We start from the raw sequence: 57,671 nt of genomic DNA, 5'->3' as shown, positions 1-57,671 counted from the left end.
TGCCTTGAATGCAGCTTGTCTGTTCCTTTACATAATCATTCTGTTCTCCTATCATCACTTATTCAGGAGGGATAGTATGCTGCAACCTGCACTGGTAGAAAAAATATTGAACGCTGCACTGGAAAGTGGTGGCGATTTTGCAGAGATTTTTGTGGAAGACCGTACGGATCGTGATCTGGGAATGCTTGGCGGCGTGGTGGAACGTGCGCTGTCAGGACGTGATTATGGAATAGGTATCCGCATTCTTCAGGGTGTTTTTTCAGTCTATGCCTATACAAGCGATCTGCGTGAAGAATATTTAATTGAGACAGCCCGCAAGGCTGCTCGCGCACTCAAAGGATCATCCGGCGATCTGGTGCTGAATTTTAATCAGGTTCAATTTGAAGATCGTCATCCGATTCTGCAGCGTCCGTCAGCCTCACAGAACAGCCGCAAAATCGAATTGATGCGTCAGGCGCATGAAGCACTGAAAGCTTCCCATCCCCTGATCGAGCAGACGTCGGTCGGCATTCTGAACTGGGAACAGAAAGTACTGATTGCCAATTCGGACGGACTGTGGGCAGAGGATACACGTACCTATACACGGATGCGCATGAGCGCCATTGCAGTTGATGGTACGCAGCGCCAATCAGGATTACGTGTACCGGGAGCATATGCAGGACTGGAACTGCTGGAGCAGATGGATATCGCAGCAGAAGCGCGTGAAGCCGGACGAATCGCAGGTACGATGGTCAAAGCTGGTTATGCGCCAAGCGGACAATTCCCGGTCGTGATCGAGAATGGATTCGGCGGTGTATTGTTCCACGAAGCCTGTGGACATGGTTTGGAATCGACAGCGGTAGGTATCGGGGCTTCGGTATTTGCTGGTAAGCTGGGTCAGCAGGTCGCTTCACCACTCGTTACGGCGATTGACGATGGCACGATTCCGAATGCCTGGGGCTCGCTCAATATCGACGATGAAGGGATGCCTACCCAGCGCAATGTATTGATTGAGAATGGTATTCTCAAAGGCTATCTGATCGACAAAGTAGGATCTCGTCGCATGAATATGCCACCTACCGGTTCCGGCAGACGCCAGTCGTACAAATTCGCACCGGCATCACGGATGAATAATACTTTTATTGCAGAAGGAAGCTCTACCCGTGAAGAGATGATTGCCAATACGGAATACGGTATTTATGCCAAATCCATGGGCGGTGGTTCGGTGAATACAGCGACCAGCGATTTTAACTTTGCTATCAACGAAGCCTATATGATTCGCAATGGTCAGATCGCCGAACCGGTCAAGGGAGCAACCCTGATTGGCAAAGGATTGGAGGCTCTGCAGCATATCGATATGGTCGGCAATAATCTGGATCATGGACAGGGAATGTGCGGCTCCATCAGCGGCAGTCTACCGGTAAATTGTGGTCAGCCGACACTGCGTGTATCCAAAATGACTATTGGAGGCAGAAAGGGGGAATAAGCAGATGAATATTACGCAATTTCAGGAAACGTTATTCCGTCAGGGTGAGCAGTATGGATATACCGATATGGAGATTTACTACTCCGGCAGCCGGGCCATCTCGGTCGTTGTACGCCAGAGTGAAGTGGATACCTACCGGATAACAGAGACGAACGGATTATCTTTTCGCGGAATGATCGGTGGCAAGCTGGGTTATGCCTTTACCGAGAAAATTGCCGAAGATAGTATCGCCTTCCTGCTGGAAGAAGCGGAAGGTAACGCGGCTGTGCTGGAAATGGAAGACGATGATGAATTGTTTGCCGGCTCGGAAAAATATCCGCAGCTGGATACGTATTCTGCCCTGCTTATGCAGACCGATCCGGATACACTGATCGAGGCGGCCAAGACCGTTGAACGTATCGTGCTGGAACAGGATGAGCGGATAGCGATGGTGCGCCAGAGTGCTGCCAGTGTACGCGAGCATGAACTGCTGATTGCCAATACGAGAGGACTGCATTGCCATCAGCAGGATAGCGTTGGCAGTGTAAGTGTCTATCTGCTGGCAGGCGAAGAGCAGGAGACGGTAACCGGAGGCTGGTTTGATTACTCGCTGACCGATTTTTCCCTTATCCGGTTGGAAGAAATCGCTGCGCGCGCCGTAGCCGAAACGGTGTCCAAATTGGGCGCTGCCCCTGTCCCTTCGGATAATTATCCGATTATCTTGCGTGAAGATGCTGCTTCCAATCTGCTGCAGACCCACGCGTCGATCTTCTCGGCAGAAAATGTAGAAAAAGGATTCTCCAGTCTGGTTGGTAAACTGGGTCAGCGTATCGCAGGCAGTAATATTACCCTCATCGATGATCCGCTGATGACTGGAGTGCCTGGCACAAGTGGATTCGATGCCGAAGGGGTAGCTGCGCAGCGCAATGAGCTGATCCATGAAGGAGCGCTGATGACATTCCTCCATAATCGCAAGACAGCAGCCAAAGCAGGCGTCGAGACGACGGGTAACGCAGCCAAAGGCGGTTACAAAGGCAAAATCGGCGTATCTTATCATAATCTCTACCTGGCACCAGGTACACGCAGTCTGGACGAACTCGTTGCTTCGACCGAGCGTGGTATCCTGATCACCGAGCTGCAAGGACTGCACGCCGGAACCAATCCGACAAGTGGCAATTTCTCACTCGCCTGTCTGGGTTATCTGATCGAGAATGGCAACATCAGTCGTCCGGTCAATCAGATCACAGTCTCCGGCAACTTTTACGATCTGCTGGGAGAGGTGGAGGAGCTGGGTAATGATCTGCGTTTTATTGGCAGCTGTACTTCGCCTTCGCTCAAAATTGCTTCGTTGTCGATTTCAGGTTCTTGATCTGACGTGATGGTCGATAGAACCGGGCAATAGATAGAGTTGAATATGGATAGAACAATCAAAAAGCCAGAGCTTCCTGTTGTGGAGCTTTGGCTTTTTAATCTATTCATTCGAATTGGATAGCAGAAAAATTAATTGAATTTGAATAATATCTTAATGGAATTTGAATAATATTTCTCAGAAGCATACCGTCAAATGGTAAAATAAAAGGAACCCTTCATTTTACGGGTAAGCCGCACCAGCCCCATATAATACAAATGTTCAGTACAATAGTCCATTCTGCGCCTATGGGAACCGTTCTATACTGACTGTACATTCAAATGAACGAACGGAGGACGACGATGTATTTACATGGAACGAGCAAGATCAATGAGCAAGGACATCTGGAAATTGGCGGTTGTGATACCGTTGCTCTAAAAGAACAGTATGGCACGCCTTTATATATTATGGACGAACAATTGATTCGTCAGCGCTGTAGAGAATACATGGACGCTTTCCGGGCAACAGGAATGCAGTTCCAGGTGGCTTATGCGAGCAAGGCTTTCTGCACAATGGCCATGTGCCGGATTGTAGAAGAAGAAGGATTGTCACTGGATGTGGTGTCTGATGGCGAACTGTACACAGCGATGCAGGCCGGGTTCCCGGTAGAACGTATTCACTTCCATGGCAATAACAAGACGCCACAAGAGCTGGAACTGGCACTGGATGCCGGAATTGGCTGCTTTGTAGTGGATAATCTGATCGAGCTGCATCTGTTGAATGCTATTGCCGCGGAAAAAGGATTACAGCCCAAAATTCTCCTGCGCGTTACTCCGGGAGTAGAAGCGCATACGCATGAATTTATCTCCACCGGTCAGGAAGATTCCAAGTTCGGCTTTGATATCGGTAACGGTTCGGCGTATGAAGCGGTTGTTCAGGCAGATCAGCTGTCCAGCGTTGAACTACTGGGTCTGCATTCGCATATCGGTTCACAGATTTTTGAAGTTGATGGCTTTGAAGTAGCAGCTCAGCGTGTAGCTGAATTTGCCCGTCAACTGCAGCAGGATAAAGGCATCTACTTCTCTGTTATCAATCTGGGCGGCGGATTCGGCATCCGGTACACCGAGGAAGACAGTCCGCTCCAGGTGGCCGATTATGTGCAAGCCATCGCGAACTCGATTCAGAAAAATTTTGCAGACAGTGATGGCGCGGTACCGCAGATCTGGATTGAGCCAGGTCGCAGTATTGTCGGAGATGCCGGCACAACATTGTATACCGTAGGCACGAGTAAAGACATTCCCGGCATTCGCAAGTATGTATCCGTCGACGGCGGGATGTCGGATAACCCTCGTACAGCCCTGTATGATGCCAAATACGAAGCCGTGATCGCCAATCGTGCCCAGGATGATTCGTCTGAACTGGTATCGGTTGCAGGGAAGTGCTGTGAGAGTGGAGATATGCTGATCTGGGATATTGAACTGGCTCATCCGGTGTCTGGTGATCTGCTCGCTGTCGCTTGTACGGGTGCCTATAATTATTCCATGGCGAGTAATTACAACCGTCTGCGCCGTCCGGCAGTCGTACTGGTTAGTGAAGGCAATAGTGATGTCATTGTCAGCCGGGAGAGTTACGAAGATCTGGTAGGTAATGATCTGGTTCCCGCTCGCCTGCAGGCATCTGCAGCTCTGCGCAGCTAATCATTTGTCGCAGGTTACGCCGTAATTGCTATAATCTTTTGCGTTGAAATGAATTTCATAGTAAACTGGTAGGGTGCTGTGCTGATCGCCTTTGCGGGTATTCAGCATGGCATCCTGTATGTATTTTCAATATACAGCTTGTTGAATAGACTCAATAATGCTGATCCACGAGAGGAGATAGATGAATTATGACAAAACAAGCTAAAATCAAACTTGAAAACGGCGGCGAGGTTGTTATCGATCTGTTCGATCAAGACGCTCCGAACACAGTTGCCAACTTTGAGAAACTGGCAAGTGAAGGTTTCTACAACGGTCTGGTCTTCCACCGCGTTATCCCTGGTTTCGTAGCTCAGGGCGGATGCCCTAATGGTACAGGTACAGGTGGTCCGGGTTACATGATCGATTGCGAAATCAACCCGAACAAACACGAGCGCGGTTCCCTGGCAATGGCTCACGCCGGCCGCAACACAGGCGGAAGCCAGTTCTACATCGCTTACCAACCACAGCCTCACCTGGATGGACAGCACACTGTTTTCGGTAAAGTCGTGAAAGGTATGGAATACGTTGACGCATTCCAGGGCCGCGACAAAATGGAAACTGTTGAAGTTGTAGAAGTATAATTCAGTACGATAATAAACTTATTTTGTCAGTAACTTCTGCTATAGGGGTTGCTGGCGTAACCAAACAGGCTGTCCAGTGTCGCAATGACACCAGACAGCCTGTTTTTTATACTTTTTTGTACGTATAAGATTTATCGGATAGCTGCCACATAGAATTATTCGTTTTTTTGTTTTATTCCTCATTCTGTTCATCCTGTGCCTTTTTGTGTCGCCAATACGATACAACAAAGGACGGTATCAGCAGACAGACAAATACTACTCCACCTATAATCAATGCATCTCTCAAAGGTTCTTTGGGATGGCTGAACCAGACCAGTCCTCCTACAATTAGTCCTGCTGCTGCGGACATCAAAATACTGTAATAATAAGATCCGGGTTTGCGCGGATTCGAAGGGCGATCCATATCCACAGAGATTTTTAAATTGGCATATCCAAGGGTAATCGCCGTCAGCATAAAGACGATCCATACCGGTTGCGCAATCATCTCTTCCAGGCCATAACGTATGAGCGTATACAACAGAATAATACCGATGCCTGCACTTTGCACACCAAAAGCAAGGCGGATATTTCTCAGATTCTGAATGATTAATCGTTCATCTCTAATAGGTCGCATCGTATCTATTCCTCCTTGTCTATCCAAAATAGTTCATCCAGCGATTGATTGACCGCATAACAAATCTCCAGACATAATCGCAAAGTGGGATTATAGCTACCTTTTTCGATCAAACTGATGGTTTGACGAGTGACACCAATCTGGTCAGCCAGTTGCTGCTGGGTAAATCCTGATTGTACGCGAGCGTGCTTCACTCTATTTTCCAAATCATCCACCTCTTATTATATGTAACATATATATTGCATAATGTAAATTATAGTTTACATCTAAGTTAAACATAATAACGTTATGTTTATTTTTGAGGTGATCTGTGCTAATTTATATAACAAGTAACGAGACGACGGTTGGCTCTGTCCCTATGAAGCGTTGAAGTGGCATGTGAATTCTATGTATCCAGGCCAGGAGGTTGAGACAATGCAACATGACACAGATGTACCGCATACACTACTGCTGCGAAAGGCGATGCTGCTAAGCGGTGAACAGGTAGACGTACTGATTACAAACGGAATCATTTCCTTTATTCAATCATCTGCGCTATGGCAGCAGGAAGCTGCGCATCATGAGCCGATTGCGCAGCAGGTAGACTGTGAGGGCTGGTATCTAACCAGTGGTTGGATCGATATGCATGTGCATGCTTATTCGGAATTGTCTCCGTATGGAGATGAGATTGACAAAATTGGTATCAGGCATGGTGTAACGACTATTGTAGATGCAGGCAGCTGTGGAGGAGATGATATTGATGAGCTTCTGCAGCAGGACGAAGGCACACGAACATCGCTGCTGGCTTTTTTGAATATTTCACGGATTGGACTGCGCCGTGTAGATGAACTGTCCAATCTGGAGTGGATTGATGCCGAACAAGTACAGCAGGCTGTAGAGCATTATCCCAATCATATTGTAGGGCTGAAAGCAAGAATCAGCGCCAGTGTGGTACAAGAGCAGGGGATTGAACCACTGCAGCGGGCACGGCAGCTGTCCTCGCAGACGAATCTGCCATTGATGGTACATATCGGTTCAGGTCCGCCCGATATCCGGGAAGTACTGAATCTGCTGAATCACGGAGACATTGTCACGCATTATCTGAATGGCAAATCCAATAATTTGTTTGATACTGCCGGTCAGCCGCTACCGGAATTGACAGCCGCTCTGAAGCGCGGGATTCATCTCGATGTAGGACATGGTTCGGCCAGCTTTTCTTTTCGAGTAGCCGAGCAGGCAAGGGATGCCGGTATTCCGCTGCATACGATCAGCACGGATATTTACCGACGGAATCGGCTGGATGGACCAGTGTATAATATGTCCAACGTCCTGAGTAAATTCCTGTATCTGGGGTATGCACTGACCGATATCATGGAAGCGGTAACGATACATGCAGCCGAGTGGCTGAATCGTCCGGAACTAGCCGGAATGAAGCCGGGTCAGCAAGCGAATCTTACCTTGTTTGCGATGGAGCCGGGGCCGGTTCTGTTAACCGATTCGGAGGGAGAACAGCGGACAGCTGCACAATATATCGAAGCGAAAGGAGTAGTCAAAGATGGAGCATTCTTTGCATGCCAAATACGGACTCAAGCGAGTCATTAATGCCAGTGGGCGCATGAGTATACTCGGTGTATCTGCACCTACAGATACGGTCATGGAGGCGATGAGAACAGGAGGTCAGAGCTACGTGGAGATCGCTGATCTGGTAAATAAAGCGGGTGATTATATCGCCCGGCTGATCGGATCGGAAGCGGCCGTTGTTGTCAATTCGGCATCCAGTGGAATCGCCCTCTCGGTAGCAGCCATAGTCACAGAAGGGAATATCCGGCGCAGCCTGCGGCTTCATCAGGAGCCGATCACCCGTAATGAAATCCTGATGTTCAAAGGCCATAATGTACAGTATGGAGCACCGGTAGAAACAATGGTGTATCTGGGAGGCGGCAAGGTAGTTGAAGTAGGCTATGCCAATGAAGGTCGCGCTGAACATCTGGAAGAAGCGATCAACGAGCATACCGCAGCGATCCTGTATGTAAAATCCCATCATGCGGTGCAGAAAAACATGATTTCGTTTGAAGAAGCATGGGAAGTGGCGCATCGTCATCATATACCGCTGATTATTGACGCGGCTGCCGAGGAAGACTTGCCCAAATATATTCCTTATTCCGATCTGGTCATATTTAGTGGTTCCAAAGCGATCGAAGGACCTACATCCGGGATAGTAGCCGGAAAACGCATATATGTGGAATGGCTCAAAGCCCAGCTGCATGGTATCGGACGAAGTATGAAGGTCGGCAAGGAAACTACATTCGGTCTGCTGCAGGCACTGGATGAATATCAGGACAAACCTGATCGCAGTGAGCAGGAGAAGCAGGCCCTGCAGGATATACTGGTTCCGCTATCCGATCAGCCTGGTATCACGGTCAAGATTGTGCAGGATGAGGCAGGACGGGCTATTTTCCGGGGCAGGGTACATATCGATGCGTCCGTGGCAAAGCTGACTGCGCAGGAAGTGAATGATCGTCTGCGTGAAGGGGAGATTGCTATTTATACGCGGGATTACGGCGTCAAGCAAGGTTATTTTGATATCGATCCGCGTCCGCTGCTGGGAGATGATCTGGAGATCATTGCTGGCCGGATTGGCGAGATTACTGGAGGGTGACCAATGACCAACTTATCCGGAAGATTATACCGCAACCGTGCGGCATTAAATGTGCTGGCAGGCAGCATCGATAATGCAAAACAAATATTCGAAGCTGCGCAGGGGCATGTCGTCGTGGGCGTGCTATCCAAGAATTACCCTGACGCGATAACAGCTGCAGAGGCGATGCAGACCTATGGCGCTGCTATTGAAGATGCTGTATCGATAGGACTTGGAACGGGTGATAACCGTCAGGCAGCAGTCGTCGCCGAGATTGTTCGCAGCTATCCGGGAGCACATATTAATCAGGTATTTCCGGCTGTAGGGGCTACACGGGCGAATCTGGGCAGTAGAGACAGCTGGATCAACAGTCTGGTCTCTCCAAGCGGTCGACCGGGATATGTGAATATTTCGACAGGTCCAGCCAGTGCTGCTGGCAGCGAGCAGGCGATCGTGCCGATCAGGGCAGCAATTGCATTGATTCGCGATATGGGTGGCAATGCGATCAAGTATTTTCCGATGAAAGGTCTGGAACTGGAAGAGGAGTACCGGGCAGTGGCAGCAGCATGTGCCGAAGAACAGTTTGCCCTGGAGCCGACAGGCGGCATCGATCTTGATAATTTTGGAGCTATCGTGCAAATTGCGCTGGAAGCAGGAGTCCCACAGGTCATTCCGCATGTGTATTCTTCGATTATTGATACGCACAGTGGAGATACCATTGTGGAACATGTACAGACTCTGCACCATACACTAACTGGACTAGTGGATCGCTATGCCTGAGATCCCTGCAGATGCACAGACTGGAGCAGGTTGTCGTGTGGCGGCTTTTGGCGAAGTGATGATGCGTCTTCAGGTGCCCGGCTATGAGACGCTGGCACAGGGTAGTGAATTGAAATATACGTTTTCCGGTACTGGGGTGAATATTACATCCGCGCTGTACAGGCTTGGGCATGATGGGTATCTGGTTACCACTTTGCCGTCCAATCCACTGGGTGAAGCGGCTATTGCTTATCTGCGGAGATTGGGGATCTCGACCTCGTTGATTCAGCGAGGTGGCAAGTATATCGGTATGTATTTTCTGGAAAATGGCTTTGGTCCGCGTCCCGGTAGGGTGACGTATACGGATCGTCTGGGCAGCAGCTTTAATACAGCTCATCCGGACCATTATGATGAAGAACAGATTGCCCGGCGAATCGAGCTAATTCATTTTTGCGGTATTACACTGGCTATGAATGATACAGTACGTCAGCAGATGAAGCAGTTGGCTGTAGCTGTACGTCGGCAGAATGGACAGGTCGTCTTCGATTGTAATTACCGTCCGACGCTCTGGGGGAATGACAGCTATGAGATCGCTCGTCCCCATTATGAACAGATGCTGGAGCATGCCGATATCGTCATGATGAACGAACGGGATGCTATAGGCATACTTGGCATGGATACAGCGACAGCAGATCGGCTCGATCAATTAAAACAATTGATTCCACAGGTCGCGAAGAAGTATGATATTGCTGTGATTGCCGGAACTCACCGGGCGATTCATGAGAACAATATGCACTCGCTTCAAGGGTATATTTACAAGAACGGCACATTTGTCTTTTCCCAAATCCTCACGTTCCCGGTACATGACCGGATCGGAGCGGGCGATGCCTATACGGCTGGTATTATTCATGGACAGTTGACGGGTATGGATATGCAGCAGATGGCTGATTATGCAGCGACCGCAGCGATGCTGGCTCATACGGTGACTGGAGATACTCCCGTCTCAACCGATATGGAGATTCGGCAGGCCATGATGATGCAGGGCAGGGATGTAGACAGGTGACAAGCAGAAAGGCAGGGACATTTCATGTCCATTACGCGAAAAAAAGGACCTCTCTATTTACAGGTCAAGAAAATTATTAAAGATCGCATTCTTCATGGCGTCTATCCAATGGGCACTACGATTCCTTCCGAGCCGCAATTGGAAAGTGAATTTGGGGTTAGTAAAATGACTGTACGCAATGCAGTTCAGGAGCTGGCTCAGGAAGGGTACGTGGAAAAGCGAAGCGGCGTCGGAACGACTGTTATCCGCAATACATCCCTTTCCCGATTATCCAAAGGCAAACGCTTTACCGAACTGCTGGTAGAAGAAGGTCACCAGATTCGCAAGCAGTTGCTGCATTCGGTCTGGATCAACAATGAACCGGATAGCGAGATCTATCGTCTGTTCGGACCGCGTTGTCTCAAAGTAGAGCGGCTGTACTGGCTGGATGAGCAGCCTTATATTCATTATGTGAATTATCTGGCGCCGGTATTCCCTGTCTCACTGGAATTGAAAGGGCTGGAGCTGCAATCAATGTATGATCTGATCGAGGATTATGGAATTGAGCTGCATAACTTCAAAGACAGCTTTACAGTAGGTACGGCAAATTTTGCAACCGAGTCACTGCTGCGTGTGGAAGAGAACACAGCTCTGCTGCAGCGGCTGCGGTATTCCTATGATACCGACGGCAATCTGATCGAATACAGCAAAGGCTTTTACAATACAGAGCTTCAGCATTATCTGGTCAATTATGATGTGTAAGATGCTATGCCTACTGCAATAACAAAACTTGTTAAGTGAACAATGAAAAGATACACACCAAGCCGGACTTCAGCGTAGAAGTGCGGCTTGGCGTGTATTTTGTAATACATTTAATGAATACCAGGTTCGGTCAGAAACAGCTCTTCGACTATTTATATCTGCCATTTATATTGCTTCTCTTCCTGATGTTATATCTGTACATACCATCTCATATTCATATAAAAAAATGGATGAGCTGAGTCACGGTCATTTCGGTGCATACAAGCTGATCGTACCTGTACTCTCATCTGCACTGACAAACAGGTTGCGTCCGTTTACCCGGTGAATTCCTTCCGGTGACTCACCGGCTGTTGGAATCAGTCCCTGGTATACCGGCTTGACCGGATCGCTAATATCGAAGAACAGGATCGCATCTGCACGTTCTGAAGCGACTGCCAGTACGGGCTTGCCGTTAACCGTTGAAGTTGTCAGATTCTCTACTTCGCTGCCTTTATTCGGACTGCGATCATCCGGGTACAGACCGGCTTCAGCGGTAGCATGGTCAATTAGATTGCCGCTGTCGTAGACCCGTTTGCCCTGCAGATCCCATACTGCAATATTACGACCTCCTGCTTTAACGCCATCCTTGAATTCATTTTTGCCGAGATCTCCTTCGTTGGCCGTGAACAGATACTGTCCATCCGGAGAGAATACAATCCCATCCGGTTCATAACGTCCGGTCATGGTGCTTGTAAAAGATACTTTGCCATCTTCCTTCAGATCCGCTGCATGCCGGGTCGTTCCCAGAGCAAACATACGCGTGATCTGCTTGCTATCCAGGTCAACCAGAGCAATTACATTATTTTCTTGCAAAGTAACAGCTGCCATCGTGCCTGTATTATTGATCGCCACGTATTCGGGCTGCGGTTCATGAGGGTATACAGCTCCGGGTACAGTGCTCAGATCCACCGGCAGATCAGTAATCGCACCTTCCAGCGGGTTGGCATCCGTAAATTGTACCACGGTAATGCTGCCGGGACGCTTGGCTTTGGGATAATCGAATTCTTCGGTTGCAGGATCAAGCTCCTCATCTTCAATAGCAATTACTGCATAAGTACCGTCTTTGGAAATAGCGATCGAATCCGGTCCAATACCGAGTGGATACGTTTTGGCAATTTTGTACGTATTCATATCCACAACGGCAAGAATGCCTGGATTAGCCTCGTTTTTATTATCACCTGTGCGGATAACGGCCAGTGCATATTGTCCATCAGGCATAACAGCTACACTGGTCACTTCTGCTTCAAGTGAAAGAGAGGTGAAGCTCACGGTTTTAACTGCACGGACTTTGTTGATATTGGCGATATTCAGGATAGTAATACTGCCTTTATCCGCTTCGGTTACGACAAGACGCTTGCCATCGGGTGTGGAAGAAGCAATCTCTGCTTTGCCTGAAGGCATCTGGAAAGAGCTGGCAAGCCTATAGCCACTTTTATTTTGTTTTTGGAGTACTGCTTGTTGCAGGAGAGACATCGTTTTCTCTGATACGTGCAGCGTCCCTTTTTCGAATACAGGCGCGGTATCCAGCTTCACCGGACTGCCTGCGAGCATCCCGGTTGTACTGCCTGAGCGAAGGGAGAAAGTAACCCCGGCGACGCTGACCGAAGCTTTTTGCGCTTTTGCATTCCAGCTGATCTTGCCCTGCATGTTCTGTACAGCTGTGCGCAGTGGAATCAGCTCCTCTTTTGCCGACGCTGTTGTTCCGCCTATCCAGAGACTGCCTATTAATAGGGCTGCCGTCGTCCATATAGCCAGCTGCCTGTTTGGTTTCTTATGTAATTGGTTCCATTTCATTTTCTCTGTATCCCCTTTGTGGTATATAAATTTACCGACGTACATATACTGCCAATAGTGATTTCGTCCATGTGCTGCTTGTTTACAGGCAAGCAGTATGATCAGTTGATCAATTGGCTGCGATACCCTTATACCGTCCTGATTCCCTCATGTAGTCTACTGGGTCAATATGCACGCTATGTCAAAGCAGATCAACTGGTTTGTAAAACTTGGATTATGCTAAAATGACAGTACATCATACTACATACGGATCTAGAGCCGTAACCAAAGGGAGAGTAAACATGCCGGGAACTCTATTTATCAATGGACGATTTAACCAACTCACCGGACTACCAGTGGGAGCAGATGCGATCTATAGCGAGAACGGCTATATTCGGACAATAGACAGCACTGATGAATTAAGGCTCCAGCTGACAGGCAAGGACTATACTACCGTGGATTGGCAGGGTAATTGGGTACTTCCCGGACTGGTCGATTCCCATATGCATTTGTCCATGCACGGAATGAAGCTGTCCATGCTGGACTTTTCGGATGTACGCTCGAGGGAAGAGATGCTGCACCTGATCCGCGAGCGGGTTAATATCACCCCAGCCGGAGAATGGATTCTGGGTCTGAACTGGAACGAAAATGCATTTACTCCGGCGGTTCCGCCTCTTCGCCGGGAGCTGGATGAGATCACAACCGATCATCCAATCTATCTGACTCGTACCTGTTTCCATGCCTATCTGGCTAATAGTGAAGCTTTTCGCCGTGCAGGTGTAACAGCAGCTACTCCGGATCCCCAGTCCGGTGCTTATGGACGGGATGAAGCGGGAGAATTGAATGGCTGGGTGTATGAGGAAGCCAATATGGCGTTTGCGGCGGTACAGCCCGAACCCGATTATTCAACCCGCAAAGATGCGATCCGGCGTGCCTGTGAAGATGGACTTCGTCTGGGATTGACCGGAGCGCATACGGAAGATCTGCGCTTTCTCGGCAGTATAGATACCATGCGCCGGATCTACCGTGAGCTGCGGGAAGAAGGATTGAATTTCCGCAGCCACCAGCTTATTTACTATACACATCTGGATGAAGCCGAAGCGCTCGGTGTGCGTGCCGGAGACGGAGACGAATGGATGCGCATCGGCGCAGCCAAGATTTTCTCCGATGGTGCGATAGGCGGCAGAACAGCGCTGCTTCGGCAGCCTTATAGTGATGCGCCTGCTACCAAAGGGCTGGCGATCCATCCGCAGGAGCGCTTGAATGAAATTACTGCACGTGCCCGCAGTCTCGGCTTCCCGATTGCCGTGCATGCCATTGGCGACGGAGCTGCCGATATGACGTTGTCGGCGATGGAAGCTTATCCGCTGCAGGGAATCAGTCATTTGCCGGATCGATTTATTCATGCACAGGTATTGGATGCTTCATTGCTTGAGCGGATGACCCGGCTGCAGATGATCGCCGATATTCAGCCGCGATTTGTAGCGAGTGACTTCCCATGGGTAATGGATCGGGTAGGACCCGAGCGCACACAATATCTCTATGCCTGGAAAAAAATGCTCGATGCAGGTGTGGTATGTGCCGGTGGCAGCGATGCGCCGATCGAGCCGCTGAATCCACTGCTTGGTCTGCATGCAGCTGTGACTCGGCGCAGACCCGATATGGCACAACCGGTAGAAGGATATCTACCGCAAGAACGACTCAGTATTCATGAAGCGGTACAGCTGTTTACGACTGGCAGTGCAGCTGCAGTAGCCGAACAGGATCATCGCGGTTCCATAGCGGTAGGCAAAGCAGCCGACTTTACCGTACTGGATCGTGATCTCTACGAAAATGCCGATACACTGCATCAGGCGCAGGTACGTATGACCGTTGTAAATGGAATGGTGGGATTTCAAAATTAATTAACGAATTGTAATTGATAAATTGTGGCAGATAGCAGCAGATTCCAACCACGTCTATAAATCTTAAATACAAGATATCTTGATTTTTGCCTGCACAGATGATATGATTTCACCATCGCACTGCAAAGTGGCAGCGCGAGTCAATTACAAACTCAATAATATATTTATCCTCGGGGCGGGGTGAAATTCCCCACCGGCGGTGTTGAGACGATCAGAGACACACTTGTGTTTCCTTGATCAGTCTCTCAGTCCGTGACCCGTAATCTGTGCCTGATGGCTGGATACGGTGGATCTGGTGAGAATCCGGAGCCGACAGTATAGTCTGGATGGGAGAGGAAAGAGAGTACCTCCGTATAGAGCGGTAGTACTTCATTTGTTATTCATTATGCATAAGGTAATGGTTTTATTTGCAATGTCATTTTTCGACTTGGTCGTAAGAGATTGCAAGGTAGAACATCTGCTGGATTAGCCGTGCAACTGCTGCTATGGCAGAACCTTATTCGCTGTACATGAAATGTGCTGGAACCATAAATTCAGTCCATATGTATTTGCTGTATCCGTTTGTCAGTTGAATGACAATGGAAGGCTTTTACCTGTATTTTTGCCATGGACTGCGTACAATCAGCATATCTGTACTGTGAGTGAATAACTCTTATATTCCTGTCTTACACATCGCCCCGTAAATCTGGCATTTTGCCGGTTTGCGGGGCTTTTTAGTAGCTGCATAAGGTGAGATTGTCTGTTTTTTATAATTTTGTTACTATGTTATGAATAGTAACCGTATATACAGGATCTGCAAAATGTACAGGTACCCTCTACTCTAGTGGTATGATACCGATTTGGCAGCAAGTCATGGATATATACGAAATCGATCCAGCAGAATGATCTACTCACCCAAAGGAGCTTCGAAAATGAATATATTAAATGATGAGTTTTATATGTCTCTTGCACTGGATATGGCAGAAAAAGCCCAGGGACAAACCGATATCAATCCGGTGGTTGGCTGCGTCGTGGTCAAAGACGGCCGTATTGTCGGCATGGGAGCCCATCTGAGACGGGGCACCGGACATGCTGAAGTACATGCTCTCAATATGGCAGGTGCAGAAGCGGAAGGATCTACAGCCTATGTGACACTTGAGCCGTGCAGTCATTATGGCAAGACACCTCCATGCAGCGATCGTCTGATCAAAGAGAAGGTCCAGCGTGTCGTAGTGGCAGCGGTAGACCCCAATCCGCAGGTAGCCGGTTCCGGTATCGAGCGTTTGCGCAGCCACGGTATTGAAGTCGTAACTGGTGTATTGGCTGACCGTTCGGAACGTCTGAACGAGACCTTTAACAAATATATTACGACCGGTCTGCCATTTGTTACGCTGAAGACAGCCAGTACGCTCGATGGACGTCTTGCTTCCCGGACAGGAGATAGCAAATGGATCTCGAATAGTGATGCCCGTGAACGTGTACATGGTATGCGCCATCGTCATCAAGGCATAATGGTCGGCATTGGTACTGTACTCGCGGATGATCCGGAGCTGACTACCCGTACAGCGACACCCGGCATTAATCCGGTACGGATCGTAATCGATTCACAGCTCCGTATTCCCGATCAGGCCCGGCTGCTGAATACCGATCAGGCGGATACGATAATAGTGACGACTACACAAGCAGATCCGGTTCGCATAAGTCAGCTGGAGAATAGAGGTATACGAATTCTCCGCTGTGGCGAGGGTCCCCAAGTAGACCTGACGCTGGCCATGCGAATGCTGGGAGAGCAGGAGATTTCTTCTATTCTGTTGGAAGGTGGCGGACGGCTCAATGGCTCTATGCTGGAAGCCGGTCTGGTGGATCGGGTCACTTTGTTTTTCGCACCAAAGCTGATCGGTGGCAGTATGTCGACGTTTACTTTTGACGGATTCGAGAAAATGAATCAGGCGGTAACCCTGGAGCAGGTAGAAGTGGAGACGCTGGATGACAATGTCTGTATCAGCGGACGTACTCGTTATCATCATCTGTAAATGATCGGAATCGCAATAGATGCAGCCTGCTGGCTGCACTTCTGTTGCACATGTAATTCCAAGTATTCATATCCATTTATATATATTTACCATGGACGTTTACTGTACATCCCTATGTACTGATAAGAAGGCAGTGTGAAGTAAAGGAGGATACCGATGTTTACCGGATTAATTGAAGAAATAGGTACTCTTAAACGTAGCGAACGCCGGGGAGAGACAATGGTGCTCGGCATTACCGCTTCACGTATCATGCCTGGTCTGGCAATCGGCGACAGTGTCTCATGTAATGGAGTCTGCCTAACGGTTACTTCGATAGCAGGTTCTCTGTTTACCGTCGATGTCATGCCGGAGACGCATCGCTTGTCCAGTCTCAAGGATCTGCGTTCCGGCAGCCCGATTAATCTGGAGCGGGCTATGGCAGCGAATGGAAGATTTGGCGGCCATATCGTTCAGGGGCATGTCGATGGTACAGCTGTTGTCGAACATGTGGAACATAACCAGAATGCTGTTGTATTTCAGATCAAGCCGCAGGATAATTCCCTGTTTCGCTATATTATTCCCAAAGGTTCTGTCGCCGTGGATGGAATCAGTCTGACTGTCGTCGCAGTCATAAATGATATGTTCACGATCTCGATTATTCCGCATACCCTCAAAGAAACCGTGCTTGCCCATCGCAAGCCGGGAGACACGGTAAACCTGGAATGCGATGTACTGGGGAAATATGTGGAGCATATGCTGCAGTATCGTTCCTCTTCACCGAATGATGCGCAGCAGAGTCCCAAATCAGCACTGACAGCGAATTTTTTGCAGGAAAACGGTTATATGTAGTCTGCCGTTATTTCTTGCTTTCGAATTATATGTATATACATGAAGGAGGTCGACATCATGGATAATGAACTTTCCGGATTGGATCGGATTGAAGAAGCACTCCAGGATTTGCAGCAGGGCAAGGTCGTCATTGTCGTCGATGATGAAGATCGGGAGAATGAAGGTGACTTTATCGCACTGGCCGATCATGCTTCTCCGCAGGTAATTAACTTTATGGTGACCGAAGGCAGGGGGCTGGTATGCCTGCCGATCACCGCAGAGCGCGCCGAGGAATTGCAGCTGCAGCCAATGGTTGCCCAGAATACGGATTACCACGGTACAGCCTTTACCGTATCGGTCGACCATGTGAGCACATCGACAGGTATCTCAGCCCACGAACGCTCCATGACTGCTCAGGCTATTACCGATCCGGCTGCAGGCCCCGAGCATTTCCGTCGTCCGGGTCATATGTTCCCGCTAATCGCCAATACCGGCGGTGTCCTGTCAAGACCTGGCCATACCGAGGCTGCTATCGATCTCGCCCGTCTCTGCGGAGCATCTCCTGCAGGAGTAATCTGCGAAATCATGAACGAAGACGGCACCATGGCACGCCTGGATCAGCTACGCAGCATAGCTACCAAACACAACCTAAAACTCATCAGCATCCAGGCCCTGATCACCTATTTACAAAAAAACACCAGCTCCACCCCAAACAACCCAGCATAACCAACAGTGCCGTTCTGTTAAATCAAACCAGGATCAATCGCTAGCATTCAAAAACCCATTAAATAACTTTATACAATCCCTAAACACCTATCACTCTATTAAAATTGCACCACCATCAGCAAAATCAACTAATCCTTACCCACCATACCAGCAAACCCGGCAAGCAGCGCAGCGCCCTTGCCACCCTACCTGCCGCACCATCTTTTTTCGGGAGTCAGGCAGTTGATCCAGATGCACGGAGCGAGGGGAAAGGAATGATCCACAAGGCCGACATTTAAGAATGGATATCGACTGCGAGAGCAGTCTTTCCAGATATCCATTCTTAACCGGAGGCCGGTGGATCATCCTTTTCCCGAGCGGACCCATCACAGAGCACAGACTGTTCTCCCACTAACCCCAATCGAAATGAGGAATTTAACCATGGCTAACATTTTTGAAGGACATTTAGTATCGCAGGATCTGAAATTCGGTATCGTCGTTGCCCGTTTTAACGAGTTCATCACCAGCAAGCTGCTAAGCGGCGCACTGGATGCACTGCAGCGTCATGGCACACCGCAGGATAATGTGGATGTTGCCTGGGTACCCGGTGCTTTTGAGATCCCGTTGATTGCTCAGAAAATGGCTGAATCCGGCAAATATGACGCTGTCATCACTCTCGGTACCGTTATCCGCGGTTCAACGTCCCATTACGACTATGTCTGCAACGAAGTAGCCAAAGGCGTATCCGCGATCAATCTGAAAACTGGCGTACCGGTTATCTTTGGTGTAGTAACGACAGAGAATATCGAGCAGGCTATCGAGCGTGCAGGTACCAAAGCGGGCAACAAAGGTTGGGATTCCGCCAATGCGGCGATTGAGATGGCGAATCTGTCCAAACAGCTCAAATAATTACTGAATAGTAGCGAATTTCCCGAAAAGAGGCTATCCTGAAAAGGATTAGGCCTCTTTTTTGCTGAATATGTATAGTCATAGCCATACATTAAGGATAAAATAAGGTTTGTATGTTAAGCTTGTCGATGCTGCTGCCCATGCGCTCTGACTCTAGAGGAAATATGCATTTCGGCAGGAGCGTAACGAATGAATCCCATTAAAGGAGTGTGCCTGTGACTGTACTGTACAAACTGGAAACGTTTGAAGGGCCGCTCGATTTGCTGCTTCATCTAATTGACGAATCGGAAATTGACATCCAGAACATTCCGATCAGTGAAATCACGGAACAGTATCTGGAGTATCTTCATAGTATGAAGGAGCTTGAGCTTGAAGTGACGAGCGAGTTCCTCGTGATGGCAGCAACGCTGCTGTCGATCAAAAGCAAGCTGCTGCTGCCAAGACCGCCAGTTATGGAGATGGATGATTTTGATTATTATGAGGAAGAAGATCTGGACCCTCGTGCAGAGCTGGTACGCAAGCTCGTCGAGTACCGCAAGTACAAGGGAATTGCCGGACATCTGCGCGAGCGAGAGGAAGAACGGAGCCTGATTTTCACCAAGGAACCCGAAGACCTCAAACCGTTTACCGCCAAAGTCAATTACAATCCGGTGGAAGGCCTGCATACGATGGACCTGGTGGAAGCATTCCGCAAGGCACTCCGCAGAGCGAGCCGGAGAACACAGATTACCCGTATCCAGCGAGACGAGATTTCGGTCAAAGATCGGATTCGTCAGGTAGCCAACCGCTTTTTGGCGCTGGAAAAAGGAGAGAACTTGTTATTCTCCAAACTGCTGGATCAGGAAATGTATCGCCATGAGATTGTTGTGACCTTCTTGGCTATACTGGAAATGATGAAAATGAAGCAGATTGCCTGTTATCAGAGCCAGCTCTTTGATGACATTGTGATGGAGTGGAGAGGAGAAATAAGCATTAATGAAGTCCCAGAAGTTGAAAGCAGTTATTGAAGGCATGCTGTTCCTCTCGGGTGAAGAGGGACTGAATGTCAAACAGATCGCCGAAGTGACCGATCAGACAGTACAGACGGTACAGATCGCAATTGACGAACTGCAGGCGGATCTCAAAAAAGCCCGCCGTGGTATTCAGATTATTCATATTGCCGGCAGCTATCAGTTGTCTACCCTGCCGGCGCATGCTTCTTATTATGAAAAGCTGGCGGAATCGCCCAATCGTTCTTCGCTATCTCAGGCTGCGCTGGAGACGCTGTCGATTGTTGCTTATCGGCAGCCGATCACACGTGTGGAGATTGAAGAGATTCGTGGAGTCAAATCGGAGCGACCTATTTATACACTGGTCAACAAAGATCTGATTCAGGAAGTAGGTCGCGCAGAAGCGATCGGACGTCCCATACTGTATGGAACAACCAAAGCCTTTCTCGATTATTTCGGTCTGAGCGGACTGAGAGAACTGCCGGATGCTGCCCTGTTCGAGGATGAGGGGGATCTGGAAGAGGAGACCCAGCTGCTGTTCAATCGTCTGGAAGAACAGACGTATAATGAAGATATTCCGGCACTTGAAGAACTGGGTGAGGAATTGATCGAAGCGGCTGAAGAAGCACTATCTGAAGCAGAAGCCGAATCGGCGCTGCCTCATAATGATGAAGATTCCAAAGCCTGAAGAATACGTATAACTACAAAAGCAGATCTGCCAGCATTCATATTGGCGGATCTGCTTTTGTGTTTTTCAGAATCCATATTCCACGAATAAGACCGGTTCTTCTGCTATCAACGACAGTATCAATTTAATTTGATTATTGGTTCCAGTCATAGTAAGGTGTAGGCATAACCCAATACCGAAAGGATGAATTGAATGATGAGCAATCTGCAAATCACGCCTTACCGTCTCACTTTGCAAGACTGGCAGTTCAAAGCAGCTGATGAGAATGAGTGGCTGTCTGCCGAGGTACCGGGGACGGTGCACACCGATCTGCTGGCACATAACAAAATTCCTGATCCATTCTATGGTACGAATGAAAAAGACGTACAGTGGATCGACAAAAAGGATTGGGAATACATAACAACCATTCAGGTGGAGGAGGCCGTTCTGCAGCATTCACATGTAGATCTGGTATTTCACGGACTGGATACGTATGCGGATGTCTATATGAATGATCAACTGGTACTGTCCGCGGATAATATGTTCCGTACCTGGAGAGCTGATGTCAAAGGCTATGCCAAAGCAGGCGAGAACACAATACGTATTTATTTCCGCTCTCCGATTCAGGAAGATCTGCCGAAACTGGAAGCGCTAGGCTATGCACTGCCTGCCAGTAATGACCAGTCCGATGTGGGTGAGCTGGGAGAGCAGCGCGTCAGTATTTTTGCCCGCAAAGCTCCGTATCATTATGGCTGGGACTGGGGTCCTCGTTTTGTAACCAGTGGTATCTGGCGTGAAGCCGAACTGGTCGCCTGGTCGGAAGTGCGGATTGAAGATGTATATATTCGTCAAAATCATGTAACTGCCGACTCTGCCGAACTGACAGCCGTAATTCAGATTTATTCGGAGCAGGAACGCAAAGGCAATGTGCATATCCGAACCGAAGATCAGAACTGGGAGCAGCAGGTAACTCTGCAGGAAGGTACCGATATTATCGAGATTCCGTTGACACTGGAAAACCCCAAATTATGGTGGTCCAGAGGACTTGGCGAAGCACATTTGTATACGTTTACAATAGCGGTGACAGAAGTAGCCGACCAGCAGAAGCAGTTCGCAGAGCAGAGTGTACGCACAGGGATTCGTTCCGTACGTCTGGTCCGGGAAAAGCAGGGTGATTATCCGGGAACATCGTTCTATTTTGAGCTGAATGGTGTGCCTGTATTCGCCAAGGGAGCCAATCATATTCCGAATGACAGCTTCCTGCCAAGAGTGACATATGAGAGATATCGGCACGAAATCGTATCGGCTGCCGAAGCCAATATGAATATGCTGCGTGTGTGGGGCGGCGGTATTTACGAAAATAATGAATTTTATGAACTGTGTGACGAATACGGCATTATGGTGTGGCAAGACTTTATGTTTGCCTGCAGCATGTATCCGGGGGATGAAGAATTCCTGGACAGCGTACAGGCCGAAGCCGAGGAGAATGTACGCCGTCTGCGCAACCATCCATCTGTTGTTCTGTGGTGCGGCAATAACGAGATGGATTCCGCTTGGGCGCATTATATCGAAGATGGCGGCTGGGGCTGGAAAAAGAATTATACCGAAGAGCAGCGCGAGCAAATCTGGAATGATTACAAAGCGGTATTTCATGAATTGCTGCCTGATGTCGTAGCCAGTGAATCACCGGGTATCGACTACTGGGCGTCTTCTCCGATGGTCGATATGACCGATACGGTGGAGCAGCATACACAGGGCTTAACCGACAGTGGAGATATTCACTACTGGGGCGTATGGCATGGCAGTGAGCCGTTTGAGCGTTATAACGAGTACGTAGGTCGCTTTATGAGTGAGTATGGATTCCAGTCTTTCCCGGAATATCGCTCGGTACGCACGTATGCCGAAGAAGCAGATATGGAATTGGAGTCCGAAGTGATGCTTCGCCATCAGAAAAATGGATCGGGTAACCGCCTGATTAAGGAATATATGGATAAATACCTGCCGGAGCCCAAGGACTTCCCATCCTTCCTGTATATGAGTCAGGTACTGCAGGCAGAAGCCATGCAAATGGCGATTGAAGCACATCGTCGTAACAAGCCGTACTGTATGGGTACACTGTACTGGCAGATGAATGACTGCTGGCCGGTGGCTTCATGGGCAGGCATGGATTATTTTGGCCGCTGGAAAGCACTGCATTATTACGCCAAACGCAGCTTCCGTGATATTGCGGTATCTGTCGATAGCTCGAATAAAGAGCAGTTTGATATTTATGCCATTTCCGATGTACTGGCGCCAGCTGCACTGACAATCCGGGTCAAAGTACTCGGCACCGATGGTGGATTGTACAAGGAAATCCCGCAATCCTTTAGTTTGGCAGGCAATGAATGTCTGAAACTGATGTCCCTGTCCAAAGATCATCTGCTGGACGGTGTAGATCCGCATCAGGTGGTGCTGCTGGTTGAACTGGAGCAGGATGGCATTATTATTGATTCCCAGCTGAGCTACTTTGTATCCTACAAGGATATTCCACTGAGCCAGCCGAATATTACAGTTACACAAAAAGAAGAAAATGGTGTAGCTGTCATTGAACTGACAACAGACAAGCTTGCTCGTCAGGTATGGCTGTCTGCAGATCATGCAGGAGAGTTCAGTGATAATTTCTTTGACCTGCTGCCTGGACAGACGTACCGCGTTCATTTCTGCCAACTGAGTGAAGTAGGGAATGAACATCCGTCACAGCCACAGCATGGTCTGGCTGCTGCAGCCATGATTCCATCCCGCGCTGAAGGACTCCAGGTAACATCGATGGCGGATTATATCAAGTAAAAAGGGTTATTTTGCGAATAGATCATTCAATAACAGTCTGAAATGAAATCTTATTTAGCTGATTACAGATAACATGAGTTTGGGTCAGTAACAATCTGTATATTGTGGCAGTAATCATGTAGCTAAACAGTAAAAATCCCCATGCTGTCAAAGAAGCAGCTGGGGATTTTTATTTGAATGAATAGCGTGTTAATTATGTATGTTCACTAGAGCAACCTTTGGATCGTCCTGTCCATCTTACTATAAGTGCTTGATCATAGTTACAACATATAATACCAGAAGATCGCTTTCTCATGAGCCGTAGAGAATTTGGAGTACAGCATAGTATCGACTCCACCGATCACAAAGCCATTTCTGGCATAAAATCGGCATGCCAATACATTGACATCCTGCGTCTCTAATGCAAGCCCGATCAATCTGTGCTGCTCGGCCCATGCTATAGCATGCTCTAGCAGCCTCTTTCCAATTCCTTGCCGACGATAATCTCGGCAAATACCCAAATCCTCGATAAAGGCATAGCCGTTCCAGGAAGTACTCATCCTGATCTGTCCCACGCAGCGATTATCGACATAATAGAAGAAAACTACCTTTCGTTCATTATCAATATACGAAGTATGGATATCTTCATCTTCGTATTGCTTTGAATAAGGCTCGCTATATAGCTCCTCTGTATAGCTCCAGCAGTCATTTTCGTATCTCGGCACAATCCGGCCGATGACCATGAATTCCTCATTAGCCTGATTGTAGTCGCCGATATTGGCATGCGTCATTTTCCGAATCAACAAATATCCCTCCAAATTATAATGCGATGAAATAGCAGTAGGGTCACACCTATACAGAATAATGTAGTCATTCAATCTTTTTTCTTCCTTTATTATACATATTGCTCGGTCAGTTGCCAGATATCTGGATAATGCACGTATTATAAAAGGCAACTGTATCTTGTTGAAGCATTGAATTCTTGTAGATTATAGGAAAGTAACGTGTGAAGTTTATGCTTTATCTTGTGATTTTGTTCGCATATGAGTATCATTAACATGAGGTGAAATGACTATTATGGAACGATTGCAGAAAATATTGGCTCAAGCGGGTGTAGCTTCACGCCGTAAAAGTGAAGAACTGATTCTGGCGGGAAAAGTAACCGTCAATGGTGAGGTAGTCACTGAGTTGGGAACCAAAGCTGATCCGACTGTCGATGAAATCACAGTAAATGGAAGATCCATCGCAGCTGAGAAAAAAGTATACTATATGTTTAATAAGCCAAAAGGAGTCATCACGAGTGTAACCGATCCGGAAGGACGGAAAACGGTGCAGGACTATCTTAAAGGCGTTAATGAGCGTGTATTCCCGGTTGGACGTCTGGATTATGACTCCGAAGGATTACTGATACTGACCAACGATGGCGAACTGGCCAACAGATTGACCCATCCCAAGCATCATGTACCCAAAACCTATCTGGTTACGGTAGAAGGGGTACCGCATGGCGATTCCCTGGAGAAATTCCGTCGTGGTATCCAATTGGAAGATGGTATGACCCAGCCTGCAGAGGCTGAATATTACGATATCGATACAGACAAAAAACAGGCGACGATTCGTGTCACGATCTACGAAGGCAAGAACCGCCAGATCCGTCGTATGTTTGATGCGCTCTCGCATAAAGTTATCCGTCTGAAAAGGATCGCTTTTGGAGAACTGCTGATTGGCAATCTCAAGCGCGGTCTGCATCGTCCGCTCAGCAAACAGGAGCTCGATGCCCTGCAAAAAGGCTCCAAATAAGTAGCACCACAATACTACAGAAATCGTTAATTCCGATATTCCGTCGCACAGCTGGGGGGCTTTAGAAAATGAGTGAACAATTGAACCGCATTCTCGTAGTCGATGACGAAGAACGTATTCGCCGTCTGCTGCGCATGTATCTGGAAAAAGAAGGTTATGAAATCGAAGAAGCCGAAGATGGAGAAACCGCGCTACGGAAAGCTCTGGCAGATGACTATGGTCTAATCATGCTGGATCTGATGCTGCCGGGAATCGACGGAATTGAAGTCTGCAACCGTCTGCGTCAATCCAAGTCTACACCGGTATTGATGCTGACAGCCAAAGGCGAAGAAGTAAACCGTGTACAGGGCTTTGAAGTAGGAGCGGATGACTATGTAGTCAAGCCGTTCAGTCCACGCGAAGTTATCTACCGGGTCAAGGCAATCATGCGCCGTTCATCGGCAACAGCCTATCTGTCCCAGGAGAACAATTCGAGCAACAATATTGTTTTCCCGAACCTGATCATTGAGCATGATGCCCACCGGGTAACAGCCAGCGGTCATGAGATCAGTCTGACACCAAAAGAATATGAGCTGCTGCACTTCCTTGCTACGTCTCCGGACAAGGTGTTTTCACGGGAAGAACTGCTTAAGGATGTATGGAATTATGAGTTTTTCGGCGACCTGCGTACGGTCGATACCCATGTAAAGCGCTTGCGTGAAAAACTGAATAAGGTCTCTCCTGATTCTGCCGCGATGATCACGACGGTGTGGGGGGTAGGCTACAAGTTAGAGGTGCCTAAATAAGTGGACTTCTGGAGAACGCTTGTCGGTAAATTGTGGCTGACGATCAGCGGATTGGTAGCTTGTGTGCTGCTGACGCTGGGGCTGTTTTTACTGCCTTATATTGATACCAATTTTACCAATTCAGATGCGATCAAAAGGCTGTTTACGTATGTATCGATTATCGGTTTTGCGCTGACTACATTTTTTGCGTTGTTCCTGCTGACCAAGATTACACAGCCGATGCAGCAGCTGATCCAGGCGACAGATGGTATCCGTAAAGGAAAGTACAATACCCGTCTTGCGCTGCGTACCGGTGACGAGATTGGTCAACTGGCAAGCGCTTTTAACCATATGGCTGAAGAACTGGAGAAAAATATCCAGAATCTGCAGCTGGAAAAGGAACAAATGGCCAGCGTACTGCGAAGCATGGGTGATGGTGTAATTACTTTTGACAAGCAGGGCAATATGATTCTTCATAATCCACTAGGCGAGATGATTATGGACAGCTGGCACAAGGCCGGCTGGGAGGGACAGCAGGATGGCAGCGGCGCTGCAGCTTCCAAAGTGCCGGAACCTCTTTATCCGATGTTCGAACGGGTTATTCGCGAACGACAGGATCAGAGCTCTAATATTCATGTCAAACAGCAGGTATGGGCAGTGAATATGACCCCTCTTTATTCAGGGGAGGATGTTCGCGGTACCGTATCTGTATTGCGTGATGTGACTGAAGAGGTGAAAGCAGAGAAAATGCGGCGTGACTTTGTTGCCAACGTCTCGCACGAGATTCGTACACCGCTGCAGATGATTCAGGGATATAGTGAAGCACTGCTGGATGGCATGGCATCCTCGCCCGAGGAAAGCAATGAACTGGTACAGGTCATTTATGACGAGTCTTTGCGGATGAGCCGGCTCGTACAGGATCTGCTGGATCTATCGCGGATGGAAGCAGGACATACAGACATGAATTTCGGCCAGATGAATCTGAATGAATTGATGGATCGGGTGTACCGGAAGTTCTCTGTGCGTGCCAAGGAACGTGAACTGGATCTGAAGTTTATTCGTACTGAAGCACCGCTCATGCTGGAAGCTGATACCGATCGGCTGGAGCAGGTCTTTACCAATCTGCTGGATAATGCTTTCCGTCATACCCAGGCGGGAGGAACGATCACGGTTACAGCGGTACTGGAAGAAGATCAGATCAAAGTGTCGTTCCAGGATACAGGTGCAGGGATTCCAATGGAAGATCTGCCATTTATTTTTGAACGCTTTTACAAAGCGGATAAAGCTAGAGTACGGGGAGAATCGGGTGGTACCGGACTTGGGCTGGCTATTGTACGTAATATTATAGAAGCCCATCAGGGTACTATTGCTGCGGATAGCCAGGTAGGTAAAGGTACCGTATTTACTTTGAAGCTCCCTGTACATCGTGAAGTCCGGGATTAAATAGTGCTCAACGGTGTGTCGCCTAAAATTCATTACCAAAAAGCTCCTGCCGATTATTCGGTGCAGGAGCTTTTTGGTATATCTACATTTATTATAATTCGGGATAATCCATATTTTTGGACTATTGGGTTAAGCCAGTACAACTTCCTGCGCTGTTTTCAGGTTTGGCAGATCGGTCAGTTCAACCAGTACCTGCTTCGGCACATCTTTGTCCACGGTCAGGATCATGATGGCTTCACCGCCTTCAATTTTCCGTCCAACTTGCATGGAGGCGATATTGACATCTTTTTGACCCAGCAGGGAGCCGACATTACCGATAATGCCTGGCTTATCTGTGTGCGATACGAGAATCTGGTGACCGGCAGGCAGTACGTCTACCGAATAGTCATTAATACGGACAATACGCTCGCCATAACCGCTTAGCAGCGTACCGGATATGCGTTGTTCGCTGCCATCCTGTCCTTTAAGGCTGACAGTAATCAGATTGGTGAAGCCTTTGGTCGAAGGTGCACTTGTAACGATCACATTCAGATCACGCACTTTCGCCAGATGAAGCGAATTGACAATGTTGGCTTCCGAACCGAGGTGACGGGACAGAATGCCTTTCAGAATATAACGGGTCAGCGGCTGGGTATCCACTTCGGATAGGTCACCTGCATAGTCGATACGGATCTCCTGGATAGCTTGTGCTGAGATTTGAGCGGCAAAGCTGCCCAACTTCTCACCCAATCCAAAGTACGGCTGCAGCTTGTTCATGACGCTTGCAGCAACAGGAGGCATATTCACCGCATTTTTGAAAGGTTCATCCCGCAGAATATGCAGCACTTGCTCGGATACGTCGATCGCTACATTCTCCTGGGCTTCTATAGTGGATGCACCAAGGTGAGGGGTGACGATAATATTCGGATGGTTGAGGAAAGGATGATCTGCCTGTGGCGGCTCGCTTTCGAATACGTCAAAGGCTGCTCCGGCTACAATGCCTTCATCAATCGCAGCTACAAGCGCTAGTTCATCCACTACTCCGCCGCGTGCACAGTTGATGATTCGCATTCCTTTTTTCATGATCTGGAACTGTGGAGTAGATATCATATGTTTGGTTTCCGGTGTAAGCGGAGTATGCACTGTCATAAAGTCTGCGTTTTTGAGGATATCATCCACGCTGGCGAGTTTGACCCCCATTTTGTCGGCACGCTCTTGGGTCAGGAACGGATCATAGCCCAGAATGTCCATACCGAACGCTTTGGCACGTTTGGCAACTTCGCTGCCGATACGTCCCATACCGAGCACGCCGAGTGTTTTGTTACGCAGTTCGACCCCGAGGAAAGATTTGCGGTCCCAGGTACCGTTAATAGTTTTGGCATAGGCTTGTGGAATATGACGAGCCAGAGCCATCATCATGGCAAAAGTATGCTCACAGGTTGTAATAGTATTTCCGTCCGGTGCGTTAATAACGATAATACCGCGCTGGGTAGCAGCTTCCAGATCAATATTGTCGACGCCCACACCAGCACGTCCGACTACTTTGAGATTTGTTGCAGCTTCCATGATTTTGGCAGTTACTGTGGTCTGACTGCGTACGAGCAGTGCATCATATTCGCCGATAATGGCAGTTAATTCGTCTTCACTGAGTCCTGTCTTTTTGTCTACCGTGATGTCTGAAGCATCCATCAGTTGTTGAATCCCCAGATCGCTAATTGGATCAGATACCAGTACCTTAAACATTATTTCTTTCCTCCTCCAAATTGGTCATTCTTTGTTTGTAGTCGTTCTTGTTGATTATGCAGATTTTATTTATATGAACACCTGCTTCCGTCACTGGTGCTGACAGACAGCTGCAGATGTTAATATCCACCACATTTAATTACCGAATAAACGCACTAACGCACAAAAGTAAAAAGGATACAAAAAAGCACTCATCCGCATACTACGATCGTAGTTAAGGGACGAGAGCTGTCGTGGTACCACCCTAATTCGCTGTTCTCTCACAAGAAGCAGCCTTATGGTCAAATCAATTGACCGGATTCATAACGGAATCACCCGACTGTACCTACTCCATGTTCAATACAGTGACTCAGGAACGCTCAAAATATACAATCGGTTTACCGGTTTGCACCAACCACCGGCTCTCTGAAAACCAGAGTGCAATTTTTTTCCTTCACAGACGCTGATGTAATTTAATTTTTTCATAATGTACCATGGGTTACATACCATGTCAATAACGTATTTTAGAATCAAACACGAATATTAAAGGTCTAATCAGTCTGAATATACGTATTATATACAATTTCAGTTTCGGTTGAAACCAATATTTATCCAGCAGCGTATTCAAAAAAAGTAGAATAATATGGGGATCATAAAAGCAATGCAAACCATAAAAACACCTTGGCATACTAGCAATCAAAGAGAATCATGATGATCAATGTGCGGAATAGAAGGATCAGAAGGAGCAAATTATTTGCTTTGCCGGATATCATGTTATAATGAATTTTATTAATTGAAAGTGGGCATCCGGCTCAATGCTTAACTAAGAGGATTGTGATTATGAAAAAAGGCAAGTTTCGATCATTCAAATTAAAACGTGTACAGCCTGAACAACTGACCGACAAACTGCTGCTTGCCAATCTGTATTTGACCCAGGGACTTACACTGCTTGTCGGTATGATCTGGATCTGGCTGCAGGGACGTAATCCATTTGCACTGCTGGAGCTGCCAGCCAATCTTCATTTTGTATGGTGGGGATTGGGACTCGCCGGAGCGATGCTACTTGCGGATCTGTTTATTTCGCGTATAGTGCCGGAGAGTAGTATGGACGACGGTGGAATTAACGAAATGATTTTCAAAAATCGGCCAATCTGGCATATTATCATTATCACGCTGATTGTAGGAATTTGCGAAGAAATACTGTTCCGCGGAGCGATTCAGCATGCTTTCGGACCTTACTGGACCAGCATTATTTTCGCTGCGATTCATTTTCGGTATCTTCGTCACTGGATTCCCACAGGCTGGGTGTTTGTCAGCAGCTATGCTCTTGGGTATATTTATATTGAATCCGGTACATTATGGGCACCCATTTTATGTCATTTTATGATTGACCTGATATCCGGTCTGATTATTTCGTTGCGGAGGGAAAAATGAGCGAACGTCTAAGCAGGTTGGAACGCTATGGTAATACCAAGGATACAAGCAGAGTAGAACGTTATGGCAGTAACCGGGATGAAGGACTGCTAACCGGTGGCCGAATTAAGCTTCCTGGGGGCCGCAGCAAGCGTTCATCACGAACAGTACGGCAAGCTGCCTATCAATCGGTAAGTCCGGCTCTGGCAGCAGATGGCCATGTACAAGTAGATGGCGAAGAAGAGGAAGAAGGCGAAAAAGAATACGCGCCTCGTAGCACGATCTATCCGGCACGCAAAATCCGGTTGGCCAAGTTCTTTTATGGCTATCTGATCTTTATGTTCGTCGTACTGACCGGTATGCTGCTCTGGTGGGGCTTCAAGCTCTCGGGCTTTATGCTAAGCTGGGATAAATTCAAAAACCTGATGATGTAGTTATTGCCAGCATGAGACAGTCATAACCTGCTTATCCAACCTATACACAGATACAATAGCTGGCTGGCCTGAATATCAAAAGCAAAAAACGCAGATAGCGGATGATTCCGCTGTCTGCGTTTTTATTTACTGTTTTGTGATATTGTATGATCCAGAATTCCTTGATCGTGTTTTGGTATTAAACATTAACGCATTTCTGGTTCAATCGTATCCGGATCAACAAATGTATATCCTTTGGCTTCCAGCTTGGTCAGCAACTGATCCAGTGCCTCGACGGTCCATGGCAGTTCATGCATCAGAATCGTGCTGCCGGAATGCAGTTGATCCATAACATTCGTGATGACTGCCTGTGGGTCATCCTGGTTAACCCAGTCCAGCGAGCCGACTGACCAGTTCATATACATCAGATTGTTTTTGGCAGCGACTTCATGTACGGCATCGTTGCCTGCTCCATTTGGTGGCCGCAGGAAGCGTGGAGTGACATTAATCGTTTCCTTAATGATTTTCTGGGTATCTTCAATCTGCTGTTTAACTTTGGCAGGAGATTCGTTTTTCAGAACGATATGATCATAAGTATGATTACCGATTACGCCACCACGATCATGAATCAGCTTGAGCAGCTCGGGGTGTCTTTTGACACGACTGCCATTTACATAGAAAATAGCACGGGCATTGTGCTTGTCTAGCGTATCAATCATGCTGTTGATCATTTTTGCTTCTTTTGGACCATCGTCAAAAGTGAGCAAAACGACTTTTTTCGGTGTTTTGTCGGATTCTTTGTTTGGCACGATATCATAATTTTTGTTCATATGATATGTATAGCTTGCAGGTGCCTCGGCTTTGGAATCTTCAGCGGTTGTACTACTGTTCTCTCCAGACTTGGTATCGGTTGAGCCAGCAGAAGTTGTACCCGATGATGCTGTGGTATCATTTCCGGTCTGGGGTGCGGCAGTTGCTCCGGTATTCTGTTCGGTTGCAGCTGGTGTAGCAGGCGTCTGAGTGGCACCTGTATTGCCAGCGGTGCTCTGATTGCTGCATGCAGATAGGATCAGCACGGATAAAAGCAGCCATCCCGCGGTTTTCTTGAACATTCATTTCACACTCTTTTCTGTCTGTAGTTTCTGGTCCAGCTGATGATATCCATGTAGAGAATTACACAACAATAGGATAAACAGCAGCCCTATGTAAATTAAATCCCTAAAAAGCATAAAAAAGCAACACTTGTATAAATCTTCTATGCTTTTTTTAGGCATACAAATGCGTTATAACCCAAAAATAGACGCGATGAATCAATAGGATAACAATAAAACGCTTACAATCATAATTCTTTCTAAAGCGTTTTATTACGTGCATTTAAGGATAATAAATGGTAACATAGACAATATAGCATCGCTATATTTATCACCATATGAATAGGGAATGGATGACACGCATTGCGCCGTGATCACAACCTATGTTTTTAAGGGGGATCCTATCATGAAAATAGAAAGATTGAGCTCAGATAAAATACGGATTTTCCTTACTTTTGACGATCTCACTGAGCGCGGGATTCAAAAAGAAGATATGTGGCAGGAGATTCCAAAAGTCCATGACCTGTTCACCGAAATGATGGACCAGGCTTATACGGAGCTTGGGTTTGATGCTACCGGTCCTCTGGCAGTTGAAGTATTCGCGCTTCCTGCACAAGGTATGGTAGTGATAGTAACTCGCGGTAAATACGATCAGCATCTGGGTACCATGAACGAAGATGATCTGGCTGATGAGATATACGAGATGGAAGTTACGCTCGAAGAGACTGACTTTATCGCTTATTCCTTTAAGGACTTCGAGACATTGATCGAAGCAGCGCATACTCTGTCTCAGAATGTAACGGAAGCTGGAAGACTGTATCATTACAAAGATCAGTGGGTCTTCACCCTTGATCCTGCTGAAGTAGATATGTCCAAGCATGCAGCTTTGATCGCTGTACTGGCTGAATTTGGAGATGCTACTTCGGTTACCGAAGCTATGCTGGAAGAGTACGGCAAAGTGGTTATGCCGGAAAATGCAGTTCAGGTCATTTGCGAACATTTCAAACGCAATGATTGAATGAAACCAAGGCATCCAGGTATTTCCTTCACTTGATGAATAGTTCGACCGGCCGGAAGGAGTTCCTATTTCGTATGTTGCAAATAATGGCACATCAACCGGTAGTCAGGCTATCAATCAATGAGGGGGAATCTGGGTGTCTTTATTTTCAATTCTGATGGCCGCAATAGCTCCGGGTATTGCACTGCTTGTCTATGTCTATCTCAAGGATAAATATGACACCGAGCCGCTTCATCTGGTGATCAAATTTTTCTTGCTGGGCATAGCCATTGTATTTCCGATTATGATTATTCAGCGAGCTATGGTGCTCGGCTTGGGAGAAAGTCCGTATGTTTTCTCATTTCTGATCTCTGCCGGTGTGGAAGAAGGAGCCAAATGGTTTATTATTTATCATATTCTGTACAACCATACTGAATTTGATGAACCTTACGATGGAATCGTCTATGCGGTAGCTCTTTCACTTGGATTTGCTACATTGGAGAATGTGCTGTATGCACTTTATAATTCAATGTCGGTAATGTCGCTGCTGGCACGTGGTTTGCTGCCAGTATCGGGACATGCATTGTTTGGAGTCATTATGGGGTATTACGTGGGTAAAGCCAAATTTACTTCTACTTCGCGTAAACGTCGCTGGTTCCTGGTATGTGCACTGATTTTGCCGTTGTTCTGGCATGGTGTATATGACTTTATCTTGCAGACGGTTACCCAGAACTGGCTATGGTACATAGTACCTTTAATGTTGTTTCTGTGGTATGGCGGTATGATCAAGATTGCACGTGCTAATAATCGCTCTCCTTTCCGCTTTGTCAAAAGGGAAGAAGAAATGAATACGTAATATCGGGATAAAATGATAAGTCTGCAACCGGAGAATAAAGCCGGTATGCAGGCTTTGTTTTTTTTTGTGGATGAAAATAGTGCTTGGTGTGTTAAGCCTTCACAAGTACAAGCGCAATAACTTAGCAATAACTTATAAAAACGACCTGGATATAATATCGAATCGAGCAATCGGTTGAAATATTAGATGTATATTCATATCAAAAATGGTTTGTTTCCACATATTCCAATAAAAGCCGGATAATCACGGAACAGCCTGAGGAGGTCAGAAACAAGGAATACTGGACAGAATATAAAGAATTATACAGATTCAATCCTGCAAAAATTAATTCGTTATTGATTTAAACAATCGTTCGATTTGTAAAGTTTATAAGTGACTGTGCGATTTTGCATGTTCTAGGGGACTGTGTTATAATTTGCTTGACGCAGGCAATGCCTGCTTTTTTATTGAGTTGGAGTATGATGATTGAGGGGGAGTTCCCGGTTGGAACGCCAAAAGTTAGAACATAACGGGAAAATCAACATTGCGATTGATGGACCTGCCGGCGCAGGGAAAAGTACAATTGCCCGTATGGTCGCTAAGCGACTCGGCTATGTATATGTCGATTCGGGAGCAATGTACCGCGCCGTCACATGGCATATGCTTCAATTAAATATTGAACCTGAAAATGCCGAAAAAGTGCTTCAAGAAGCACAGAATCTGGTGATTGAATTAATACCTGATGAACAGGGGCAGAAGGTCCTGGCTAATGGAGCGGATGTAACTGCAGATATTCGTAGTCTGACCGTGAACCGGATTGTGTCACGATATGCGCAAATCGAGGGGCTGAGAGTAAAGCTATCGTCTTTACAGCGGCAAATGGCTTTGCGTAAAGGCGTTGTGATGGATGGACGCGATATCGGTACTCATGTGCTTCCTGATGCAGAGTTGAAGATCTTTATGACTGCAACTGTGCAGGAGCGCGCCAGACGCAGATATGCAGAGATGGATGCTTCTGAGGGAATTACCCTCGAGCAGCTTGAACGCGAAATTGCAGAACGGGATCAGCTGGATGAACAGCGTGAGTTTTCCCCGCTGGTATGTGCAGAGGATGCTATGGTACTCGATACAACATCGATGTCCATCGAACAAGTATCCGATCATATTCTGATGCTGGCCCATACTACAATGGCAGGGAGAGTCTGATTGATGTTCTATCGATTCATTCGCGCTCTTATACGCTTTTTCTACCGAATTCTGTTCCGTATCAAAGCGGAAGGATTGGAGCATATCCCGCAAGAAGGCGGCGTACTGCTCTGTTCCAACCACATCAGTAATCTTGATCCACCAATGGTAGGTATCCTGATTAAGCGCCAGGTTCGTTTTATGGCCAAGGAAGAGCTGTTTCATGCTCCTGTACTGGGACCGATTATTGCAAGATTGGGTGCTTTTCCGGTTAAACGGGGAGGCATCAGCAAAGAATCGATCCGTACTGCACTCACCATTTTGCGTGAAGGCGGTATAATGGGTATTTTCCCTGAAGGTACGCGTAATTCTCAGGCGGCAGTCGCCAAGCGTGGTGCTGCAACTTTTGCATTACGGAGTGATGCTGCAGTAATTCCGGCTGCAATTATCGGGAATTACAAGCTTTTTCGTACAACCAAGGTTGTGTATGGTCCACCGGTTGATCTTTCTGCTTACAAAGGCAAGGATGCAATTGGTACGGCCGAGGAAGCAACGGAGAAAATTATGGAAGCTATCCATAAAATTATCCGTGAAAATCAATAAATGTGTTTTGAACTCAGCTTTAATGCGAGTTTAAATAAATGGGATTTGAATCGAGGAGGGTATTGACATGTCGGAAGAAAATAATAACCAAGAAACTACCGAAGTTACAAACCAGGAGGCGCTTGATCAGTTCGTCTCCCTGAACAAAGGTGACACAGTCACAGGAACAATCGTCAAAATTGATGATAATCAAGCTTATGTAAGTATTGGATATAAATATGACGGCGTTATTCCAGTCCGTGAACTTTCTTCAGTACACGTAGACAGCGCTTCTGAAGCTGTAGAAGTGGGCCAGGAAGTGGAATGCAAAGTTGTAAGCATCAATGACGAGAAAGAAACTCTCGTTCTGTCCAAGCGTGCGATCGACAGTGAAAACGCATGGGAAACACTGGAACAGCGTTTTGAGTCCGGTGAAGTATTCGAAGTTGCTGTATCCGATGTTGTAAAAGGCGGACTGGTAGCTGACGTGGGCGCACGCGGATTTATCCCTGCATCTATGGTAGAGCGTCATTTCGTAGAAGATTTCAGCGATTACAAAGGTCGTACACTTCGCGTTAAAGTAAAAGAACTGGACCGCGAAAACAACAAAGTAATCCTGTCCCAAAAAGATGTGCTGGAAGCAGAATATGAGTCCAACAAGCATAAAATCATGGAAAGCCTGCAAGAAGGCCAGGAGCTGACAGGTACTGTACAGCGTCTGACTCAATTCGGTGCATTCGTTGATGTAGGCGGCGTAGATGGTCTGGTACACGTATCCGAGATCGCTTGGACACATGTAGACAAGCCAGCTGACGTACTGTCCGAAGGCGACGAAGTAAAAGTAAAAGTACTGCGCGTTGATCCTGAAAAAGGCAAAATCAGCCTCAGTATCAAAGCGGCTCAACCAGGTCCTTGGGAGACTGCAGCAGACAAGTTCCATACTGGCGATGTAGTATCCGGCGAAGTAAAACGTCTGGTAAACTTCGGCGCATTCGTTGAAATCGCTCCAGGTGTGGAAGGTCTGGTACACATTTCCCAAATCTCCCACAAACACATCGGTACTCCGCAAGAAGTACTGGAAGAAGGCCAAACCGTTTCCGTAAAAGTACTGGATGTAAATCCTAGCGAAAAACGCGTTAGCCTGAGCATCAAAGAAACCGAAGAAGCTCCTGCAGATGAGCCAAAAGCGCCTAGAGAAAACAGCAACAAAGGTAGCCGTGCTCCAAAACAGGAAGAGCTGAACAACCCTAACGTTTCCCTGAGCAATCAAGGTATGAACGTAACACTGGGCGACCTCTTCGGCGATAAATTAAGCAAATTTAAGTGATTAGAAGCAAGTGATTTAAGAGCAAGTGATTTCCTTGCTCCCTAAACGGCAACGTTTCAATGCCGTTTAGACGCATGACTAATACCAACTACAATAACTTCAATCCACTCCTCTCTTAAAGCAGTAGAAAATGAAAGTTTCCTTCTGCTAAGTAAGAGAATTCATAGCTAAAAGTTAGAACAGACGGTATTGCTTGCAAGCAAGAAATCACACTGCAATATTCACTTTACCAGCATATACATTCCAGGGCTTAACCCGTACAGTCCACCAGATGATTGCGGAGGATTTATCGGCTAAGCGCACCAGATAATCGGCGAATCCGTAATGGGTTCGCCGATTATTTCTTTTTATTAACGTTAAATTCGTCATAATGTTAGCCAAGGCAATCGTTTTTTGCTATGATGATTAACGGAAAGATAGAACAGGAGGCAAAAACCTATGGCAAGACCCGTAGTAGCAATCGTTGGACGCCCAAATGTGGGCAAGTCAACGGTATTTAACCGGATGATCGGTGACCGGTTGGCAATTGTAGAAGACCGACCGGGTGTAACCCGTGACCGGATATATGGAACTTCAGAGTGGAATGGCAAGCCTTTCAGTGTTATTGATACCGGTGGTATTGAACTGGATGGCGAAGATATGATGCTCAAATCGATCCGGATGCAGGCAGAGCTCGCTATCGCTGAAGCCGATGTGATCGTATTTATGTGTGACGTTAAAAGTGGCCTGACCCAGTCTGATGAAGAAGTGGCACAGATTCTGTACCGCTCCCGCAAGCCGGTTATCGTAGCTGTCAACAAAGTGGATAACATGAATCGTATGGACGATATTTATGAATTTTACAATGTTGGCTTTGGAGATCCGATTGGTATCTCTGGTAGCCATGGTAGCGGTATGGGAGATCTGATGGATGCGATCGTCGAGAATCTGCCGGATCTGGAAGACGATCAGTATGGCGAAGATGTTATTCGCGTAGCTCTGATCGGCCGTCCAAATGTAGGTAAATCCTCACTGGTTAATGCGATTCTTGGCGAAGAGCGTGTTATTGTCAGCGATGTAGCGGGTACAACACGTGATGCTATCGATACTCCGTTTGAACGTGATGGACAGCGTTACGTATTGATTGACACTGCAGGTATGCGTAAACGTGGTAAAGTCTATGAAAATACCGAGAAATACAGCGTTATGCGTGCCATGAAAGCAATTGAACGTGCGGACGTGGTATTGCTTGTTATTAACGGTGAAGAAGGCATTATTGACCAGGATAAACACGTAGCCGGCTATGCCCATGAAGCGGGTAAAGCAGGTATTATTGTAGTCAACAAATGGGATGTTGTCGAAAAAGATGACAAAACCATGCAGCACTTTGAGAATAACATCCGTGATCACTTCCTGTTTATGCAATATGCGCCGGTTGTATTCCTGTCGGCACTGACCAAACAGCGTATTCACAAACTTCTGCCTGTGGTGCAGCAGGTAGCCGAGCAGCATTCCCTGCGTATCCCTACGCATTTGCTGAATGATGTTATTTCGGATGCGATTGCAATCAATCCGCCACCGACAGATAAAGGTAAGCGTCTACGGATTAACTATGTTACCCAGGTAGCGGTGAAACCACCTACGATTATCGTATTTGTAAATGAGCCGGAAATGATGCACTTTTCCTATGAACGTTATTTGGAAAATAAAATCCGTGCCGCTTTTGATTTCGTAGGAACGCCGATCCGTATCTTTACACGTCGCAAATCATCGGACGATTAAGGAGAGAAGCTTGTGATTGTATCGGTTTTAGCCATCATAGTGAGTTATCTTCTCGGTTCCATTAGTTTTAGTGTGCTGATTGCCAAAGGCATGAAAGGAATCGATATTCGTGATCATGGCAGCGGTAATGCCGGAGCAACGAACACACTTCGTGTACTCGGGAAAGGTCCGGCCATTACCGTGCTACTGCTGGATGCACTCAAAGGTGTAGGAGCAGTCTGGCTAGGCGTATGGCTGTCTTCTTCTCCGACGTATTGGGTTCCGGCATTATGCGGAATAGCAGCAATTCTGGGTCATAACTGGCCAATCTATTTCCGTTTCCGCGGAGGCAAAGGAATTGCTACTACGATCGGTGTATTGGCTACACTTTGTCTGCTGCCTTCACTCTCTGCTGGTGTGTTTGCGATTCTGGCAATCGTGCTTACACGCTATGTATCGCTGGGCTCTCTGATTTTTGTTACACTGACTCCGGTGATTCTGCTGTTCCTGGGGTATTCTGCCCCTATTGTAACGGTAAGTGTGATTATCTGGGCGCTGGCTGTTTGGCGTCATCGGGCGAATCTTTCTCGTATTTTTAAAGGTACAGAAAACAAAATCGGAGCAAAAGCGGGCAAGGGAGGAAGCGAAGTTGTCTGATAAGGTAACGGTTCTGGTAGCAGGAAGCTGGGGAACAGCACTCGCCTGTGTTCTGGCGGACAATGGATTCCGCGTATCCTTGTGGACACGCAGTGATGAGCAGGCCAGTGAGATCAATGAACACCATACCAATCGCAAATATCTGCCGGAAGCTATGCTGCCAGCGAATATAACGGCAACATCCAGTCTTGCGGAAGCTATGCAGGATACCCAGGCAGTCATTATCGTAGCTCCTTCCAAGGCGATGCGTGAAGTCTGCCGTCAGCTCAAACCATATTATCATGAAGATATGCTCTGTGTTCATGCAACCAAAGGGTTCGAAACCGAATCACTCAAACGGATGTCTACCGTAATCAGTGAGGAACTGGGTGCCAAAGAATCAAATATTGTCGTGCTCTCGGGTCCAAGCCATGCCGAAGAGGTTGTAAAGCGTATGCCAACAACCGTGGTAGTGGCTTCCCGTAATGAGAGAGCTGCGGCTGCGGCACAGACGCTGTTTATGAACGAGGAATATTTTAGAGTCTATACGAATCTGGATATGATTGGTGTAGAACTGGCTGGTGCACTCAAGAACATTATTGCGCTTGGCGCAGGAATGTCCGATGGACTGGGGTATGGTGATAATGCCAAAGCGGCGCTGCTTACACGGGGGATTGCCGAGATGGTCCGGGTCGGAAGTGAAATGGGAGCCAATCCACTGACCTTTGCCGGACTTGCAGGAATCGGAGATCTTATGGTTACCGGTACCAGTCGTCATAGCCGTAACTGGAGAGCAGGCTATATGCTAGGTCAGGGGAAATCGCTGGATGAAGTGATGAATTCCATGAATATGGTTGTGGAAGGCATACGTACGACACAGGCGGCGCATGACATGTCTCGTAAATATGATGTGCAGATGCCGATTGCCGAGCAGCTATATCGTGTTTTGTTTAAAAATAGCGACCCGCGCGAAGCTGTAGAAGCTTTGATGGGAAGAGATCCCAAAAACGAGATGGAGTCCATGAAGCTGGAAATCTGGCAGCAGTGGCATTCCTGATTGGATTTGGAGTCAAACGTACAGAGAACGAAGGAGAATCCTATCGTTCTTTTTGTACAGGTTTGAATGCAGAGGGGGCATATTTGTAAATGTATAATCCTGAACAATATGTGCAATCACATCCGCAGCTCAAGCAGTCACTGATCGATCTGGCCAGTTGGCTCGCTCCAGAACATGAGGGGGAGCATACACATTGGCTGCTGGGCGGAAGCTGCGGTCTGCTGTTGCAGGGAATCCCGCTTGAGGAAGCGCCACGGGATATCGATCTGTATGCAGATGGAGACGCAGTGAATCTGCTGCATAAACAGCTGCAGGCTCATGCTGTTGTACTGGACGGACCGGAACAGAACGAAACCAGAATGTATCGCTCTATCCTGAGTCATTATCAGGCCGGAGATTACAAAGTGGAATTGGTCGGAGATTTTGAAGTTCGTGCACGTGAATCCTATTACCGGGTACATATTGATAGAAATCTGTATAATCATGCTCCTGTAGTAGCGCTGAACGGCTGTTCACTGGCTCTTATGCCGTTGGCACATGAGTTGATATTTAACCTGCTGAGGGACCGCAGGGATCGTTATGAGCGGATTGCAGAACATATGGCGGCCGAGCCCGAGCATCATCGCGAACTGGTCAAACAAATTATTGCTGCCAATGGTTTTCATCCACAGATGATTCAGCGTATTTATAAACTGACCGGGATCGATAATTAAACAGACAATTAACATCAATAACCCAAAGGAGGAATCCTCTTGTCCGGAAAACAGCAATGCCGTGTAGATTTTAGGCCTGCAGGCAAATCGGTGCAGGTACCGGAAGGAACAACGCTTCTGGCTGCTGCCAGACGGGCGGGGGTGCATCTTCCGGTACGCTGTGATGGCAGAGCAGCCTGTCTAATGTGCAAGGTTGTGGTACGACCGGAAGAACAGCCTTTGGGAGAACCTGCTCTTTCTGCACCAGGAGCGGCCGAGACACGTAAGCTGGGACTTTCATTGCAAGAGCATATTCGTCTTGGCTGTCAGGCCCGGGTTATCGGTGATTCTGTTGTCCATGTTCCCGAGGATCGTCTCAAAGCAGCGATCCGCAAACAGATGGAGCAGCAAAATGACGATTTAAGTGACTGGTAATGCTTGGCAGATCAGCGATATCAGATAAAAAAGTGCAAAACGCTTGAAATTAAAGGATAGCTGTATTACTATAGGTGTGTTCTGTGTCCCGGCGATAGCTGGCACAGTCCATATTCCGAAAATTCCGCGGCGTTTACCTATATTTTCGTTTATTCGAAAACCAAAGTAGCAAGTGGAAAGCTTATATTTGCATTAGGAGGTGAATACACATGAACAAAACTGATCTGATCGCACAGGTTGTTGAAAAAACAGAACTGCAGAAGAAAGATGCAACAAAAGCAGTTGACGCTGTTTTCGAAGCAATCTCCAGCGCCCTGCAAAGTGGCGATAAAGTCCAACTGGTTGGATTTGGTAACTTCGAAGTTCGTGAGCGTTCCGCACGTATGGGACGTAATCCGCAAACTGGGGAGCAAATGGAAATCCCAGCTAGCAAAATCCCGGCTTTCAAGCCAGGTAAAGCACTGAAAGATGGAATTAAATAAGCTGTACATATTCCATGTTCAGGAAAGGACCGTGATCTTCATGTTCACGGTCCTTTCCGCATCTGTCTGACTACTTGATCGGACAACTGCCAGAAGCAGAAGGAGGCCAAAATGGAACCATCCAAAGACGGAATTGTTAACGGTGATTATGTAGTTATCAAAGCCAAAGAAAATGGAGTACAGGTCATCGGTCTGACACGCGGCCGGGATACTCGTTTTCATCATACAGAGAAGCTGGACAAAGGCGAGCTGCTGATTGTACAGTTTACCGAGAATACGTCGGCAATCAAAATCAGGGGCGACGCTGAAGTACACACCAAACACGGTACCGTTAAAACGGAAGATTGATATGATTGCAATCTCATACATTTGCAGTCTGCAGCATCCATACTGGCTTCCCTACTTATTAAGCTGGACTTAATAAAGGGAGCCAGTATTTTATTGTTTTGCGAGCCGGATAATGGTCAACTTACAAATGTTCACTTGCCCTGTCTTGTCGAAAAAACATATGTTATAATGAACTGAAATGTTTAAATCTAAAACATTATAGTTTGTGAAAATATAGACTTGCCCACAAAGGCATGGAGGCTGAGATGAAACCGTATCGCTTATTGGAAACATCCCAAAAATATACAGACTACGATATGATTCAAGAGCATACCGCTATTCCCGAATTTCCGGATACCAGAGCCCGTCTGTTGCTGGCTTTTCTAAATGAAGCTGTAGATACGGAGCAGGAAACGGAGAGAGGGCGCTTATTTTCCCTTGTTACAGGATTGGTACAGATGGCGCTGGATACACATGACCGGATTGATACCTCTCCACTGCACCAGGAGGAGTCCAAGATGCGTTCCCGTCAGCTGAATGTACTGGCAGGCGATTATTTTAGTAGCCGCTTTTACGAGCTGCTGGCCAAAGCAGGCGAGATTCAGATGGTATCCAGGCTCAGTGAAGCCATCTGCGAGAATAACCGTCTCAAAATGAATTTGTATCAGCAAGTTCAAAAAACGACACTTACTTCCGAACAATATATCGAGGCAATTACACAGCTGAAGATGCAGCTGTTTCTTTCATTTACAGCCTATCTTCCGGCAGACCGCGCAGAGCTCTGGGAAGAAATGTTGTATGCATTCAGCCGCTGTGAAGTACTGGCCGAAGATCTGCAGCTGAAACAGGCTTCCCTGCAGCAGCGTCCATTTGGACATTACAGTCTGTATTATGCACTAGAGCAAGCAGAACCACAGGATCAGACAGCGATGATGACAGAGCCGGTAGAAAGTCCGCGCTGGCAGCAGTGGTATGAGCAGTATGAGACAGCAGGACAGATCAGCCAACTGCTGGAACAATCGCTGTCAGTCATTGAATCGCGTCTGCAGCAGCCGGGCTATGAGCGTCTACGTGCGGATATTTCTCCATTGATGGAAGTATATGCCACTCTGCGCTAACCGCATAATTCAAGTAATTCAGAAGAGGTGGTATGACTATGAACAAACCGGAAAGTGCCAAGCCGAAGGAACAATTTGTCCAGTCGGTTTTTGAATCGATTGCGCCCCAGTACGATATGATGAATGATGTGCTGAGCTTCCGCATGCACAAGACATGGCGTAAATTCACCATGAAAAAAATGAATGTTCAACCTGGCGATACGGCTCTTGACGTATGCTGTGGTACATGTGACTGGACACTCAGTCTGGCAGAAGCCAGCGGTACCGGTCAGGTATGCGGACTGGACTTTAGCCCGAATATGCTGCAGGTCGGTCAGAAGAAAATTGACCGTGATGGATGGAGCGACAATATTACGCTTACCCAGGGCAATGCCATGGATCTACCATTTGCAGACAATTCTTTTGACTATGTGACGATTGGATTCGGACTGCGTAATGTGCCGGATCTGGAGAAGACACTCAAAGAAATGAAACGGGTCGTTAAGCCTGGTGGTATGGTGGTATGTCTGGAATTATCCAAGCCGACCTGGCAGCCATTTAAAGGCGTGTATTATTTTTATTTTCAGAATTTGCTGCCGCTGATGGGCAAGCTGGTCGCCAAGCGTTATGAACAATACAAATGGCTGCCGGATTCGCTCAAAGCTTTCCCTGGACGTGAGGAGCTGGCTGGTGTATTCCGTAGTATTGGACTGCAGCAGGTACAGGCTTATCCGCTGACCGGTGGAATTGCAGCACTTCATATTGGGATCAAGGAGAAGTAGGATGTTTAAAAAGATTAAGATATTTTTGGAAATGATTAAAATTGAGCATACTTTGTTTGCCCTGCCGTTTGCCTTTATGGGTGCGATGTTGGGATCTTATGTAGTCTATGGTCATCTGCCGACCTGGGAGCAGATCGTATGGATTCTGGTTGCCATGGTTGGTGCACGCAGTGCAGCGATGGGATTGAACCGTCTGATTGACCGTACATTTGATGGTAAAAATCCACGCACGATGATGCGGGCGATTCCTGCCGGACTGCTTCGTTCCGGTGAGGTAGTTATCTTTATTGTGATTTCGCTTGTTGTCTTTTTCTGGGCGGTTACACAGCTATCGCCGCTGGCATTCAAGCTGCTGCCGATTGCGCTATTTATGCTGATTATTTATTCCTTTACCAAACGATTTACCTGGCTATGCCATGTTGTACTCGGAATGACGATTGCGCTTGCGCCGCTGGGCGGATGGGTAGCAGTCGCTGGCCGAATCGACTGGGCAGCTATTGTATTCTATATTGCAATTACATTCTGGACAGCCGGATTTGATGTGATCTATGCCTGTGATGATGCGGAGTTTGACCGCAAGGAAGGCCTGCATTCGATTCCAAGCCGCTTTGGTATTCCGCGTGCTCTGAAAATTGCCCAGGGATTCCATGTAATTACAGCTGCGGGACTGATCAGTCTACTGTTTATTACCGATTTGGGCTGGTGGTACATCGCTGGTGTCATTATCGCCTGTGCCATTTTGTTCTATGAGCATTACATTGTTACACCAAAAGATCTGAGTCGTCTGCAGACTGCTTTCTTCACAATGAATGGAGCGCTCAGTATTATTATGTTCGTCTTTACCCTGGTAGATCTGGCGGTTAAGCAATGGTGGTAAACCGTCCGGAACATACACCGTCCGAGTCTGTCGCTTCGTTCCCTGCCGGCTATCATCCTGATCATGCCGGCAAGCGTTATGTGATTGGCATTACCGGAGCCAGTGGTTCCGTATATGGTGTTCGTCTGACTGAAATACTGTTATCGATGGGCTACAGTGTCCACCTGGTGATTTCCAATGCCGGGTGGAGAGTGCTCAAAGAAGAACTGGACTGGACTGCTTCCGGCAGGGAAGAAATGCTTAGTGGGCATTTCGGTTCCCTGCCGGGCAAGCTGGTGTATCATTCTTTTTCGGATATTGGAGCATCAATTGCAAGTGGTTCATTTCGGGTGAAAGCCATGATCATTATTCCCTGCTCTATGGGGACCCTGGCGAATATTGCAGGAGGCACTTCCGCCAATCTAATGACCCGTGCAGCAGATGTGATGATTAAAGAAGAACGGAAACTGGTTATAGTTCCAAGAGAAACACCTTTGCATGCGATTCACCTGGAAAATATGCTTAAGCTGGCTCGTATGGGAGTCAGTATCATTCCGGCGATGCCGGCTTTTTATTATCGCCCTCAGACACTGGAAGATGCTGTCGACTTTGTAGTTGGCAAAGTGCTCGATATTCTGGATATTGAGCATCATTTATTTGAACGATGGGGGAATAACAGTGAGTGAATTTGAATTGCCGATCAAAATCGGTAAAATTGAGTATACGAATGATTGGCCTATTTATCAGAACTTTGATCCGGCACAGTTGTCTGTACCGGCGGTTATACACAGCGATCTTCCAGCTAATCTGAATCGTGGACTGCTGGAAGATCGATTATTTGTTACTCCGGTATCTGCTTTTGCGTATGGAACACGTTCTGACGATTTCTGGCTGCTGCCCGATTTGTCGGTGAGTGCCAAGAATGCGGTCGGATCGATTCTTCTGTTTTCCAGAAAGCCGTTAGCGGAGCTGGGAAGTGGAACGATCGCGCTGACAAATACTTCTGCTACTTCTGTTAATCTGCTCAAAATCATCCTGGACAAACGATATGGACACAAACCGGAATATGTATCTATGGATCCTGAATTAGACCGGATGATGGAACATTGTGATGCAGCTCTGCTAATCGGCGATCATGCGATTGCGGCATCGCAGCGTGACACAGGCTATATCGTTACCGATCTGGGTCTGGAATGGAAGCAGTGGACAGGTCTTAGCATGACCTTTGCGGTATGGGCCGTAAATAAGCAGTTTGCAGCTGTATATCCGGACCTTGTAACCGAAATTGGTGAGCAGCTGCGGGCCAGTAAGCAGCGCAGTGTGGCTGATCTGAATCCGGTAATTCATGAAGCGCGCCAGAAAATGGGCGGCAGTCATGAATACTGGGAGCATTATTTCCGGCAATTATGGTATGATTTTGGAGAAAAGGAACAGCAGGGGCTTGCTCTGTATTTTCAATATGCCCATGAGCTGGGTCTGCTGGATCATAAAGTAAATATGGAACTATGGACTGACAATATGATGACACGGGTGAACGAATGAAACTACTGGACATTTTCGGGACACTAAAAAAAGATATGAACGTAATCGAACGTGAGCTCAGCCGCAGCATTGATACCGAGCACGCGCTGCTTAACGAAACTTCACTTCATCTGTTGAAAGCGGGAGGAAAGCGGCTTCGTCCCGCTTTTGTGCTGCTTGCAGGTAAATACGGTAATTACGATTTGGAACGTCTCAGCAATGTAGCAGTGCCGCTTGAGCTGATTCATATGGCTTCCCTGGTACATGATGATGTTATTGACGATGCAGAGACCCGCCGCGGACAACTGACAGTAAAGTCCAAATGGGATAACCGAATTGCCATGTATACCGGTGACTATATTTATGCCAAAGCGCTCGTTATTGTCGCCAGGCTGGAAAATCCGGAAATTCATCGCGTACTTGCCAAAGCAATGGTACAGATGTCGATCGGTGAGATGGAACAGATCCGGGACTTCTTTAATACGGATCAGACCATACGCCGCTATCTGCTGCGGATTCGCCGCAAAACGGCATTGTTGATCGCAATCAGCTGCCAGCTGGGTGGATTGGCTGCCGACGCACCGCGTGAAGTGACACGCCAGCTGTATCGTTACGGCTACAATGTAGGCATGGCTTTTCAGATTCGTGATGATGTGCTGGATCTATGCGGTACAGAAAAGCAAATTGGTAAACCTCCGGGCAGCGATCTGCGTCAAGGCAATATTACGTTGCCGGTACTGTATGCCTTGCAGCAGGCTTCTCTTCGGGAGCCACTGCTTGCCGAGATTAACCGGATTCATCAAGCCAATGGAGAAACCGATGTAAAACAGGCCGTACAAATGGTACGCGGCAGTCAGGGAATCGAGCAGGCAGAAGCCCTCGCAGATCGTTATATTCAAAAGGCGATGGATGCTCTGCAGCAGCTTCCGTCCGGTAAAACACAGAAACATTTGCAAGAAATTGCTCATTTTGTTGCTAAGCGTTCCCATTAATAACGATAATTTCAAAACATTTCTCGACAAGAACTAACAGAGAAGCCCCCTCCGGTCGATATATAAGTTACGAAGTATGTGAATGGCTTTCCGCTAACCGCATCAAAGGCTGGTTGCTTGTCGGAAATCAGGCGCATAACGAGTAATGTACTCTAAAAAGGGCATATTTTATCAAAAAATGTCGGAAACGTATATGATGGTGTTTCTTTCTGTAATTCACACTTTCTGTTAGAATACACAAGTGGGCATCTTGAAATTGCTCCGATAGCAGATCACTTTGTAGATAACAGGAGAGTGAATCAATGGAACGCACATTTTTGATGATTAAACCTGATGGAGTACAGCGGGGGTTAATGGGACGTATTATCAGCCGCTTCGAAGACAAAGGATTCAAATTGATCGGAGGCAAGTTTCTTATTCCGACGGAAGAACAGGCCAAACGGCATTATGCCGAACATGAAGGTAAAGTGTTCTACGGAGAACTCATTGACTTCATTACTTCGGGACCGGTGTTTGCCATGGTATGGGAAGGTGACGATGTCATCACATTATCCCGTACACTGATGGGCAAGACCAAAGTTACCGAAGCATTGCCTGGTACAATCCGTGGGGATTTCGCTGCCCACACTCCTTTCAATCTGATTCATGGCTCCGATGCGCCTGAAAGTGCAGAACGAGAGATCGCGAACTTTTTTACTCCAGACGAATTAAGCGTTTACGAGAAAAATATTTCCGTCTGGCTCTAAACATACCCCCGCATGGACTACACTCATTATGAACTTAAGGACGTGATGCCATGCTTACAAATGATGCCGTTCAACCAGACTCGGACTATACAGGTTTCATCAAAAAAGTGAAAGATAGTACGGGCATTGACCTAGCACAGTATAAAGAAGCTCAAATGAAGCGCAGATTGACAACACTGCGTTCCAAAAACGGTTTTACCACATTCTCTGCATTCTTTGAGGCTATGCTCAAGGATAAATCATTGTTTTATGAGTTCCTTGATCGGATGACCATTAACGTGTCCGAATTCTGGCGTAACCCGAACCGCTGGGAAGTACTGCGCGATAGCATTTTGCCGCAGCTGCAGAAGAGTGGGAAAAACCTGAAAGTATGGAGCGCTGCCTGCTCTACAGGGGAAGAGCCTTATACAATCGCTACGATTTTGGCCGATAAAAATATTCTGTCCTCAACAACTTTGCATGCTACGGATATTGATGATGGTGCACTGGAAAAAGCCAAAAAAGGACTTTATCTGGAGCGCTCCCTCAAAGATGTACCGACCGATGTTGCTAAACGTCATTTTACACCGAATGGTCATATGTTTGCTGTAAATGACAATCTCAAAAAGGCGGTACAATTCCGCAAAGGCAATCTGTTGACAGATACGTTTGAAACCGGATATGACCTGATTGTATGCCGTAATGTCATGATTTATTTTACTGAAGAAGCCAAAAGTATGCTGTACCACAAGTTTGCAGCCAGTCTGCGTCCGGGTGGCGTATTGTTTGTAGGCAGTACGGAGCAGATTTTCTCTCCGGCACAATACGGCTTTGATTCATCTGAGACGTTCTTCTATCACAAAAACGGCTGATCGCAGCTGTAGATCAAGAACGAAAAGTAGTTGCATGGGGGAATTGATACGGAACAGTCGTAGTAAGCCGGACCGATCTTCATAGATTTGTCCGGTCAGACAAGCAGTATCAAAACGGTGACTTACTTACAATTTCAAGATAATAGATACAAGCAACAAATCAGGGGACAGGATTAGGAGTGGTCCTCCTGAACGGCAAGATTGGATAGATACAATAATCATAGACACGCAGTCTGTTCTGCTCCGGCAGCAGACGGCGTGTTTTTGTTATATCCACATGGAAATCAGGTAGTTTCCATACGGAAATGCAATGTTTGAGGTTCCTTGTCAAATGGATGAAGGCTGTACTATAATAAGCAAAGGTAATTACGGATTTTAGCGATGCACAGTTTAACAGTTTAAAGGGGGAACGCAAAATGAGTATACGTTACTTAACAGCAGGGGAGACTCACGGACCCCAGCTAACTGCGATTATTGAAGGGCTGCCAAGTGAGTTGCAGCTTGATTTTGAAGAATTGAATTTCCAACTGGCCCGTCGTCAAAAAGGATATGGTCGCGGCCGCCGGATGCAAATTGAAAAAGATACAGCGGATATCGTAGGTGGTGTTCGTCACGGATATACAACAGGCGCGCCGGTTGCTCTGGTCGTTGCCAATAATGATTGGAAGCACTGGACCAAGATTATGAATATTGAGCCGATGGAAGGAACGGATGAAGAGAAACGCCGTGTCCATCGTCCGCGCCCTGGTCATGCCGATCTGAATGGCGGACTCAAATATAACCATAAAGATCTTCGTAATGTACTGGAACGCTCCAGTGCGCGCGAGACTGCTATTCGTGTAGCCGTAGGTGCTATCGCCCGTCAATTCCTGGCATCGTTTGGCATCAAAGTCGGTGGACAAGTTATCCGGATCGGTGAGATCGAAGCACCACCGAATAATCTGCCGCTTGATGAGCTGGTTGCCCGTACCGAAGAATCTTCCGTACGTGTTGTTGACAAAGAAACCGAACAGAAAATGGAAGCCTATATCGATCAAATCAAAAAAGAAGGCGATTCGATCGGTGGTATCGTGGAATGTATCATTGAAGGCGTTCCGGTTGGACTGGGCAGCTATGTGCAGTATGACCGCAAGCTGGATGCACGTATTGCGCAGGCGGTTATGTCTATCAATGCCTTCAAAGGTGTGGAAATTGGTATTGGATTCGAAGCAGGACATATTCGCGGTTCCCAGGTACATGACGAGATTCTGTACAATGAGGAACAGGGTTACCATCGTGCAACGAATCGTCTGGGCGGATTCGAAGGTGGTATGACAAATGGTATGCCAATCGTCGTACGCGGTGTTATGAAGCCAATCCCGACACTGTACAAGCCGCTGCAAAGCGTAGATATCGATACGAAAGAACCATTCACCGCTCAGGTAGAGCGCTCGGATGCATGTGCGGTTCCGGCTGCCAGCGTTGTGATGGAGAGTGTGGTCGCCTGGGAAGTAGCCAAGGCTTTCCTGGAAAAATTCGGTGGGGACTCTATGACCGAGATTCGCAAAAACCTGGAAAATTACCAGGCACAGGTGGATGAATACTAATGACTGATATTCGGACAGTCGACGTTCAACTTGGCGAACGTTCCTATCCTATTTATATTGGTGAAGGTCTGCTGCAGCAGGCCGGCAGTTATCTGGAGAAGCATCAGTTATCCAAGCAGAGTCCGCTGCTGATCGTTACGGATGAAAAGGTAGCCGATCCTTATCTTGGTATTCTGGAGCAGTCGCTGACTTCTTCCGGATTCAAGGTAGTGACCGCTATTGTAGGATCAGGCGAGACATCCAAGTCGCTGTCTGTTTTTGAAGCTATTATGACCAAGGCGATCGAAGGCGGTCTGGATCGTAAATCTGCTGTTATCGCTCTTGGCGGTGGCGTAGTGGGTGATCTGGCCGGTTTTGTAGCAGGTACGTATATGAGAGGTATCCGTTTTGTACAGATGCCTACTACCGTACTGGCACATGACAGCAGTGTAGGCGGCAAGGTTGGAATTAACCATCCGCTTGCCAAAAATATGATTGGTGTTTTCCATCAACCGGAGCTGGTATTGTACGATCTGTCCGCGCTCAAGACTCTTCCGGCACGCGAAGTATATGCAGGACTGGCCGAGATGGTGAAGCATGGACTGATCTGGGATCGCGAATTTGCCTACTGGTGTCTGGAACATGCAGATGAGCTCAAATCGGTGGATATCCAGGCAATGGGATATGGTCTGGAAAAAGGCTGCTCAATCAAAGCTGCAGTAGTATCCAAAGATGAGCGGGAAAATGATCTGCGTGCCATTCTCAATCTGGGTCATACAATTGGTCATGCCATCGAGGCAGTAGCTGGCTATGGCGAGATTATTCACGGCGAAGCCATTTCGATCGGCATGGTGGGTTCGGCTCTGATCGGGGAAGCACTGGGTGCAGAACCGGGGCTGGTAGATACAACTCGCGAAATGCTGCAATCGCTCGGATTGCCTACTATTCTGCCTGAACATCTGAGTGTAGACCGGATTATGAGTGCCATGATGCATGACAAGAAGTTCCAGGAAGGGCAGATGACTTTTGTTGTACCACTGGAAATTGGCAAAGTAGAAATTAATCGCAATGTCGATTATGATCTGGTACGCCGAACGGTTGAGCTTTTAAAGAAAGAGGTGTAAGAGCATGTATGTAAGAGGTATTCGCGGAGCCACAACTGTAACTCGCAACGACCGCCAGGAGATTCTGGATGAGACACTGGCCCTGCTACAGGAGATTGTGGATCGTAATGAATTCGAACCGGAAGATATCAGCAGTATCTGGATTACGATGACACCAGATCTGGATGCTGTTTTCCCGGCTCTGGCTATTCGCGAGATGGAGGGCTGGAATATGGTTCCGCTGATGTGTGCACTGGAAGTGCCTGTTCAGGGGAGTCTGCCGCTGTGTATCCGGTTAATGCTGCATATCAATACGACGAAGACCCAGCAGGAGATTCGCCATGTCTACCTGAATGAAGCCAAACGGCTTCGTCCCGACCTGGCTACATCCTGATTGCTGCAGCTGCAATTTATATTTTTATAATAAAATCAGCAGGATTGGTGGAATATTAATCAGAATAATCCCCTCTGCTACCATGCAAAAGGAAAGGCATCATGATGCCTTTCCTTTTGCTGCTTTAAAGCGTCGAATAATGTTTTTCACTGTAAGGGTTGCGTTAGATGCCTGTTATGAAGTATAGTATACAACAAGATTAATAAGCAGTATGAGCCGTGTATTGAGATGAGATGCAATTGAGTAGAGAAGAGTATAGATGAGAAGAAAACGTAAGCCCTATCGGCGGACAGTATGAATAAACAGGAGTAAGCTGAGCACAATCAGCAGCGAATGGGAATTCCGAGCGTGTGTCCGTAGCGATTACAGGTGCGATGGCGTTTTAAGAGCAGAACCGGATGAGGAATGAATATACAGGGTAGGCCGTTTTCCAGAGGGAAAGCAGCTACTTTGATACTATTGATTCCATAGGTATATCTTTCTGTTACCAGCAGCAGGATAGAACAAATCATCAGGGGAAGCGGGAGATGGAGAGATGTATTCCATTTCTTACATTTGTACAATCTGCACATAGCAGCCTTCATGCGTCATTACGCGTGAAGGCTTTTTTTGTTATCCGGCATGTTACTATTCATTCAAAAAAATTCACCCTACATGATATAGAAGGAGCGGATATTTATGATTCAACCTCAGGTGGAACAAGTCATTGCAATGGCAGGTCAGTACAATCTGGTGCCCATTACTAAGCGGCTACTCGGAGATATGGAGACACCGATTCGAATATTCCAGCGTTACGCCGATCACAAACGTGCCTTCCTCCTGGAAAGTGTAGAAGGAGGCAGCAAATGGGCGCGATATTCCTTTATCGGCAGTGACCCTTTCCTGATGATCTCGGGTAAGCAGGGACAGATCACACTGGAGATGAACGGAGAGAAAAAAGCCTTAGCCGGCAAGCCGGTCGAACAGCTCAAAGCGCTGCTGCGTCGTTACCGCAGTCCCAAGCTGGACACGTTGCCTCCTTTTACAGGTGGAGCAATCGGATTCTTCGGTTATGATCTGCTGCAGTATTATGAGAAATTGCCCGCTCACCGTATAGACGATATGGGCATGGATGATATCCAGTTTATGTTCTGTGATCAGATTGTGGTGTTCGATCATGTAAAACAGCATATTCTGCTCGTCAGCAATGTACATATCCCCGAGGGAGCTGATGATCAGCAGATTCGCAAAGCGTATGATCAGGCATCGCACAAGCTGGAAGCGATAGAGCTGCTGCTGCACAATCAGCCGCCAACCAGTACAGCAGGACGTGCTCCGGTATCAGAAGATATCGAACTGGGCGAGATTCAGTCCAATATGACCAAAGAAGAGTATTTGGATGGAGTCAGCCGGGCTAAGGAATATATTCGCGCCGGAGACATTTTCCAGGTGGTATTGTCCCAGCGGTTCCATATTGAGACCGAAGTGGCCCCACTGGAAGTATACCGGGTACTGCGGACAATGAACCCATCTCCTTATATGTATTATCTGAAAATGGATGATGAGATCATTGTAGGTACCTCACCTGAAGCACTCGTCAAAGTGGAAGGCGATCGACTGCAGACTCGTCCCATTGCCGGCACCCGGCCAAGAGGCAAGACCGAAGCTGAAGATCAGGCACTGGCCGAAGAACTGCTGCAGGATGAAAAGGAACGGGCAGAGCATCTGATGCTCGTAGATCTGGGACGCAACGATCTGGGTCGTGTATCGGAATTCGGTACAGTCAAAGCGGACTCTTTTATGCAAATTGAGAAATACTCGCATGTGATGCATATCGTATCCAATGTATCTGGTCAGCTGCGCAAGGACAAAGACTTCTTCGATGCTTTCCTCTCCTGTCTACCGGCAGGTACGGTATCGGGTGCACCGAAGCTGCGGGCAATGGAGATTATCGCGGAGATCGAGAATGAAGCACGCGGTGCGTATGCCGGTGCAATCGGCTACCTGGGCTTTTCGGGCAATATGGATGCCTGCATTACGATCCGCACGATTATTTTCAAACATGGTCGTGCTTACGTACAGGCAGGTGCCGGAATCGTATGGGATTCCATTCCGGAAAATGAATATCAGGAAACGGTTAACAAAGCAAAAGCGATGCTCAAATCTATCCGTGTGGCTGAAGCAATGTTTCCACCGAAATCAAACCATCCGGACACGGTAACCAATCAGGATTATCTGTACGGCTACGAACGGGTATAAACAGACAAAAAATACAATCAAGCAGGTTGAGAGCCTGAATCTATTATAAATAACAGAGCCGGACGAACGGATAACCGGCAGATCCAAGAGGAGGAGACGATATGTATACATCAGCTACGATGCAGCAGGCGATTACCAAAGTCATTCAGGGAGAGCATTTGCAGCGTGAGGAAGCAAACCGTGTGATGAGTACCATCATGAGCGGAGAAGCTACACCTTCACAGATCGGCGGACTGTTGACAGCGCTGCGGGTAAAGGGAGAGACGGTAGAAGAAATCGCAGGCTTTGCCGAAGCGATGCGCATGAGCGGTGGCCGGGTGCCTGTATTGTCTTCCAACCTGCTGGATACATGCGGTACAGGCGGTTCAGGTATTCATAAATTCAATATTTCCACTGTGTCTGCTATTATTGCTTCATCGGTATCGGTACGTGTAGCCAAGCATGGTAACCGTTCTGCTTCCGGCAAGGCAGGCAGTGCAGATGTACTGGAAGCACTTGGCGTTAATATCGGCCTGAATGCAGATCAGGCTGCACGGTGTCTGGATGAGATTGGAATATGTTTCCTGTTTGCCCAGGTGTTCCATCCATCCATGAAGCATGCTGCTGCAACAAGACGTGAACTTGGCGTACGTACTGTCTTCAATATGCTGGGACCGCTGACCAATCCGGCTGGTGCAGATCGTCAGCTGATCGGATTGTATGATGCCAGCAAAATCGAGACCGTTGCCGAGACGCTGAATCTGCTTGGACTAAAGCGTGCGATGGTTGTTGCCAGTCATGATGGACTGGATGAGATCAGTATTGCAACGCCTACCCGGATTGCCGAATTGCGTGATGGACAGGTGCAGACGTATGAAGTGCACCCACACGATTTTGGACTGGATATGCATCCGCTGGAGCACATGCTGGGCGGCGATGCCCTGCAAAACGCAGATATTATCCGCAGGGTATTGAATGGTGAGAAAGGCGCTTATCGTGATGTGGTTCTTGCCAATACAGCTGCCTGTATTTATCTGGCAGGACAGGCCGATCATCTGGCTGAAGGGGCTGCTATTGCAGCAGCAGCTATCGATTCTGGTGCCGCAGCGCATAAGCTGGAACAATTAATTCAGACAACGGAGGCCTATAGTTATGTATCTTGATCGTATCGTAGTAACCAAACAGAGTGAAGTGGAACAGCGGGCCAGTCGTTTTTCATTGTCAGATGCAGAGCGCCGGATCGCAGACATGCCTGCAACGCGTGGATTCCGTCATGCTTTGACATCCAATGCCAATCGGGGAGTCGGTCTGATCGCCGAAGTGAAAAAAGCTTCCCCTTCCAAAGGATTAATTCGTCCGGACTTTCACCCGGTGAATATTGCCCGTGCCTATGAGCAGGCTGGAGCCGATTGTATATCTGTTCTGACCGATGTGCAGTATTTCCAGGGAAATGATCGCTATCTGACAGAGATTCATGAAGCGATCCAGCTGCCACTGCTGCGTAAAGACTTTATTATAGATGAGCGGCAAATCTATGAAGCCCGGTTGATTGGAGCAGACGCGATTCTGTTGATTGCAGCTATTCTGACCCCGCAGCAGATTCGTGATTATCTGGCAGTCGCTGTGTCTCTTGGACTCGATGTACTGATCGAAGTACATGACCGTCAAGAACTGGAAATTGTACTCGCGGCCGAAGGGGCAATAGAACATGGACTGATCGGAGTAAATAATCGCGATCTGAAAACATTCGAGACCTCGCTCTCTACAACAGCAGAGCTCATTCAGCTGCTGCCAGAGGGAGTACCTCTTATCAGTGAAAGTGGTATTATGTCACCGGATGATATTCGTTATGTCGCAGAAGCTGGTGCAGCAGGTGTGCTGGTAGGCGAGTACTTTATGCGTCAGAAAGATATTGCGCAGGCTGTCAAAACCCTGATGGAGCCTGTGGAGTCTGGTGTGGATCACCAAGCGGCTGCTGAGGTTTCCCATGAATAAACAGAATACATCAGCTGTTCCACCTCTTAATGATTCCTTGGTAAAAGAGGATAAAGAGAGCAGTAGCAAAGCCCAAACCAAGATAAAAATTTGTGGACTTCAAAGCGTTGAAGTGCTAAAATCTATGATACCGTTACCCGTCGATTATATCGGGTTTGTGTTTGCCAGAAGCAAGCGTCAGGTCACTCCACATCAGGCCGGCGAGTTGATCAGCGTACTCCAGCAGTGGCCGGAGGGACAGCGCCCGCAAAGTGCAGGTGTATTTGTTAATCCGGACTTGGATGAACTTGCTTCCGTAATCAGAGAAGCTTCACTGGATATTATTCAGCTGCACGGCAATGAGACACCTGAATTCTGCCAGCAGGTACGTAACACCCTGGGTGTACAAGTATTCAAAGTAATCTCTCTAAGCCACAACCAACAGCAGTCCGATACTGCTGCTCAATTGGAAATGTACAAAGGCACTGTAGATGCCTTTTTATTAGATACGTATGACCCTCTGTATGGAGGAGGCTCCGGCAAAACATTTGCCTGGGAACAGATTCATGCCTACCATGAGTGGACAGCAGCGCATCATATACCACTGTTTGTCGCTGGTGGATTGAATCCCGAGAATGTAAATACCCTGCTGTCCGGGTACCCACTGGAAGGAATCGATGTATCCAGCGGTGTAGAGACAGACGGAACCAAGGATATTGCCAAAATTAAATCGTTTGTGGAAAGGGCGAGAGCATAATGACTACACTACCTGATGCAAAAGGAAGATTTGGAGACTTCGGTGGACGCTATGTACCGGAGACACTTATGAACGCACTTATCGAGCTCGAAGAATCCTACCGCAAATATGCGGCTGACGACGAATTTAATGCAGAAGTTAATTATCTGCTCAAAGAATATTCCGGACGTGAGACTCCGCTTTATTATGCCGAGAGATTGACTGAACAGCTGGGGGGGCCGAAAATCTACCTCAAACGTGAAGACCTGAATCATACCGGTGCCCACAAAATCAACAATGCTATTGGCCAGGGTGTACTTGCCAAGCGTATGGGCAAAAAGAAAGTTATCGCTGAAACCGGAGCAGGACAGCATGGTGTAGCTACAGCGACTGTAGCCGCGCTGCTCG

At 47.4% G+C, this 57,671-nt stretch carries 56 protein-coding genes, 1 riboswitch and 1 other annotated feature (1 of these 58 only partly in view); of the genes, 50 read left to right on the top strand and 6 right to left on the bottom strand.

Features of this window, described 5'->3' with window-relative positions; genetic code table 11:
- Nucleotides 1-76 precede the first annotated feature (76 nt).
- From WH46_RS11130 to WH46_RS11115, 4 genes are all read left to right on the top strand, one after another.
- Nucleotides 77-1,465 carry a TldD/PmbA family protein gene (locus WH46_RS11130; RefSeq protein WP_046226735.1) on the top strand — a complete coding sequence of 463 codons (1,389 nt, stop codon included), beginning with the start codon at nt 77-79 and terminating at the stop codon, nt 1,463-1,465.
- Nucleotides 1,466-1,469: 4 nt separating this feature from the next.
- Entirely contained in the window at nt 1,470-2,813 is a 1,344-nt protein-coding gene (locus WH46_RS11125) for a TldD/PmbA family protein (RefSeq protein WP_046226734.1), read from the top strand.
- Between the two features lie 341 nt (nt 2,814-3,154).
- Entirely contained in the window at nt 3,155-4,489 is a 1,335-nt protein-coding gene (lysA, locus tag WH46_RS11120; protein WP_046226733.1) for a diaminopimelate decarboxylase, read from the top strand.
- Between the two features lie 188 nt (nt 4,490-4,677).
- Complete coding sequence (locus WH46_RS11115) at nt 4,678-5,109, top strand: peptidylprolyl isomerase (RefSeq protein ID WP_017814352.1); 432 nt, start codon at nt 4,678-4,680, stop codon at nt 5,107-5,109.
- Between the two features lie 172 nt (nt 5,110-5,281).
- Here the strand turns inward: WH46_RS11115 and WH46_RS11110 are convergent, their stop codons facing one another.
- The gene (locus tag WH46_RS11110) at nt 5,282-5,722 is read right to left on the bottom strand and encodes a hypothetical protein (RefSeq protein WP_046226732.1); all 441 of its coding nucleotides are present in this window, start codon (nt 5,720-5,722) and stop codon (nt 5,282-5,284) included.
- 5 nt (nt 5,723-5,727) lie between these two features.
- Complete coding sequence (locus WH46_RS11105; RefSeq protein WP_046226731.1) at nt 5,728-5,928, bottom strand: helix-turn-helix transcriptional regulator; 201 nt, start codon at nt 5,926-5,928, stop codon at nt 5,728-5,730.
- Nucleotides 5,929-6,136: 208 nt separating this feature from the next.
- Between WH46_RS11105 and WH46_RS11100 the strand changes: the two genes are divergently transcribed.
- The 5 genes from WH46_RS11100 to WH46_RS11080 are packed head-to-tail and all read left to right on the top strand — an operon-like array spanning nt 6,137 to nt 10,902.
- Complete coding sequence (locus WH46_RS11100; protein WP_046226730.1) at nt 6,137-7,303, top strand: amidohydrolase/deacetylase family metallohydrolase; 1,167 nt, start codon at nt 6,137-6,139, stop codon at nt 7,301-7,303.
- On the top strand, nt 7,257-8,360 hold the full coding sequence (locus tag WH46_RS11095; RefSeq protein ID WP_046226729.1) for a DgaE family pyridoxal phosphate-dependent ammonia lyase: 1,104 nt from the start codon (nt 7,257-7,259) through the stop codon (nt 8,358-8,360). The genes WH46_RS11100 and WH46_RS11095 overlap by 47 nt, the downstream gene beginning before the upstream one ends.
- Before the next feature lie 3 nt (nt 8,361-8,363).
- Entirely contained in the window at nt 8,364-9,119 is a 756-nt protein-coding gene (gene dagF / locus WH46_RS11090) for a 2-dehydro-3-deoxy-phosphogluconate aldolase (protein ID WP_046226728.1), read from the top strand.
- A complete protein-coding gene (locus tag WH46_RS11085) occupies nt 9,112-10,161 on the top strand; it encodes a sugar kinase (protein WP_046226727.1) in 1,050 nt (349 codons plus the stop codon). The genes dagF and WH46_RS11085 overlap by 8 nt, the downstream gene beginning before the upstream one ends.
- 24 nt (nt 10,162-10,185) lie before the next feature.
- Nucleotides 10,186-10,902 carry a GntR family transcriptional regulator gene (locus WH46_RS11080; RefSeq protein ID WP_017814359.1) on the top strand — a complete coding sequence of 239 codons (717 nt, stop codon included), beginning with the start codon at nt 10,186-10,188 and terminating at the stop codon, nt 10,900-10,902.
- Nucleotides 10,903-11,148: 246 nt separating this feature from the next.
- Here the strand turns inward: WH46_RS11080 and WH46_RS11075 are convergent, their stop codons facing one another.
- Nucleotides 11,149-12,735: a choice-of-anchor I domain-containing protein gene (locus WH46_RS11075; protein ID WP_046226726.1), complete on the bottom strand. Its 1,587-nt coding sequence runs from the start codon at nt 12,733-12,735 to the stop codon at nt 11,149-11,151.
- A 281-nt stretch (nt 12,736-13,016) separates the two neighbouring features.
- Between WH46_RS11075 and WH46_RS11070 the strand changes: the two genes are divergently transcribed.
- From WH46_RS11070 to WH46_RS11035, 8 genes are all read left to right on the top strand, one after another.
- Nucleotides 13,017-14,618, top strand: coding sequence for an amidohydrolase (locus WH46_RS11070; protein WP_231584324.1), 1,602 nt, complete (start codon nt 13,017-13,019; stop codon nt 14,616-14,618).
- Nucleotides 14,619-14,780: 162 nt separating this feature from the next.
- A riboswitch (FMN riboswitch) is annotated at nt 14,781-14,960 on the top strand.
- 569 nt (nt 14,961-15,529) lie between these two features.
- A complete protein-coding gene (gene ribD / locus WH46_RS11065) occupies nt 15,530-16,630 on the top strand; it encodes a bifunctional diaminohydroxyphosphoribosylaminopyrimidine deaminase/5-amino-6-(5-phosphoribosylamino)uracil reductase RibD (protein ID WP_046226725.1) in 1,101 nt (366 codons plus the stop codon).
- Between the two features lie 156 nt (nt 16,631-16,786).
- Entirely contained in the window at nt 16,787-17,458 is a 672-nt protein-coding gene (ribE, locus tag WH46_RS11060; protein WP_046226724.1) for a riboflavin synthase, read from the top strand.
- A gap of 57 nt (nt 17,459-17,515) precedes the next feature.
- On the top strand, nt 17,516-18,163 hold the full coding sequence (gene ribB, locus WH46_RS11055) for a 3,4-dihydroxy-2-butanone-4-phosphate synthase (RefSeq protein WP_017814364.1): 648 nt from the start codon (nt 17,516-17,518) through the stop codon (nt 18,161-18,163).
- A gap of 420 nt (nt 18,164-18,583) precedes the next feature.
- Complete coding sequence (gene ribH / locus WH46_RS11050; RefSeq protein ID WP_017814365.1) at nt 18,584-19,051, top strand: 6,7-dimethyl-8-ribityllumazine synthase; 468 nt, start codon at nt 18,584-18,586, stop codon at nt 19,049-19,051.
- 215 nt (nt 19,052-19,266) lie between these two features.
- Nucleotides 19,267-20,058 carry a segregation and condensation protein A gene (locus WH46_RS11045; protein ID WP_017814366.1) on the top strand — a complete coding sequence of 264 codons (792 nt, stop codon included), beginning with the start codon at nt 19,267-19,269 and terminating at the stop codon, nt 20,056-20,058.
- Nucleotides 20,027-20,728, top strand: a complete 702-nt coding sequence (scpB, locus tag WH46_RS11040) for an SMC-Scp complex subunit ScpB (protein ID WP_046226723.1) — start codon at nt 20,027-20,029, stop codon at nt 20,726-20,728. The genes WH46_RS11045 and scpB overlap by 32 nt, the downstream gene beginning before the upstream one ends.
- Before the next feature lie 192 nt (nt 20,729-20,920).
- Nucleotides 20,921-23,533: a beta-mannosidase gene (locus WH46_RS11035; protein ID WP_052714199.1), complete on the top strand. Its 2,613-nt coding sequence runs from the start codon at nt 20,921-20,923 to the stop codon at nt 23,531-23,533.
- A gap of 260 nt (nt 23,534-23,793) precedes the next feature.
- On the opposite strand, the gene WH46_RS11030 is transcribed toward WH46_RS11035, so the two are convergent.
- On the bottom strand, nt 23,794-24,315 hold the full coding sequence (locus WH46_RS11030) for a GNAT family N-acetyltransferase (protein WP_046226722.1): 522 nt from the start codon (nt 24,313-24,315) through the stop codon (nt 23,794-23,796).
- Between the two features lie 274 nt (nt 24,316-24,589).
- On the opposite strand from WH46_RS11030, the gene WH46_RS11025 reads away from it, so the two are divergent.
- The 3 genes from WH46_RS11025 to WH46_RS11015 all read left to right on the top strand — a co-directional run bounded on the left by WH46_RS11025 (nt 24,590) and on the right by WH46_RS11015 (nt 27,516).
- Nucleotides 24,590-25,309 (top strand): pseudouridine synthase, encoded by a 720-nt coding sequence (locus WH46_RS11025; protein ID WP_017814370.1) that lies wholly within the window; start codon nt 24,590-24,592, stop codon nt 25,307-25,309.
- A 68-nt stretch (nt 25,310-25,377) separates the two neighbouring features.
- A complete protein-coding gene (locus WH46_RS11020) occupies nt 25,378-26,094 on the top strand; it encodes a response regulator transcription factor (protein WP_017814371.1) in 717 nt (238 codons plus the stop codon).
- Nucleotides 26,095-27,516, top strand: a complete 1,422-nt coding sequence (locus WH46_RS11015; protein ID WP_017814372.1) for a HAMP domain-containing sensor histidine kinase — start codon at nt 26,095-26,097, stop codon at nt 27,514-27,516.
- Nucleotides 27,517-27,645: 129 nt separating this feature from the next.
- Here the strand turns inward: WH46_RS11015 and serA are convergent, their stop codons facing one another.
- Nucleotides 27,646-29,238: a phosphoglycerate dehydrogenase gene (gene serA / locus WH46_RS11010; RefSeq protein ID WP_046226721.1), complete on the bottom strand. Its 1,593-nt coding sequence runs from the start codon at nt 29,236-29,238 to the stop codon at nt 27,646-27,648.
- Nucleotides 29,239-29,452: 214 nt separating this feature from the next.
- Nucleotides 29,453-29,684: a binding site (T-box leader), on the bottom strand.
- Nucleotides 29,685-30,057: 373 nt separating this feature from the next.
- On the opposite strand from serA, the gene WH46_RS11005 reads away from it, so the two are divergent.
- Nucleotides 30,058-30,651, top strand: coding sequence for a CPBP family intramembrane glutamic endopeptidase (locus WH46_RS11005; protein ID WP_046226720.1), 594 nt, complete (start codon nt 30,058-30,060; stop codon nt 30,649-30,651).
- Entirely contained in the window at nt 30,648-31,064 is a 417-nt protein-coding gene (locus tag WH46_RS11000; protein WP_017814375.1) for a hypothetical protein, read from the top strand. The genes WH46_RS11005 and WH46_RS11000 overlap by 4 nt, the downstream gene beginning before the upstream one ends.
- A 185-nt stretch (nt 31,065-31,249) precedes the next feature.
- Here the strand turns inward: WH46_RS11000 and WH46_RS10995 are convergent, their stop codons facing one another.
- Complete coding sequence (locus WH46_RS10995) at nt 31,250-32,155, bottom strand: polysaccharide deacetylase family protein (RefSeq protein WP_046226719.1); 906 nt, start codon at nt 32,153-32,155, stop codon at nt 31,250-31,252.
- A gap of 385 nt (nt 32,156-32,540) precedes the next feature.
- On the opposite strand from WH46_RS10995, the gene WH46_RS10990 reads away from it, so the two are divergent.
- The 28 genes from WH46_RS10990 to trpB form a co-directional block, all read left to right on the top strand.
- Nucleotides 32,541-33,152: a genetic competence negative regulator gene (locus WH46_RS10990; protein WP_017814377.1), complete on the top strand. Its 612-nt coding sequence runs from the start codon at nt 32,541-32,543 to the stop codon at nt 33,150-33,152.
- A 136-nt stretch (nt 33,153-33,288) separates the two neighbouring features.
- Nucleotides 33,289-33,987, top strand: coding sequence for a glutamic-type intramembrane protease PrsW (gene prsW, locus WH46_RS10985; protein ID WP_046226718.1), 699 nt, complete (start codon nt 33,289-33,291; stop codon nt 33,985-33,987).
- Between the two features lie 483 nt (nt 33,988-34,470).
- Complete coding sequence (gene cmk / locus WH46_RS10980) at nt 34,471-35,172, top strand: (d)CMP kinase (RefSeq protein ID WP_017814379.1); 702 nt, start codon at nt 34,471-34,473, stop codon at nt 35,170-35,172.
- 3 nt (nt 35,173-35,175) lie between these two features.
- Complete coding sequence (locus WH46_RS10975) at nt 35,176-35,754, top strand: lysophospholipid acyltransferase family protein (protein WP_017814380.1); 579 nt, start codon at nt 35,176-35,178, stop codon at nt 35,752-35,754.
- 67 nt (nt 35,755-35,821) lie between these two features.
- Nucleotides 35,822-37,060, top strand: coding sequence for a 30S ribosomal protein S1 (gene rpsA / locus WH46_RS10970; protein WP_017814381.1), 1,239 nt, complete (start codon nt 35,822-35,824; stop codon nt 37,058-37,060).
- A gap of 438 nt (nt 37,061-37,498) precedes the next feature.
- A complete protein-coding gene (gene der / locus WH46_RS10965; RefSeq protein WP_017814382.1) occupies nt 37,499-38,821 on the top strand; it encodes a ribosome biogenesis GTPase Der in 1,323 nt (440 codons plus the stop codon).
- Nucleotides 38,822-38,833: 12 nt separating this feature from the next.
- Nucleotides 38,834-39,457, top strand: a complete 624-nt coding sequence (plsY, locus tag WH46_RS10960; protein ID WP_017814383.1) for a glycerol-3-phosphate 1-O-acyltransferase PlsY — start codon at nt 38,834-38,836, stop codon at nt 39,455-39,457.
- Complete coding sequence (locus WH46_RS10955; protein ID WP_017814384.1) at nt 39,450-40,493, top strand: NAD(P)H-dependent glycerol-3-phosphate dehydrogenase; 1,044 nt, start codon at nt 39,450-39,452, stop codon at nt 40,491-40,493. The genes plsY and WH46_RS10955 overlap by 8 nt, the downstream gene beginning before the upstream one ends.
- 89 nt (nt 40,494-40,582) lie before the next feature.
- Nucleotides 40,583-41,206, top strand: a complete 624-nt coding sequence (locus tag WH46_RS10950) for a hypothetical protein (RefSeq protein ID WP_017814385.1) — start codon at nt 40,583-40,585, stop codon at nt 41,204-41,206.
- A 39-nt stretch (nt 41,207-41,245) separates the two neighbouring features.
- On the top strand, nt 41,246-41,620 hold the full coding sequence (locus WH46_RS10945; RefSeq protein WP_017814386.1) for a 2Fe-2S iron-sulfur cluster-binding protein: 375 nt from the start codon (nt 41,246-41,248) through the stop codon (nt 41,618-41,620).
- A 209-nt stretch (nt 41,621-41,829) separates the two neighbouring features.
- The gene (locus WH46_RS10940; RefSeq protein WP_017814387.1) at nt 41,830-42,102 is read left to right on the top strand and encodes an HU family DNA-binding protein; all 273 of its coding nucleotides are present in this window, start codon (nt 41,830-41,832) and stop codon (nt 42,100-42,102) included.
- 111 nt (nt 42,103-42,213) lie between these two features.
- Entirely contained in the window at nt 42,214-42,450 is a 237-nt protein-coding gene (gene mtrB / locus WH46_RS10935) for a trp RNA-binding attenuation protein MtrB (protein ID WP_017814388.1), read from the top strand.
- A gap of 245 nt (nt 42,451-42,695) precedes the next feature.
- Nucleotides 42,696-43,547, top strand: coding sequence for a heptaprenyl diphosphate synthase component 1 (locus WH46_RS10930; protein ID WP_017814389.1), 852 nt, complete (start codon nt 42,696-42,698; stop codon nt 43,545-43,547).
- A 38-nt stretch (nt 43,548-43,585) separates the two neighbouring features.
- Nucleotides 43,586-44,308, top strand: coding sequence for a demethylmenaquinone methyltransferase (locus WH46_RS10925; protein ID WP_017814390.1), 723 nt, complete (start codon nt 43,586-43,588; stop codon nt 44,306-44,308).
- A gap of 1 nt (nt 44,309) precedes the next feature.
- Nucleotides 44,310-45,185 carry a UbiA-like polyprenyltransferase gene (locus tag WH46_RS10920; RefSeq protein WP_017814391.1) on the top strand — a complete coding sequence of 292 codons (876 nt, stop codon included), beginning with the start codon at nt 44,310-44,312 and terminating at the stop codon, nt 45,183-45,185.
- Nucleotides 45,176-45,850, top strand: coding sequence for a UbiX family flavin prenyltransferase (locus WH46_RS10915; protein WP_017814392.1), 675 nt, complete (start codon nt 45,176-45,178; stop codon nt 45,848-45,850). Before WH46_RS10920 ends, WH46_RS10915 begins: the two co-directional genes overlap by 10 nt.
- The gene (locus WH46_RS10910; protein ID WP_017814393.1) at nt 45,843-46,706 is read left to right on the top strand and encodes a menaquinone biosynthesis protein; all 864 of its coding nucleotides are present in this window, start codon (nt 45,843-45,845) and stop codon (nt 46,704-46,706) included. The genes WH46_RS10915 and WH46_RS10910 overlap by 8 nt, the downstream gene beginning before the upstream one ends.
- On the top strand, nt 46,703-47,677 hold the full coding sequence (hepT, locus tag WH46_RS10905; RefSeq protein ID WP_046226717.1) for a heptaprenyl diphosphate synthase component II: 975 nt from the start codon (nt 46,703-46,705) through the stop codon (nt 47,675-47,677). Before WH46_RS10910 ends, hepT begins: the two co-directional genes overlap by 4 nt.
- Before the next feature lie 302 nt (nt 47,678-47,979).
- Nucleotides 47,980-48,423 (top strand): nucleoside-diphosphate kinase, encoded by a 444-nt coding sequence (gene ndk / locus WH46_RS10900; RefSeq protein ID WP_017814395.1) that lies wholly within the window; start codon nt 47,980-47,982, stop codon nt 48,421-48,423.
- Nucleotides 48,424-48,473: 50 nt separating this feature from the next.
- Complete coding sequence (locus WH46_RS10895; protein WP_017814396.1) at nt 48,474-49,274, top strand: CheR family methyltransferase; 801 nt, start codon at nt 48,474-48,476, stop codon at nt 49,272-49,274.
- A 416-nt stretch (nt 49,275-49,690) separates the two neighbouring features.
- Nucleotides 49,691-50,860, top strand: a complete 1,170-nt coding sequence (gene aroC, locus WH46_RS10890) for a chorismate synthase (RefSeq protein WP_046226716.1) — start codon at nt 49,691-49,693, stop codon at nt 50,858-50,860.
- Nucleotides 50,861-50,868: 8 nt separating this feature from the next.
- Nucleotides 50,869-51,963, top strand: coding sequence for a 3-dehydroquinate synthase (gene aroB / locus WH46_RS10885; RefSeq protein ID WP_046227217.1), 1,095 nt, complete (start codon nt 50,869-50,871; stop codon nt 51,961-51,963).
- Nucleotides 51,964-51,967: 4 nt separating this feature from the next.
- On the top strand, nt 51,968-52,336 hold the full coding sequence (gene aroH, locus WH46_RS10880) for a chorismate mutase (RefSeq protein ID WP_017814399.1): 369 nt from the start codon (nt 51,968-51,970) through the stop codon (nt 52,334-52,336).
- A 678-nt stretch (nt 52,337-53,014) separates the two neighbouring features.
- Nucleotides 53,015-54,574 carry an anthranilate synthase component I gene (trpE, locus tag WH46_RS10875; protein ID WP_046226715.1) on the top strand — a complete coding sequence of 520 codons (1,560 nt, stop codon included), beginning with the start codon at nt 53,015-53,017 and terminating at the stop codon, nt 54,572-54,574.
- Between the two features lie 101 nt (nt 54,575-54,675).
- A complete protein-coding gene (gene trpD, locus WH46_RS10870) occupies nt 54,676-55,716 on the top strand; it encodes an anthranilate phosphoribosyltransferase (protein WP_046226714.1) in 1,041 nt (346 codons plus the stop codon).
- Nucleotides 55,706-56,548: an indole-3-glycerol phosphate synthase TrpC gene (gene trpC, locus WH46_RS10865; RefSeq protein ID WP_046226713.1), complete on the top strand. Its 843-nt coding sequence runs from the start codon at nt 55,706-55,708 to the stop codon at nt 56,546-56,548. The genes trpD and trpC overlap by 11 nt, the downstream gene beginning before the upstream one ends.
- Complete coding sequence (locus WH46_RS10860) at nt 56,541-57,284, top strand: phosphoribosylanthranilate isomerase (protein ID WP_082208378.1); 744 nt, start codon at nt 56,541-56,543, stop codon at nt 57,282-57,284. Before trpC ends, WH46_RS10860 begins: the two co-directional genes overlap by 8 nt.
- Nucleotides 57,284-57,671 carry the 5' portion of a tryptophan synthase subunit beta gene (gene trpB / locus WH46_RS10855; RefSeq protein ID WP_046226712.1) on the top strand. The gene runs 809 nt beyond the window's last position, so the window shows 388 of its 1,197 coding nt (coding positions 1-388); its start codon is at nt 57,284-57,286; its stop codon lies beyond the right edge, outside the window. The genes WH46_RS10860 and trpB overlap by 1 nt, the downstream gene beginning before the upstream one ends.

Source organism: Paenibacillus dauci (assembly GCF_000971985.1).
Classification (GTDB): Bacteria; Bacillota; Bacilli; order Paenibacillales; family Paenibacillaceae; genus Saccharibacillus; species Saccharibacillus dauci.
This window is presented reverse-complemented; position numbering and strand designations above follow the sequence as displayed.

Excerpts from the sequence above, each read along its gene's own strand:
- trpD (WP_046226714.1), top strand. The coding sequence starts at position 54,676 with ATGTATACATCAGCTACGATGCAGCAGGCGATTACCAAAGTCATTCAG.
- WH46_RS11125 (WP_046226734.1), top strand. The coding sequence starts at position 1,470 with ATGAATATTACGCAATTTCAGGAAACGTTATTCCGTCAGGGTGAGCAG.
- ndk (WP_017814395.1), top strand. The coding sequence starts at position 47,980 with ATGGAACGCACATTTTTGATGATTAAACCTGATGGAGTACAGCGGGGG.
- WH46_RS11025 (WP_017814370.1), top strand. The coding sequence starts at position 24,590 with ATGGAACGATTGCAGAAAATATTGGCTCAAGCGGGTGTAGCTTCACGC.
- WH46_RS11085 (WP_046226727.1), top strand. The coding sequence starts at position 9,112 with ATGCCTGAGATCCCTGCAGATGCACAGACTGGAGCAGGTTGTCGTGTG.
- WH46_RS11020 (WP_017814371.1), top strand. The coding sequence starts at position 25,378 with ATGAGTGAACAATTGAACCGCATTCTCGTAGTCGATGACGAAGAACGT.
- WH46_RS11100 (WP_046226730.1), top strand. The coding sequence starts at position 6,137 with ATGCAACATGACACAGATGTACCGCATACACTACTGCTGCGAAAGGCG.
- rpsA (WP_017814381.1), top strand. The coding sequence starts at position 35,822 with ATGTCGGAAGAAAATAATAACCAAGAAACTACCGAAGTTACAAACCAG.
- WH46_RS10915 (WP_017814392.1), top strand. The coding sequence starts at position 45,176 with ATGGTGGTAAACCGTCCGGAACATACACCGTCCGAGTCTGTCGCTTCG.
- WH46_RS10995 (WP_046226719.1), bottom strand. The coding sequence starts at position 32,155 with ATGTTCAAGAAAACCGCGGGATGGCTGCTTTTATCCGTGCTGATCCTA.
- lysA (WP_046226733.1), top strand. The coding sequence starts at position 3,155 with ATGTATTTACATGGAACGAGCAAGATCAATGAGCAAGGACATCTGGAA.
- WH46_RS10895 (WP_017814396.1), top strand. The coding sequence starts at position 48,474 with ATGCTTACAAATGATGCCGTTCAACCAGACTCGGACTATACAGGTTTC.
- ribH (WP_017814365.1), top strand. The coding sequence starts at position 18,584 with ATGGCTAACATTTTTGAAGGACATTTAGTATCGCAGGATCTGAAATTC.
- WH46_RS11070 (WP_231584324.1), top strand. The coding sequence starts at position 13,017 with ATGCCGGGAACTCTATTTATCAATGGACGATTTAACCAACTCACCGGA.
- mtrB (WP_017814388.1), top strand. The coding sequence starts at position 42,214 with ATGGAACCATCCAAAGACGGAATTGTTAACGGTGATTATGTAGTTATC.
- WH46_RS11005 (WP_046226720.1), top strand. The coding sequence starts at position 30,058 with ATGAAAAAAGGCAAGTTTCGATCATTCAAATTAAAACGTGTACAGCCT.
- serA (WP_046226721.1), bottom strand. The coding sequence starts at position 29,238 with ATGTTTAAGGTACTGGTATCTGATCCAATTAGCGATCTGGGGATTCAA.
- dagF (WP_046226728.1), top strand. The coding sequence starts at position 8,364 with ATGACCAACTTATCCGGAAGATTATACCGCAACCGTGCGGCATTAAAT.
- WH46_RS11110 (WP_046226732.1), bottom strand. The coding sequence starts at position 5,722 with ATGCGACCTATTAGAGATGAACGATTAATCATTCAGAATCTGAGAAAT.
- aroH (WP_017814399.1), top strand. The coding sequence starts at position 51,968 with ATGTATGTAAGAGGTATTCGCGGAGCCACAACTGTAACTCGCAACGAC.
- WH46_RS10940 (WP_017814387.1), top strand. The coding sequence starts at position 41,830 with ATGAACAAAACTGATCTGATCGCACAGGTTGTTGAAAAAACAGAACTG.
- trpE (WP_046226715.1), top strand. The coding sequence starts at position 53,015 with ATGATTCAACCTCAGGTGGAACAAGTCATTGCAATGGCAGGTCAGTAC.
- WH46_RS10930 (WP_017814389.1), top strand. The coding sequence starts at position 42,696 with ATGAAACCGTATCGCTTATTGGAAACATCCCAAAAATATACAGACTAC.
- ribD (WP_046226725.1), top strand. The coding sequence starts at position 15,530 with ATGAATATATTAAATGATGAGTTTTATATGTCTCTTGCACTGGATATG.
- WH46_RS11080 (WP_017814359.1), top strand. The coding sequence starts at position 10,186 with ATGTCCATTACGCGAAAAAAAGGACCTCTCTATTTACAGGTCAAGAAA.
- WH46_RS10925 (WP_017814390.1), top strand. The coding sequence starts at position 43,586 with ATGAACAAACCGGAAAGTGCCAAGCCGAAGGAACAATTTGTCCAGTCG.
- WH46_RS11095 (WP_046226729.1), top strand. The coding sequence starts at position 7,257 with ATGGAGCATTCTTTGCATGCCAAATACGGACTCAAGCGAGTCATTAAT.
- WH46_RS10990 (WP_017814377.1), top strand. The coding sequence starts at position 32,541 with ATGAAAATAGAAAGATTGAGCTCAGATAAAATACGGATTTTCCTTACT.
- WH46_RS10975 (WP_017814380.1), top strand. The coding sequence starts at position 35,176 with ATGTTCTATCGATTCATTCGCGCTCTTATACGCTTTTTCTACCGAATT.
- ribB (WP_017814364.1), top strand. The coding sequence starts at position 17,516 with ATGGATAATGAACTTTCCGGATTGGATCGGATTGAAGAAGCACTCCAG.
- WH46_RS10950 (WP_017814385.1), top strand. The coding sequence starts at position 40,583 with ATGTATAATCCTGAACAATATGTGCAATCACATCCGCAGCTCAAGCAG.
- trpC (WP_046226713.1), top strand. The coding sequence starts at position 55,706 with ATGTATCTTGATCGTATCGTAGTAACCAAACAGAGTGAAGTGGAACAG.
- WH46_RS11075 (WP_046226726.1), bottom strand. The coding sequence starts at position 12,735 with ATGAAATGGAACCAATTACATAAGAAACCAAACAGGCAGCTGGCTATA.
- scpB (WP_046226723.1), top strand. The coding sequence starts at position 20,027 with ATGAAGTCCCAGAAGTTGAAAGCAGTTATTGAAGGCATGCTGTTCCTC.
- aroC (WP_046226716.1), top strand. The coding sequence starts at position 49,691 with ATGAGTATACGTTACTTAACAGCAGGGGAGACTCACGGACCCCAGCTA.
- WH46_RS11000 (WP_017814375.1), top strand. The coding sequence starts at position 30,648 with ATGAGCGAACGTCTAAGCAGGTTGGAACGCTATGGTAATACCAAGGAT.
- WH46_RS10860 (WP_082208378.1), top strand. The coding sequence starts at position 56,541 with ATGAATAAACAGAATACATCAGCTGTTCCACCTCTTAATGATTCCTTG.
- WH46_RS11035 (WP_052714199.1), top strand. The coding sequence starts at position 20,921 with ATGATGAGCAATCTGCAAATCACGCCTTACCGTCTCACTTTGCAAGAC.
- WH46_RS10920 (WP_017814391.1), top strand. The coding sequence starts at position 44,310 with ATGTTTAAAAAGATTAAGATATTTTTGGAAATGATTAAAATTGAGCAT.
- hepT (WP_046226717.1), top strand. The coding sequence starts at position 46,703 with ATGAAACTACTGGACATTTTCGGGACACTAAAAAAAGATATGAACGTA.
- WH46_RS11130 (WP_046226735.1), top strand. The coding sequence starts at position 77 with ATGCTGCAACCTGCACTGGTAGAAAAAATATTGAACGCTGCACTGGAA.
- ribE (WP_046226724.1), top strand. The coding sequence starts at position 16,787 with ATGTTTACCGGATTAATTGAAGAAATAGGTACTCTTAAACGTAGCGAA.
- der (WP_017814382.1), top strand. The coding sequence starts at position 37,499 with ATGGCAAGACCCGTAGTAGCAATCGTTGGACGCCCAAATGTGGGCAAG.
- WH46_RS11115 (WP_017814352.1), top strand. The coding sequence starts at position 4,678 with ATGACAAAACAAGCTAAAATCAAACTTGAAAACGGCGGCGAGGTTGTT.